52 protein-coding genes, 1 tRNA gene and 3 pseudogenes (1 of these 56 only partly in view) are annotated in these 56,436 nt (G+C 60.6%); 29 read left to right on the top strand and 27 right to left on the bottom strand.

The window, feature by feature from the left end:
* Positions 1-1,629: the 3' portion of an ABC transporter ATP-binding protein gene (locus D8U82_RS15880; RefSeq protein WP_130902507.1), read on the top strand. It extends 132 nt beyond the left edge of the window; only the last 1,629 of its 1,761 coding nucleotides appear in the window; its start codon lies off the left edge, out of view; the stop codon is at positions 1,627-1,629.
* An 8-nt stretch (positions 1,630-1,637) separates the two neighbouring features.
* On the opposite strand, the gene D8U82_RS15875 is transcribed toward D8U82_RS15880, so the two are convergent.
* The 14 genes from D8U82_RS15875 to rfaH form a co-directional block, all read right to left on the bottom strand.
* Positions 1,638-3,116: a family 16 glycosylhydrolase gene (locus D8U82_RS15875; protein WP_125926782.1), complete on the bottom strand. Its 1,479-nt coding sequence runs from the start codon at positions 3,114-3,116 to the stop codon at positions 1,638-1,640.
* Positions 3,117-3,146: 30 nt separating this feature from the next.
* Positions 3,147-4,202: a UDP-glucose 4-epimerase GalE gene (gene galE, locus D8U82_RS15870; RefSeq protein WP_130902506.1), complete on the bottom strand. Its 1,056-nt coding sequence runs from the start codon at positions 4,200-4,202 to the stop codon at positions 3,147-3,149.
* A gap of 31 nt (positions 4,203-4,233) precedes the next feature.
* On the bottom strand, positions 4,234-5,652 hold the full coding sequence (locus tag D8U82_RS15865; protein WP_130902505.1) for an oligosaccharide flippase family protein: 1,419 nt from the start codon (positions 5,650-5,652) through the stop codon (positions 4,234-4,236).
* Between the two features lie 17 nt (positions 5,653-5,669).
* Positions 5,670-6,599: a glycosyltransferase family 2 protein gene (locus tag D8U82_RS15860; RefSeq protein ID WP_130902504.1), complete on the bottom strand. Its 930-nt coding sequence runs from the start codon at positions 6,597-6,599 to the stop codon at positions 5,670-5,672.
* Positions 6,593-7,900, bottom strand: a complete 1,308-nt coding sequence (locus D8U82_RS15855) for an O-antigen ligase family protein (RefSeq protein ID WP_130902503.1) — start codon at positions 7,898-7,900, stop codon at positions 6,593-6,595. Before D8U82_RS15855 ends, D8U82_RS15860 begins: the two co-directional genes overlap by 7 nt.
* Position 7,901: 1 nt before the next feature.
* Positions 7,902-9,008, bottom strand: coding sequence for a glycosyltransferase (locus D8U82_RS15850; RefSeq protein WP_130888100.1), 1,107 nt, complete (start codon positions 9,006-9,008; stop codon positions 7,902-7,904).
* Positions 9,005-10,084 (bottom strand): glycosyltransferase, encoded by a 1,080-nt coding sequence (locus D8U82_RS15845; protein ID WP_130888101.1) that lies wholly within the window; start codon positions 10,082-10,084, stop codon positions 9,005-9,007. Before D8U82_RS15845 ends, D8U82_RS15850 begins: the two co-directional genes overlap by 4 nt.
* 11 nt (positions 10,085-10,095) lie before the next feature.
* Positions 10,096-10,803, bottom strand: coding sequence for a WecB/TagA/CpsF family glycosyltransferase (locus D8U82_RS15840; protein ID WP_122746365.1), 708 nt, complete (start codon positions 10,801-10,803; stop codon positions 10,096-10,098).
* Complete coding sequence (locus tag D8U82_RS15835) at positions 10,800-12,158, bottom strand: UDP-glucose/GDP-mannose dehydrogenase family protein (RefSeq protein WP_130888102.1); 1,359 nt, start codon at positions 12,156-12,158, stop codon at positions 10,800-10,802. The genes D8U82_RS15840 and D8U82_RS15835 overlap by 4 nt, the downstream gene beginning before the upstream one ends.
* A gap of 46 nt (positions 12,159-12,204) precedes the next feature.
* Positions 12,205-13,596: an undecaprenyl-phosphate glucose phosphotransferase gene (locus D8U82_RS15830; RefSeq protein WP_122704523.1), complete on the bottom strand. Its 1,392-nt coding sequence runs from the start codon at positions 13,594-13,596 to the stop codon at positions 12,205-12,207.
* 66 nt (positions 13,597-13,662) lie between these two features.
* Positions 13,663-15,972 carry a GNVR domain-containing protein gene (locus tag D8U82_RS15825; protein ID WP_130902502.1) on the bottom strand — a complete coding sequence of 770 codons (2,310 nt, stop codon included), beginning with the start codon at positions 15,970-15,972 and terminating at the stop codon, positions 13,663-13,665.
* 2 nt (positions 15,973-15,974) lie between these two features.
* On the bottom strand, positions 15,975-16,508 hold the full coding sequence (locus tag D8U82_RS15820) for a polysaccharide biosynthesis/export family protein (RefSeq protein ID WP_071172312.1): 534 nt from the start codon (positions 16,506-16,508) through the stop codon (positions 15,975-15,977).
* A gap of 12 nt (positions 16,509-16,520) precedes the next feature.
* Positions 16,521-17,681, bottom strand: a complete 1,161-nt coding sequence (locus D8U82_RS15815; protein ID WP_130902501.1) for an outer membrane beta-barrel protein — start codon at positions 17,679-17,681, stop codon at positions 16,521-16,523.
* A 51-nt stretch (positions 17,682-17,732) separates the two neighbouring features.
* Complete coding sequence (rfaH, locus tag D8U82_RS15810; protein ID WP_071172314.1) at positions 17,733-18,251, bottom strand: transcription/translation regulatory transformer protein RfaH; 519 nt, start codon at positions 18,249-18,251, stop codon at positions 17,733-17,735.
* Between the two features lie 682 nt (positions 18,252-18,933).
* On the opposite strand from rfaH, the gene D8U82_RS15805 reads away from it, so the two are divergent.
* Positions 18,934-19,908, top strand: coding sequence for an NAD-dependent epimerase (locus tag D8U82_RS15805; protein ID WP_122704519.1), 975 nt, complete (start codon positions 18,934-18,936; stop codon positions 19,906-19,908).
* A gap of 1 nt (position 19,909) precedes the next feature.
* On the opposite strand, the gene D8U82_RS15800 is transcribed toward D8U82_RS15805, so the two are convergent.
* Together D8U82_RS15800 and D8U82_RS15795 are read right to left on the bottom strand one after the other, a co-directional pair.
* On the bottom strand, positions 19,910-20,119 hold the full coding sequence (locus D8U82_RS15800; protein ID WP_071172316.1) for a hypothetical protein: 210 nt from the start codon (positions 20,117-20,119) through the stop codon (positions 19,910-19,912).
* 94 nt (positions 20,120-20,213) lie between these two features.
* A complete protein-coding gene (locus D8U82_RS15795) occupies positions 20,214-21,140 on the bottom strand; it encodes an alpha/beta hydrolase (protein WP_177434140.1) in 927 nt (308 codons plus the stop codon).
* 110 nt (positions 21,141-21,250) lie between these two features.
* Between D8U82_RS15795 and D8U82_RS15790 the strand changes: the two genes are divergently transcribed.
* The 9 genes from D8U82_RS15790 to D8U82_RS15750 all read left to right on the top strand — a co-directional run bounded on the left by D8U82_RS15790 (position 21,251) and on the right by D8U82_RS15750 (position 30,670).
* Complete coding sequence (locus tag D8U82_RS15790; protein ID WP_130902500.1) at positions 21,251-22,156, top strand: LysR family transcriptional regulator; 906 nt, start codon at positions 21,251-21,253, stop codon at positions 22,154-22,156.
* 201 nt (positions 22,157-22,357) lie between these two features.
* Complete coding sequence (locus D8U82_RS15785; protein ID WP_130902499.1) at positions 22,358-23,605, top strand: ABC transporter substrate-binding protein; 1,248 nt, start codon at positions 22,358-22,360, stop codon at positions 23,603-23,605.
* Positions 23,606-23,682: 77 nt separating this feature from the next.
* Positions 23,683-24,558: a branched-chain amino acid ABC transporter permease gene (locus tag D8U82_RS15780; RefSeq protein ID WP_024012825.1), complete on the top strand. Its 876-nt coding sequence runs from the start codon at positions 23,683-23,685 to the stop codon at positions 24,556-24,558.
* Between the two features lie 11 nt (positions 24,559-24,569).
* Positions 24,570-26,351 (top strand): branched-chain amino acid ABC transporter ATP-binding protein/permease, encoded by a 1,782-nt coding sequence (locus tag D8U82_RS15775; RefSeq protein ID WP_024012826.1) that lies wholly within the window; start codon positions 24,570-24,572, stop codon positions 26,349-26,351.
* Positions 26,344-27,048, top strand: a complete 705-nt coding sequence (locus tag D8U82_RS15770) for an ABC transporter ATP-binding protein (RefSeq protein ID WP_016774571.1) — start codon at positions 26,344-26,346, stop codon at positions 27,046-27,048. The genes D8U82_RS15775 and D8U82_RS15770 overlap by 8 nt, the downstream gene beginning before the upstream one ends.
* Before the next feature lie 33 nt (positions 27,049-27,081).
* Positions 27,082-27,852, top strand: a complete 771-nt coding sequence (locus D8U82_RS15765) for an SDR family NAD(P)-dependent oxidoreductase (RefSeq protein WP_130902498.1) — start codon at positions 27,082-27,084, stop codon at positions 27,850-27,852.
* A 24-nt stretch (positions 27,853-27,876) separates the two neighbouring features.
* Complete coding sequence (locus D8U82_RS15760) at positions 27,877-29,001, top strand: glycerol dehydrogenase (RefSeq protein WP_130902497.1); 1,125 nt, start codon at positions 27,877-27,879, stop codon at positions 28,999-29,001.
* 130 nt (positions 29,002-29,131) lie between these two features.
* Positions 29,132-29,668, top strand: coding sequence for a 2,4'-dihydroxyacetophenone dioxygenase family protein (locus tag D8U82_RS15755; protein ID WP_024012829.1), 537 nt, complete (start codon positions 29,132-29,134; stop codon positions 29,666-29,668).
* Positions 29,669-29,755: 87 nt separating this feature from the next.
* Positions 29,756-30,670, top strand: coding sequence for a LysR family transcriptional regulator (locus tag D8U82_RS15750; RefSeq protein ID WP_071172325.1), 915 nt, complete (start codon positions 29,756-29,758; stop codon positions 30,668-30,670).
* Positions 30,671-30,691: 21 nt separating this feature from the next.
* Here the strand turns inward: D8U82_RS15750 and D8U82_RS15745 are convergent, their stop codons facing one another.
* Both D8U82_RS15745 and D8U82_RS15740 read right to left on the bottom strand, forming a co-directional pair.
* Positions 30,692-31,054, bottom strand: coding sequence for a response regulator (locus tag D8U82_RS15745; RefSeq protein WP_122746352.1), 363 nt, complete (start codon positions 31,052-31,054; stop codon positions 30,692-30,694).
* A gap of 23 nt (positions 31,055-31,077) precedes the next feature.
* Complete coding sequence (locus D8U82_RS15740; RefSeq protein WP_016774586.1) at positions 31,078-32,517, bottom strand: ATPase domain-containing protein; 1,440 nt, start codon at positions 32,515-32,517, stop codon at positions 31,078-31,080.
* A 314-nt stretch (positions 32,518-32,831) separates the two neighbouring features.
* Between D8U82_RS15740 and pstS the strand changes: the two genes are divergently transcribed.
* The 6 genes from pstS (at position 32,832) to D8U82_RS15710 (ending at position 38,084) form a co-directional block, all read left to right on the top strand.
* Complete coding sequence (gene pstS, locus D8U82_RS15735; protein WP_051600442.1) at positions 32,832-33,863, top strand: phosphate ABC transporter substrate-binding protein PstS; 1,032 nt, start codon at positions 32,832-32,834, stop codon at positions 33,861-33,863.
* A gap of 74 nt (positions 33,864-33,937) precedes the next feature.
* A complete protein-coding gene (gene pstC, locus D8U82_RS15730; protein ID WP_024012838.1) occupies positions 33,938-34,903 on the top strand; it encodes a phosphate ABC transporter permease subunit PstC in 966 nt (321 codons plus the stop codon).
* Positions 34,903-35,814 (top strand): phosphate ABC transporter permease PstA, encoded by a 912-nt coding sequence (pstA, locus tag D8U82_RS15725; RefSeq protein WP_016774590.1) that lies wholly within the window; start codon positions 34,903-34,905, stop codon positions 35,812-35,814. Before pstC ends, pstA begins: the two co-directional genes overlap by 1 nt.
* 75 nt (positions 35,815-35,889) lie before the next feature.
* On the top strand, positions 35,890-36,651 hold the full coding sequence (gene pstB, locus D8U82_RS15720) for a phosphate ABC transporter ATP-binding protein PstB (protein ID WP_016774591.1): 762 nt from the start codon (positions 35,890-35,892) through the stop codon (positions 36,649-36,651).
* A gap of 93 nt (positions 36,652-36,744) precedes the next feature.
* Positions 36,745-37,443 (top strand): hypothetical protein, encoded by a 699-nt coding sequence (locus D8U82_RS15715; protein ID WP_130902496.1) that lies wholly within the window; start codon positions 36,745-36,747, stop codon positions 37,441-37,443.
* Entirely contained in the window at positions 37,443-38,084 is a 642-nt protein-coding gene (locus D8U82_RS15710) for a hypothetical protein (protein WP_241668063.1), read from the top strand. The genes D8U82_RS15715 and D8U82_RS15710 overlap by 1 nt, the downstream gene beginning before the upstream one ends.
* Positions 38,085-38,222: 138 nt before the next feature.
* On the opposite strand, the gene D8U82_RS15705 is transcribed toward D8U82_RS15710, so the two are convergent.
* Positions 38,223-38,310 (bottom strand) — tRNA-Ser (locus D8U82_RS15705).
* Between the two features lie 123 nt (positions 38,311-38,433).
* Between D8U82_RS15705 and D8U82_RS15700 the strand changes: the two genes are divergently transcribed.
* A complete protein-coding gene (locus D8U82_RS15700) occupies positions 38,434-39,105 on the top strand; it encodes a Bax inhibitor-1/YccA family protein (RefSeq protein WP_042609827.1) in 672 nt (223 codons plus the stop codon).
* A 65-nt stretch (positions 39,106-39,170) separates the two neighbouring features.
* Here D8U82_RS15700 and D8U82_RS15695 read toward each other — a convergent pair whose 3' ends face one another.
* On the bottom strand, positions 39,171-39,500 hold the full coding sequence (locus tag D8U82_RS15695) for a YceK/YidQ family lipoprotein (RefSeq protein ID WP_130902495.1): 330 nt from the start codon (positions 39,498-39,500) through the stop codon (positions 39,171-39,173).
* Positions 39,501-39,558: 58 nt separating this feature from the next.
* Complete coding sequence (locus D8U82_RS15690) at positions 39,559-39,996, bottom strand: Lrp/AsnC family transcriptional regulator (protein ID WP_056785725.1); 438 nt, start codon at positions 39,994-39,996, stop codon at positions 39,559-39,561.
* A gap of 147 nt (positions 39,997-40,143) precedes the next feature.
* On the opposite strand from D8U82_RS15690, the gene D8U82_RS15685 reads away from it, so the two are divergent.
* Positions 40,144-41,037 (top strand): DMT family transporter, encoded by an 894-nt coding sequence (locus D8U82_RS15685; protein ID WP_095179890.1) that lies wholly within the window; start codon positions 40,144-40,146, stop codon positions 41,035-41,037.
* Positions 41,038-41,040: 3 nt separating this feature from the next.
* On the opposite strand, the gene D8U82_RS15680 is transcribed toward D8U82_RS15685, so the two are convergent.
* The 4 genes from D8U82_RS15680 to D8U82_RS15665 form a co-directional block, all read right to left on the bottom strand.
* Positions 41,041-42,081 (bottom strand): FUSC family protein, encoded by a 1,041-nt coding sequence (locus tag D8U82_RS15680; RefSeq protein ID WP_051600445.1) that lies wholly within the window; start codon positions 42,079-42,081, stop codon positions 41,041-41,043.
* A 57-nt stretch (positions 42,082-42,138) separates the two neighbouring features.
* On the bottom strand, positions 42,139-43,098 hold the full coding sequence (locus D8U82_RS15675; protein ID WP_056785734.1) for an HlyD family secretion protein: 960 nt from the start codon (positions 43,096-43,098) through the stop codon (positions 42,139-42,141).
* 2 nt (positions 43,099-43,100) lie between these two features.
* A complete protein-coding gene (locus D8U82_RS15670) occupies positions 43,101-43,457 on the bottom strand; it encodes a DUF3302 domain-containing protein (RefSeq protein WP_110599509.1) in 357 nt (118 codons plus the stop codon).
* 102 nt (positions 43,458-43,559) lie between these two features.
* Entirely contained in the window at positions 43,560-45,185 is a 1,626-nt protein-coding gene (locus tag D8U82_RS15665; protein ID WP_016774600.1) for an NADP-dependent glyceraldehyde-3-phosphate dehydrogenase, read from the bottom strand.
* Positions 45,186-45,837: 652 nt separating this feature from the next.
* Here D8U82_RS15665 and D8U82_RS28640 point away from each other — a divergent pair.
* The 9 genes and pseudogenes from D8U82_RS28640 to D8U82_RS15615 form a co-directional block, all read left to right on the top strand.
* Positions 45,838-46,008, top strand: a pseudogene (locus D8U82_RS28640) (transposase); the annotation flags it as partial.
* A 219-nt stretch (positions 46,009-46,227) separates the two neighbouring features.
* The gene (locus D8U82_RS15650) at positions 46,228-47,826 is read left to right on the top strand and encodes a ShlB/FhaC/HecB family hemolysin secretion/activation protein (protein ID WP_122704462.1); all 1,599 of its coding nucleotides are present in this window, start codon (positions 46,228-46,230) and stop codon (positions 47,824-47,826) included.
* Between the two features lie 12 nt (positions 47,827-47,838).
* Positions 47,839-49,638 (top strand): MotA/TolQ/ExbB proton channel family protein, encoded by a 1,800-nt coding sequence (locus D8U82_RS15645; protein WP_130902494.1) that lies wholly within the window; start codon positions 47,839-47,841, stop codon positions 49,636-49,638.
* A gap of 11 nt (positions 49,639-49,649) precedes the next feature.
* Positions 49,650-50,075, top strand: a complete 426-nt coding sequence (locus D8U82_RS15640; RefSeq protein ID WP_003201710.1) for a biopolymer transporter ExbD — start codon at positions 49,650-49,652, stop codon at positions 50,073-50,075.
* 3 nt (positions 50,076-50,078) lie between these two features.
* Positions 50,079-50,783 (top strand): energy transducer TonB, encoded by a 705-nt coding sequence (locus tag D8U82_RS15635; RefSeq protein WP_110646559.1) that lies wholly within the window; start codon positions 50,079-50,081, stop codon positions 50,781-50,783.
* A 39-nt stretch (positions 50,784-50,822) separates the two neighbouring features.
* Entirely contained in the window at positions 50,823-52,520 is a 1,698-nt protein-coding gene (locus D8U82_RS15630) for a putative porin (RefSeq protein ID WP_130902493.1), read from the top strand.
* 17 nt (positions 52,521-52,537) lie between these two features.
* Entirely contained in the window at positions 52,538-53,167 is a 630-nt protein-coding gene (locus D8U82_RS15625; RefSeq protein ID WP_125926762.1) for a DNA repair protein, read from the top strand.
* A 17-nt stretch (positions 53,168-53,184) separates the two neighbouring features.
* Positions 53,185-53,655, top strand: coding sequence for a YbjN domain-containing protein (locus D8U82_RS15620; RefSeq protein WP_130902492.1), 471 nt, complete (start codon positions 53,185-53,187; stop codon positions 53,653-53,655).
* Positions 53,652-54,599, top strand: coding sequence for a peptidylprolyl isomerase (locus D8U82_RS15615; RefSeq protein ID WP_130902491.1), 948 nt, complete (start codon positions 53,652-53,654; stop codon positions 54,597-54,599). The genes D8U82_RS15620 and D8U82_RS15615 overlap by 4 nt, the downstream gene beginning before the upstream one ends.
* A 20-nt stretch (positions 54,600-54,619) precedes the next feature.
* On the opposite strand, the pseudogene D8U82_RS28480 reads toward D8U82_RS15615, so the two are convergent.
* Positions 54,620-54,709, bottom strand: a pseudogene (locus tag D8U82_RS28480) (DUF4381 domain-containing protein); the annotation flags it as partial.
* Positions 54,710-54,761: 52 nt separating this feature from the next.
* Here D8U82_RS28480 and D8U82_RS15610 point away from each other — a divergent pair.
* A complete protein-coding gene (locus tag D8U82_RS15610) occupies positions 54,762-55,739 on the top strand; it encodes a LysR family transcriptional regulator (protein ID WP_130902490.1) in 978 nt (325 codons plus the stop codon).
* Positions 55,740-56,233: 494 nt separating this feature from the next.
* On the opposite strand, the pseudogene D8U82_RS15605 reads toward D8U82_RS15610, so the two are convergent.
* A pseudogene (locus D8U82_RS15605) lies at positions 56,234-56,436 on the bottom strand (hypothetical protein); the annotation flags it as partial.

The raw sequence follows: 56,436 nt of genomic DNA, 5'->3' as shown, positions 1-56,436 counted from the left end.
GTGGTGGTTCAATACGGCATGAAACTGCTGGTCGATGCCATGGCCGCCGGGTCGGCGGCGGAACAGGTCTGGCACGCGTTCGGCCTGTTCATGGCGTTGATCGTGATGGAAAACCTGCTGTGGCGCCTCGGCGGTTGGGTCGGTTGCCACACCATCGTCGGCAGTTGTGCGGATCTGCGCGTCGACCTGTTCCATCATCTGACCGGCCACCCGATGCGTTATTTCCGGCGGCATTTCTCCGGCTCGCTGGCCAATCGCGTCTCGGCGATCGGCGCCGCTGCCGACAAGGTCTACGGCGGACTGACCTGGCGTATCGTGCCGCCATGCGTGGATTTCATCGGCGCCGTGGCCTTGCTGTTGGCGGTGCACGGTGCGATGGCGCTGGCGTTGGTCGGTTGCGTGATAGTCGTCGCCGCGCTGATTACCATATTCGGCGTGCGCGGCCGCAGCCGGCACATCGCTTTCGCTTCGCAGTCGGCGCGGGTCGGTGGCGAGATTGTCGATCTGGTTTCCAACGTATGGACGATCAAGGCTTTTTCCGGGCGGGAACGCGAGCGCTTGCGCCTGGAGCGCGAGATCGGCATCGAGGCCGATTCGCACCGCAGCAGCTGGATGTACATGGAAAAAGCCCGGGTACTGCACGACATCTGCCTGACCGTTATGGCCGGCGGCATGCTCGGCTGGGCGATTCTGCTCTGGCGAGCGGGACAGGTGACGGCGGGGGATGTGGTGATGGTCAGCGCGTTGACCTTCCGCATCCTGCACGGATCGCGCGAACTGGCGCTGGCCCTGGTGGAAACCAGCCAGCAGATGGGCGTCATCAGCGAAACCCTGGGCATCGTCGCCCAGCCCCACGAGCTCAGCGACGCCTTGGAGGAACTGGCGCCGACGCGCGGGCACATCAAAATGCTCGACGTCAGTTACGCCTACCCGGACGGGCGCAAGGTCTTCGAGCATTTCTTTCTCGATATTCCGGCCGGGCAAAGCGTCGGCATTGCCGGCACCTCGGGCTCGGGAAAATCGACCTTGCTCGGTTTGCTGCAACGTCTGGATGACGTGCGCAGCGGGGTGATCCTGATCGACGACCGCGACATCCGCTCCGTCAGCCAGGACAGCCTGCGCCGGCAGATCGCTGTGGTGCCGCAAGAACCGGCGCTGTTCAATCGCAGCATTCTGGAAAACATCGGCTACGGCCAACCGCACGCTACCGAGCAGCAGATCATCGATGCGGCGCGCCAGGCGTTTTGCGATGAATTCATCCAGGCGTTGCCGCAGGGTTATCACACCCTGGTGGGTGAACGGGGAGTGACGTTGTCCGGCGGGCAACGCCAGCGCCTGGGGCTGGCGCGGGCGTTTTTGAAAGACGCACCGATCCTGATTCTCGACGAGGCGACCTCGGCACTTGATTCCGATTCCGAAGCGATCATCCAGCGCGCATTGAGCAACCTGATGCGCGGCCGCACGGTACTCGCCGTGGCCCACCGCCTCTCGACCATCGCCAACTTCGATCGGGTGCTGGTGCTGGAGGACGGCGAGATCGTCCAGGACGGCACTCCCGAAGAACTGCGCGAAAGCCAAGGGCGGTTCCGCACGCTGTGGCAGATGCAGGCGATGGTGCACAACCGTTGAACGCGCTGCTATTGCGCTGAGCGCGTCCAGACCCTGACGTAGTCGATGCGAAACACCGACGGCAGATCAGCATCGTCGACCACGCCGAACCAGTCCCACATCGCTTCACTGTCGAAGACGATTTGCATGGGGAAATGCCAGTAGTTGTTTTTCGCCTCTCGCACCAGCACGCCGTCGACGTACCAGCGCAAAGTCTCGGGTTGCCAGTCAAAGCCGTAGACATGAAAAGTATTGGCCAGCCGCCACGGTGCGATCCAGGTACTGCCGGAGCTCAGGTGTTGATCATTTTGCGGTCTGGCCCAGACATGGGCGTTCATGTTGTACCGGCGATCAAAGGCTTCGTTGCGGGTCTTGCCGCCGATTTCGAAGATGTCGATTTCCGTGGCGTTGTCCGGCAGCCCGGTCCACGCCAGCCAGAACGCACTGGAGCCGGCGGAATTCATCGGTTTCGCCCGGGCTTCGTAATAGCCGTACATCCCCCGTTCGTTGGTTCGCACCATCGCCGAGCTGTAATCCTTGTAGCCCAGAGCTACGTATTTTTCCGGGAGGGTCTGTTTGCGGAAAGTGATGTTCAGATTGCCGTTGCCGAGCTTGGCGTTCTCCGGCAAAAACAGCGCCGGTTTGCGCCCGAGGGAATCGGTGCCGGTGGCGTTGTTGACGTGCCAGCGTTCGGCATCGAGCGCGCTGCCGTTGAATTCGTCGGACAGCCGCGTATCGCGTTTCCAACCGCCGGCATTGGCCTGGTCCGATAACGGCAGGTCGGGCGTAACGTGCGTCGGGGTCGGGCCTAGCGGACCGACGCGAGTCCACGCATCCACCTGTTGCGGAATGGCGACCGCCCACTTTTGCGCCAGATACTCGAACACATTGCGGCGTTCTTCCTGGCTGCTGAATGGGCGGTCATAAACCAGTACTTCGGCAATGTCGCCGCGGAGGATTTCCGAGGTGCCAACCACGTTGCGCGCCACCGCGAACGGGCCGATCGGCACGTCACTGGTTTCCAGCAACGCCAGCGCCGGCTCGTACGCGGTGGTCTGCTGCACGCTGATGCCGAAATTCGGTGCGACGTTATCGTTATCCGCCAGTTGCGGCCGCGAGCTGAACAGGCGCTGCCAGGCCTTGCCGCCGGCTTGCTCGGGCAGGCGCCGCGAGACAACGAACACCGTCACCGGCCCTTTGCTTGTGCGGATCGCCTGGCCCATGAATGCCGCCGTGCCGCTGAAGCGCACCACGCCGTGGCCGTTGAGGGCGTTGTCGAAGCGCGTCGGCAAAGTCGTCGCCGCGCGGTTGTCGATGTCGACGTCATTGCCCTTGCCGGACTTATCCAGCCAGCGCACGACCTGGTTTTGCCCCTCCAGTGTCATCGAGGCCGGATCATTGCCGTCCAGCCACAGCACCAGTCCGTCAGCCACCGGTTGGGGAATATTGGCCCTGACGCCGGCGCTCAGCATTAGCAAAACCAACAGCAACCATCGTGATCTGTTCATGAGTCTTCCCTAACGTGGATTTGCCCCGGTTCAAGTGCCCACCGCCAGCAGCGGCGCCGGTTGCGGGCGGTAGCCCCATGGGTTGTGAGTCTGCCAGCGCCAGCTGTCGATGAGCATTTGCGTCAGCTCGCGTTGCGCGCGCCAGCCCAGTTCGCGCCCGGCCTTGCTCGCATCGGCGCGGCACTCGGCGACATCACCGGCGCGGCGCGGGGCGAAGCGGTAGGGAATACGCAGGCCGGTGACGTCCTCGAAGGCGCTGATGATCTGCAACACGCTATAGCCGCTGCCGGTACCGAGGTTCCATACGTGCAGGCCATGCTCATCGTCCTGCAAAACCTGTAGGGCCTTGAGATGACCTTCGGCCAGATCCAGCACATGGATGTAGTCGCGAATACAGGTGCCGTCGACGGTTGGATAGTCGTTGCCGTAAACAGTCAACGCCGCGCGCTGGCCGCTGGCAACTTCGCTCAGGCACGGCAGCAGGTTGTTAGGTCGACCATTGGGCGCTTCACCGATCAATCCACTTTGGTGCGCGCCGATCGGGTTGAAGTACCGCAGCACGGCGATGTTCCAGCGCGCATCCGCGAGGGCGAGGTCGCTGAGCAGTTCTTCGATCATCAGCTTCGAGCGCCCGTACGGGTTAGCCGGTTTGCCGGTGCCATGCGATTCCACGATCGGCATCACAGTCGGCTCGCCATAGACAGTGGCCGAGGAACTGAACACCAGATTGAACACCTGCGCGCGCGCCATCGCCTGACACAGGTTCAGTGTGCCGAACACATTGTTGGCGTAGTAATCCATCGGCCGGCGCACGCTCTGCGCAACGGCTTTGAGGCCGGCGAAATGCAGCACTGCATCAATCGCGTAGGTGCTGAAAATCTCGTCCAGCAGCGCGGCGTCGCGGATATCGCCCTCGATGAAATCGACGTGCGAGTGACTCAACAGCTCCAGCCGTGCGACTGCTTCGCGGCTGCTGTTGCACAGGTTGTCGAGGATCAGTACCGAGTGTCCGGATTCGATCAGTTGCAATGCCGTGTGCGAACCGATGTAGCCGGCACCGCCCGTGATCAACGTGGTTTTGCGCATGACGACGTGCTCCATTGCGAGGAAATGCAGCTCAGCGGGCGGTAAACACCAACTTGAATTCTTGCGGCCAGCGCGGGTGCAGCAGGCTGTAGGCCAAGGCATACGTCAGCGCGCCGATGGCAATATCGCCGGTCAGGTGCGCGTAGCCGGACAGGCCGGTTTGCCGCGACGCCCACATCACCACGACGACCATCAGCAGCGAGGCGAACAGGCTGCGGTAACTGGACTGAAAGAAGCAGCGCCAGTCATAACCGATGGCGGCGTGCAGGCCGCGTACCTGCAGCGGCGTGATCAGCAGCATGCGCAGCAGCAATGCCAGCGCCGCCGCCATGCCGCCGTAGGTCGCTCCGAGCAGATACACCAGCGCCAGCGCGAGCAGGGTGGTGGCAACTTCGGCCTTGAGCGTCAGGTGCGTGCGATTGACCGCCACCAGCGCAGTGGTTGCATACAGGGCCAGATTGCCCAGCGCCGCCGTGCAGGCGAGCACTTGCAACAAGGGAATCGCATCGGCCCATTTCGCGCCGAAGATCAGCAGGATGATGTCTTTGGCAGTCAGGGCGATACCGAAGAACAGCGGTGTCAGTACGAAACCGCTGATCGCCGTGGAATCACCTATCACGCCGATCAGGCGCGCCGGTTCGGCACTGCGCCGGGCGAACACCGGCAAGGCGTAACTCATCAAGCCGTTGTAGATCGCCGAGCGCGGCAGGTCGATGATGCGCATGGCCAGGTTGAACATGCCCACCGCATGCGCCCCGGCAGCCAGGCCGAGAATCAGGTTGACGCCACGTTGCAGGGTTTGCGAACTCATCACGTTGACACAGACCGGGAGACCGGCGCGCAGCACTTCGCCCAGCACCTGGCGATCAATCAGAAAAGCGATGCGCCGACGCTCGCTGCGCATCAGTACCAGTGTGGAAACGCCGTCCATGATCAGCGCCTGGGCAACCACCGCCCACGGGCCGAAACCCAGCATCGCCACGGCCACACCGCCAACCCCGCCAGCCACTTTGCCGAGCAAGGTACGCGAGGCCAGCAACTTGAAATTGCCGCTGCGGCGCATCTGCGCCACATACACCCGCGCCATCAGGGTGAAGAGGATTTTTACCGAGGCCACGGCGGTCATCCAGCGCAGCGCGGTGGACGGCGTATACAGCACCACTGCCAGCGAAATCAACGCAATCGACAACAGACTGACCAGCACGGCAAACCAGAACACGCTGCTGATGTGTTTGTCCTCGACACGTTGCAGGCGCACCAGCGGGTCTTCCAGCATCGACGAGAATAGAATGCCGACCACTTCGACCACGGCGATGATCAGTGTGCCAATACCCAGCTCCGTCGGCGTCAGCAAATGCGCGTAGACCACAAAGGTGATCATCGACAGGAAAATCAGGCCGAACTTCTCGGTAAAAATCCATACGAGGGTCATCAGGCGACGGTTGGCCATGGCGCGATCCCCGAGAGTCAGCGGTTGTTGCCCAGGCTTTTCAAGCAGGCGTAGAGGTAGCGCAGGGTCGGTTTGCCCTGGAAGAAGAACAGCGTCTGCCACGAATGCCCGAGCATCTGCCGGAACACCTCGATGACCCGGCGATGATCGCCGCGCCGGGAAAACGCATTGAGAAATTCGGCGTGGTTGGCGAGGACGAAATAGATCCGTTGCTGTTTGTTCAGCCGCGTGCCGTAACGCGCCAGATAAAGCTGGATGAAGCGCAGCTTGTGCGGGTAGTACTTGTGCGGTTGCGCGGTGATGTTGGCGGCGTTGACGGCGCGCCAGTGGAGGATCTGCGGCACGCTGTGGATCTCGCTGATTTCGGCGATGCGCGTCCACAGCAGGCGATCCTCGGCAAAGCGCAGGCTCTGATCGAAGCCACCAATGGCGACGATGATCTCGCGCAGGGCGAGTACGCCGGAGGTGCCGTTGATGATGTTCTCGCGCATGAAATCGACAAAGTGCTCGCCGTGTTTGCAGCGATCTTCCAATTGACGTTTGCCATCACTGAATTCACTCATCTGAAAGCAATCGATCAAGCCGACTTTGCGTCCCTGTCGGGTCAACTCCGCGTGCAGCGCCAGTTGTTTTTGCAGTTTCTCCGGATGCCAGCGGTCATCGGCATCGAGGAAGGCGATAAAGGTTTCTTCGGCGCTGAACACGCCGTGATTGCGCGCACTCGCCGGGCCTTGGTTGGGCTGCTGCAACAGCACGATGGGGAAGGGCGCGGCGTAGTGCTTGACGATCTCTGGACCGGCATCACTGGAACCATCATCGACGACAATGACTTTGTCCGGCAGGCGGGTCTGTGCGCACACCGAGTCCAGTGTGCGTTGGATGCTGGCGGCGGCGTTGTACAGCGGAATCACCACGCACACGGTGACGGCTGAGGGATCATTCAGCATGGGCGTTGCTCCCGGAAAGTGCCGCGCATCGGCCGAGCATTCGCCGCTGGCAGCGGCTGCGGACGGGCGACGAGGTGATGGCGGAAGGTCAGGCTGAGCACGCAGAAGATCAGGAACTCACCCGAGCGATAGTTGGGAATCACATAGGCGACGTAATTGGTAACGACGAACAGACCGATGATCACCAGCGCACAGGCCTGATAGCGCGCTGACTGATGCGCCGTGATTGCGCGATAGCGCTTGCTCAGGGTCTGGGCAAACATCAGCAGCAGCGCGATCAACTGGATCAGGCCGCCATTGAGCAGGGTTTCGACGTAGCCGCTGTGCGCGTTGCCGATGTAGCCCCAGCGCGTGATGAACGCATCGGCATCGGCACTGGCCCAGAACGCGCCGAAACCGTAGCCCTTGAGAAATTGCGCATCTATCAGCGGTTGCAACAGTTCCCAGATCAGCGTGCGGTCGGTCAGCGACGGGTCACGGCCAACCAGTTCCAGCAGCATCGCGTAGTTGGCGTAGAGCACGCCACACAGAAGGAAGAACACCAGCGTCGCCGCCGTGAACGCCAACAGTGAGCGGTTGATGCGCAAGCGGATCAGGGTGATGAAGTAGGCGTAACTGGCGGTGCCGGCGACGATCAACGCAATCGCCGTGGCCGACTGCGCCAGGCCAATGGCAATTAGCGCGAACAGTCCGTAAAGCATGGCCATTGGGTTGCGCTGGCGGATCATCGGCAGCAGCAACAGGATCGCAATAGCGTTCAGGCGTGCACCGGCATTCTTTTCCGCGAACACCCCGCGAAACGCACCGTCACGGATGCCGCCGGAAATAAAGGCGATGTCCGGGCGAATCACGGCAAAGATCAAGCCGACCAGCGCCGCCGCACCGATCACGCAGCCGAACAGAAACGCAATGCGTTCCAGGCTGTAGCGCCAGGCAATGAAACCGGCGAAGAACACCACACTGAGCAGCGCGACGAAACGCTTGAAACTGAGCATCGGCTCGCTCGACCAACTGATCGACGCCGCCACGCAGCCGAGAAACAGCAGCAAGAACAGGTTCTGCCGGTAGAAGCTTTTACTGAGGAAGACCTTGTGCCGGATGAAAAAGAACAGCGGCACTAGCAAGGTCAGCAAGCCGCAGACCTGATTGGCCAGATTGCCTTCCAGATCCTGCTGGGCATCGCCCAGCGTACTGACGTTGCCCAGGCGCAGAAAGAAGCCGATCACCTGGGTGTAAAACAGCACACCGAACAGGGTGAAGGCGTCCGCCAGCGTCGAGTAACGCACTTGCAGGCGGTTCATCTCAGCGCCTCCCGAGTAACGCCTTGAGGTAGGTCTGCACCGCGCGAGCATTGACAAAACGCGCGGCAGCATCAATGCGGCGCTGGCGATGCACGGCTCGCGGCGTGGCCATTTGCGCACTGATCGCGGCGGCGAGGGCGGCGGGGTCGTCGACCTCGACCAAGGGCGCGACGGCACCATCGGCGAGAATTTCCTGCGGGCCATACGGGCAGCGCGTCGCTACCACCGGCGTGCCGGTCGACAGGGCTTCGACCAGGGCGTTGGGGCTGCCTTCGAAACGTGACGACAAAACAAAGCAATCGGCCCGAGCGATTTCGGCGATGGGGTCACTGGCATACCCCGGCAGATCGCAACGCTCTGCAACGCCGAGCGCTGCCGCCTGTGCCAGCAGTTCGCCGCGCAAGGCGCCTTCGCCGAAGATGATCAGCCGCGCATCGCGTTGCGGCAGGCGGGCGAAGGCGTCGATCAGGGTGTCGAAGCCTTTTTGTTGCGCCAGGCGTCCTACAGCGACGATCACCGGAGTGGTTTTGTCCTTCAACCAGGGATGGCTCGGCGCGGCGGCAGGCTTGTCGCGAAAATCGTTGTCGAGCACCGGGTTGTCAGCGGTCGTCACATCGCGCGAACGGGTGATGGTGGTGTCGACCAGATCTTCGGCGACGCCTTGCGACACGCAGATCACCGGGTTGGGAATCAGCCGGTACAGCCACGGCGCCAGCCAGTAGGCGAGCTTGACCGACAGGGCCGGGTTGACATGCTTGTCCCGCGAAAAGGCATTGCGCTCGCTGACATGCAGCCGCGCCAGCGTCCCGGACAGCGCGGCGGCGGCAATCGCCACGACGTTGACATGAGTGAGCACCGCCAGTTGCGCGTCGTAGCGATTGCTGCGCAAAAAGCGCATCAGCGCGGGCACGGCAGCGGCGCTGCGCGGGCTGTCGAGCAGTACTTGCCTGACCCGTGGGTCGAGCGCCGGTTGATTGATGCCGGCGCCGGTGAGCATCAGCAGCGTGACTTCATTGCCGGCCTCAACCAAGGCGCCGGCGAGGCGCACCATCATTTTCTCCGCGCCACCGGCGCCGAGGTCCTGGAGGATGATCAGCAGCTTTTTCATCGGTTCCACACCTGGTAATAGGCCTGGGCGGCGTATTGGCTGGTATAGGGCAGGATCGCTTCGCTGACTGAATGTCGGGCTGGAGCTGCCGGTTTGCGGTTGGCCAGACTGTCGAGCATTGCCTCGGTCAGGGCCGGCACATCATTGACCTTGACCAAACGCCCGAGGCGCCCATCGTCGAGCAACTCGCGCGGCCCGCTGCCGCAATCGGTGGAGATCACCGCCGTACCCAACGCCAGCGCCTCGACCAACACCGTCGGCAAACCTTCGTGCAAAGAGCTGAGCACCAACAGTTGCGAATGGCGGATCAGCGGATAGGGATTGCGCAGATGCCCGGTGAAATGCACCAGGCGTTCGATGCCCAGCCGTTGTGCCTGCGCTTCAAGCGCTGTGCGCAACGGGCCGTCGCCGGCAATCACCAGATACGGCAGCGGGCGTTGTTGCGCCGCCAGCGCGTAGGCGTCGAGCAGCAAATCGAAGCCTTTGGTGTGCACCAATCGGCCGATGCCCAGCCAGTAATGATGGGGCACACCACCGGGCAACGGCGCTTGTGCCGCACGCATCAGTTGTTCGCTGATCACTGCGTTCGGGCAATAACGAATACGCGGTCGCCCCCACGGCATCAACCCGGCAAGCGACTGGCGCAGACCGTGGGACACCGCGACCACCTTGCCGCTGCCGCACAGGTACAGCGCGTACAACAGCCGCAGGCTGGCGCGCCCGGTGTTTTGCTCGGCGCAATCCAGCGCGGCGTGGCGGGTGTAAATGACTTTGCAGGGACTGCCCAGGGTGGCGAACCAGGTGCAGAGATTGGCCTGCTCCTTGGCGCCAATCAGGTGCGTCACGCTTTCGCGGCGAATCAGCCGGCGCAACAGCACGATCGACTTTAGCCAGCCCGCGAGCCCACTGCCGCCACCGGCCATGCTCGGCGCGCCGTCGACGTTGGGCGAGTCGCCGTTCATGACGAAAAAACTCACCCGCCTTCCGTCCGCCAGAAACTGCTCGGCGAGGCGTTGCTGCACGCACTCGACGCCGCCGCCAGTCTGGTAATCCTTGAGCGTGAACAGAATATGCATCGGCACAATCCTCATGGGGCAGTGACATTGATTGCCACTTGCTGGCGCAGAATCAGTTCGGTCAGGCGCAGGGCATTGCTCGGGTAGTCGAGCAGGTAACGCTTGATCGTGTGCGGCTCGCGGTACATGCGGTAAAAGGCGCGCAGGTGCAGGCGATTGATAGCGTCGGGGTAGTAACGCTCGCTGGCATTGGCCTCCTGACGAATGAAACCGCCGCAGGTGAACGCCACGCCGCTGAAACCACCGCGCAGTGCTTCGAGGATAAAGCGCTCCTGCAGACCGGCGCCAAGGCCGACCAGCAGCAGGTTGGTGCGCTGTCGGCGGATGTCAGCTTGAATTGCCGCACCTTGTTCGGCGTCGAAGTAACCGTTGTGCGCGCCGACCAGTTGCAGGCGCGGGTACTGCATACCGAGCTTGTCAACGAAACGATCAAGCTCGGCCTGCCGCGCACCGACCACGTAGACGCGTTTGCCGCGCTGCTCGGACTCGCGCAACACCGGATCGGCAATCGAGGTGAAATCGAAACTGACCCGCTGCACCGCGCGCCCGGTGATGCGCGACATGAACCCGGACATCAGCATGCCGTCGCAGAAATACGCCAGCGACGGCGGCGGCTGGCGGATGAAACTGCCGATCGAGGCGAAGTTGAGAAAGGAGAACGCCCGGTTGGATTCCAGCAGGGCCGGCGAATAACGGTCGAGCAATTCCAGGCGGATCATGATGCGAGATCCTGTGTTTCGGCGGCGCAGGTTGGCCGGCCGACGCTGATGTAGGTGAAGCCGCGTGCGCTGAGGCGTTGCGGATCGAACAGGTTGCGCCCGTCGAAAATCAGCGGATTTTTCAACTGGCGGGCGAGCAGTTCGAAGTCTGGTGCGCGAAACGCTTGCCACTCGGTGACGATCACCAGCGCGTCGGCATTTTTCAGCGCCGCCTCTTTGGTCCCGGCCAGCGTCAGGTCATCGCGCGGGCCGTAAAGCTGCTGGGCTTGTTCCATGGCTTTCGGGTCGAATGCCTGCACGCTGGCGCCGGCCCGCCACAACGCCTCCATCAACACGCGGCTGGGGGCTTCGCGCATGTCGTCGGTGTTGGGCTTGAAGCTCAGGCCCCACAACGCGAAGGTTTTGCCTTCCAGCGCGCCGTTGAAGTGCTCGGCGATCTTGTGAAAGAGCGTGCTCTTCTGCTCGTTGTTGCGTGACTCCACCGCGCGGAGCAGGCGCGCATCGATGTCGACGCCGTGGGCGGCGTGGATCAACGCCCGCACATCCTTGGGAAAACACGAACCGCCATAACCGATGCCGGGATAGATGAACTGGTAGCCGATGCGCGGATCCGAGCCGATGCCATGGCGGACCATTTCGATGTCGGCGCCAAGCTTTTCCGCGAGCCCGGCCATTTCGTTCATGAAGCTGATCTTGGTCGCGAGCATGCAGTTGGCCGCGTACTTGGTCAGCTCGGCGCTGCGCACATCCATGACGATGATTTTTTCGCGGTTGCGATTGAACGGTTCGTACAGCTCACGCATCAGCGCTTCGGCGCGCGGGCTATCGGTGCCGATGATGATCCGGTCGGGGCGCATGCAGTCGTCGACCGCGCAACCTTCCTTGAGAAATTCCGGGTTGGAAACCACATCGAAGGTCAGTGCACCACGGCCGCTTTCGCCGAGGATGGCGCTGATGCATTCGCGCACCCGGTCCGCCGTGCCCACCGGCACCGTGGATTTGTCGACGATGATCTGCTCGCCGCGCAAGTGCTCGCCGATGGTGCGGGCGACGCTGAGCACATGTTTGAGATCCGCCGAGCCGTCCTCGTCCGGCGGCGTGCCGACGGCGATCAGCAACACGTCGCCGTGTTTTACCGCAGCGGCCAGATCACTGCCGAATTGCAGGCGACCGCTGTGATGATTGTCCCGCACCAGGCTTTTCAGACCCGGCTCGTAGATGGGCAGGCTGCCGTCATTCAAGGCTTGCACCTTGGCCGCGTCGACATCCACACACAGCACGTTGTGGCCGACCTCAGCCAGCGCGGCGCCCTGGACCAGTCCGACATAACCGATACCGAATACACTCACATTCATGGGAAAACCTCATGCGTGGCGGGGTGGGCCAGAGCGCTGGCCGCTGTCAGTAGATGTTTTTCGAGAAGAGGGTGAAGGGCGTCTTCAGGAGGATCTTGATGTCCAGCCACAGCGACCATTGATTGATGTAATTGAGGTCCTGGGCGACCCGGCGCTGCATCTTTTCCACGGTCTCGGTTTCGCCGCGATGCCCGGTGATCTGCGCCAGACCAGTGATGCCAGGCTTGAGCCGATGCCGCGCCATGTAGGCGCGCACCTTGCCGGTGTAATAGATGTTGTGAGTGACTGCGTGCGGGCGCGGGCCGACCAGCGCCATGTGGCCGAACAGCACGTTGAATAGCTGCGGCAGCTCATCGATCGAGCTGCGTCGCAGAAAGCGTCCCAGCGGTGTGACGCGGTCGTCGTCGCGGGTGGCCTGACGCACTTGCTGATCGTCGTGCACGCGCATTGAGCGAAACTTCCACACGCGGATCACTTCGCCGTCGCAGCCATGGCGGTTCTGCTTGAACAGCACCGGCCCCGGCGAGGTCAGCTTGACCGCGATGGCCACGCCAAGCAGCAGCGGGCTGAGCAGAATCAGCGCCACCGCAGCAACGCTGCGTTCGAACAGGTCCTTGCAGAACAGGCTGCCGGGGTGCGAGGTGAGCAGGCTTTCGTTGAGATAGATCGCCGGCATGCGCTCGATCTCGGAGATCGAATGATTGAGCAGGACCATGCTGCCCAGATCCGGAATCCACACCACGTCGACGTTCATGTCGAGCAGGTTGATGTACAGCGCTTCGATGGTCGCTGCCTCGGCCATCGGCAGCACGATGTAGACGCGCCGCGCCTGCAACCGCGTGATGATTTCGCGAATGTCCTCGACCTCGCCGAGCAGCGGCAGGATGCTCGGCGCCGGGCCGCTGTCGGCTTTCGCCGCGACAAAACCGAGCAGCAGCGCACGATCCGGGTCGAGCAGTTTGCGCGCCAGTTCATGGGCGGTCGGGCAGGTGCCGATGATCACCGCGCGGCGCTCGTTGCAAATCATTTTGGTATACATGCGCACGAACAGATGCAGCGGCAGAAACGTCGCCGCCTGGGCGAGAAAACCGACCACGGCCCAGACAATCACCACTTGCCGCGAGAACAACGCGCTGGTCTGGGTGACGAAGGCGATACTCATCAGCAGCCCGAGCAGAATCAGCCAGCCGGCGAGCAAACGTCCGAGGCCGACCAGCAGACCATGGCGCTTGTGGTAGACCTGCACCAGGCCGTAGACCGGCATTGAGCCAAGCACGGTGAGGATGATCAGCAAGCGGTACTCACTGGGCAACTCGCCGATGCGCCAGTGCACCAGCACGATCAGCAACAGGTTGACCAGGGTCATTGCGCACAGCCATTGCACCCAGAAGGTGAGGCCGCGACGGTGTGCCATTTGCGCGGAATATTGCGAGGTCATCGGCGCGATCTCCGATTCGTCGAACAGGGAAGGATTTGCTGTTGCCGGGCGGCACGGCCCGAAGGATCAGCGCGGGGCGAAGTCGTAGTCGTAGAAGGAACGGGAATGGCCATGGCCGTACTTGCGCGCCTTGCGCAGATCGACCTGATTAAGCACCACGCCGAATACCGGCGCCTGGCTCTGCTGCAACACGGCGATGCTCTTGCGCACCTGGCCGACCGGCGTGCTCTGCGCCTTGACCACGTAGATCACTGCGTCGGAGTGCTGGGCCAGCAACAGTGCGTCGCTGACGATTTCTGCCGGCGGCGAATCGATGATGATGTGCCGGTAGCGCGACTTGAGAATCTGCAACAGCCGGCCGAGGCGTGGAGAGCTGAGCAAATCCTGCGCCGGCGCCACGGCATTGCTCGAACTGCTCGAGGCTTTCAAACGCGGTGCCTCGAACGGGTCCAGCGCCGATGGCGACAGGCAGCCGGCCGGGAGCATGTCGAGATTGCCGACGCTGCGGATGCAGTCTTCCAGCCGCGCGCTGCCGGCCATGAGGTTAGCGAGGCCGGGGCTCTGCGGCGGAAAATCGAAGTTCAGCGACAGCGTCGGCTGCCGCATGTCGGCATCGATCAGCAGCACCCGTTCCAGCGGCGCCAGCGACGAAGCGAGATTGTTGGCGATGGTGCTCTTGCCTTCGCCGGACACCGAAGACGTGACCAGCACCACCTGCGCCGGGCGTTCGTTGTTTTGCAGCATCAGCCAAGTGCGCAGGTTACGGATGGTTTCGCAGAAACGCGGGTGGTCGTTGTCCTCGAACAGCCGCGCCAACTGCCGCCGGCTCTTTTTCATCACCAGCGGCACGACGCTGAGCAGCGGCACATTGAGCAGGCTCTCGACGGTGTCGTCGGTCTTGAAGGTGTTGCTCAAGGTATCGAAGAGGAAGGCTAGGGCGATGCCGACGATCGCTGCAACCAGCGCGACAATCGCGAGAATCAGATTCTTGCGCGGTTTGCTCGCTTCCAGCGGTGCGATCGCCGGGTCGACGATGCGCGCCTTGGCCGAATCCATGTCCGAAGTGGCAGCGGTTTCCTTGAGGCGGGTGACGAAGGTTTCGTACAGCGCCCGGGTGCTGTCGACTTCACGCTGGAATTCGCGCAGCTGGAATTCCTTGCGCGAAATGTCCTGAATCTGCGCCTTGTTGCTGTTAAAGGATTTGCGCAAGGCGTCTTCGCTGGCCACTGCCAGTTGATACTGGCGCTCGATACCGGCAACCACTTGCTGCACTTGCAGGCGCAGGCTGTTGGCCGCCGTACGTTGTTCGGATCGGGCGGAGATCAGCGCCGGGTGCTTCGGCCCGTAGCGGCCCGACAACTCTTCGACTTTGGCCTGAGCCTTGGCCAGGTCGGCCTGGAACTGCTGGATCAGCGGATTGCTCAGCACTGCCGGCACGCTGGACAAACGACTGATATCGCCGTTGCTCAAGGCTTGCGCCTGACGGAACTGGCTCTCCGCTTCGGCACGGTCGCGGCGCGCATCGATCATGCGGTTGCCGGTCATCTGCAGCTCGTTGGCACTGATGGTGGCGACACCGTCGACATCGACCAGACCCTGTTCCTCGCGGTAGGCCTGCAACTTCTTTTCGGCGACGCGCAGGTTGTCGCGCAACTCGACCAGGCGGGTGTTCATCCAACTGGTGTTGTTTTGCGAAGACTTCAGGCTGGTGTCCTGCTGGCTGTCGATAAAACCCTGGGCGAGGGCGTTGGCCACCGCCGCAGCGAGTGCCGGGTCGGGCAGTTCGACTTCGATTTCCAGCAACTGACTCTTGCCGACGAATTTGACGCTGGTGTGCAGCATCAGATTTTGCGTTACGTCGTTGAACACCTGTTCTTCAGTCGCTGGCGGCTTCGGCGGCGGCAACAGGTCCAGCCACGGCAGCCACTGGTCACGATTGAGCTCCGCCAGCCATTGGCGCGGAGTGAACCAGCTCTGCGCCTGCTGGCGTGGATCGGTGATCGGATTCGTGGTGAGGCCGAGTTTGCGCACGGCGCGCTCGGCCAGCTCCCGCGATTGCAGCAGCGCTTGCTGGGTCTGCAAGTAATCAGTGGTGGTGGCGCCGCCGGATTCGGCCGCTTGCTGAAAACTCAAGACCGGCGGCGTCTTGTCCTTGATCAGCAGTGTCGCACTGCCGACGTACTGCGGCGTGATGAACGACAGCGCCGCCACGGCCAGCGCGCAACTGAGCAGCACCAGCCAGGCGATGTTCCACTTCGCCGACCAGATCACCCGCCACAGGTGCAGCAGATCAAGGGTATCCGACTCATCGGCGGCTTGCGTTGGCAAGTGGCCCTGGAGCGGACGTTCGAGGTAGGTGCTTGGGCTGTTGTCCATGATCAGAAAAAGCCTTGTGCAATGGAAATGGTGTCGCCGGGGGCGATGACGGTGGTGCGCGAGATGTTCTCGGTGACCGGCGGGCCGCCACTGCCGCGCAAAATCGTCACGCGTTTCATTGAGGCGCGCTCGGTCAGGCCGCCACCCAGGGCGATGGCTTTTTCCAGGGTCAGCCCGGGCTGAAAGGGATAACTGCCGGGCTTCTGCACCTCGCCGTTGATGTAAAACGGGCGGTATTCGATCTGGCTGAGGCTGACTTTCGGATCGACCAGATAGCCTTGCCTGAGGCCGTCGACGATTTTTTGTTCGACCTGATTGGGCGTCAGGCCCTTGGCGACGATTTCGCCGAGAAACGGGTAGGAGAAGGTGCCGGCATCGTTGAGGCGGATCTTCTTGAAGCTCAGTTCCGGCTCGCCGAACACGATGATGCGCAAGACATCGCCAGCGGCCAGGCGGTAATTGGTGTCGGTGTCCGCCGCCTCGACCGTGGGCACTGTCCAGAGCAGCAACAACAATAAAATCAGGCGCGTATGCATGGCCCAACCCTCCTACAGACTGACGTCGAACGTGATCTGGAAAACATTGCGGGTGAAGCTTTCGTTGTCGGCATCGGAATCGTTATCGCGGTGGCGGTAGGCGACTTCGACGTCCAGCCAGCGGCGCATTGCGTAATTCACGCCGAGTTTGTAGTCCTGCAAATCGTCGCTACGGTCCTGGCCTTCGTAGACGTAATGGCCCATGCCGACTTCGGCAACGCTGGTGATGCGTTCGGTCCAGCCGTGACGCCAACCGATCTGGGTGAAGGTGGCTTTCACCGCGTCGGAGCCGTCGTCGCCTTCGGCCATGGCCTGGCGGGCGAGAAAGGTGAAGGTCGAGTAGGTGCGCGGTTTCCACGCCAGATCCACTTGCCAGGTCGGGTTGCTCAGATCGTCGGAACCGCTCTGGTCGAAGTTCTTGCGCTCGTAACCGACGCGCAATTTGCCGGTGGTTTTCGCCGTCATGTCCCACTCGGCACCGGCCAGCACTGCGTCGGAGCGACTGCTGCGCGGGCTGTTCGATTGCAGGTAGTCGAAGCGGGTGTGGTCGTATTCGAGCAAACCACGGGTCTTGCTGCCGAGGCGGTGATACCAGGTGCTGGTCAGGTTGCTGGTGTTGCGCTCCTTGTCATCGTTGATGCCGTCGGAGTTGTCATAGCGCAGTTGTGCGTAACTGGCGCCGAGGTCGATCTGGTTCAGCGCACTGCGCGCGCCAAAGGTGTAGACGCCGCCGACGCGCTGACTCTCGATCTTGTCGTTGATGCCGTCGACGGCGGTCGAGGTGGTGCGCTCGTATTTGCGCGCCTCGGCTTCGAGTTTCAGACGATGCCGATCAGTGAACTCCATGATGCTGTCGGCGCGCAGGCGCTGGGCGGTGTTCGAAGCGTCTGAGGCGCTGTGATAGATGTAGCGGGTCGGTTCCCAGATCACCCGCGTGGCACTGTTGCGATCCTCGGCCTTGAGCTCGAAGGCCGGCGCCAGACGGGTGACCATGGTCGATTCGACATCGTGTTCGACTTCGCGAAAGTTGTCGTCATAGCTTTCCGACAAGGCAAAGGTCGGGGTGAAATCGAAGCCGTAGACATTGATCGCTTGCGGCTCAACGCTCCAGGCAGCTTCGGGGACACAGCAGGCGACGACTAAAACCAGGGAACAGCGAGGCTTCAGAGCCATGGATCACGCTCCTGATTAAGGGGGTCGGGGTCAGGGCGAAGCAGATCCGGACTATTGTCGCTGGCGTTCGAGGTAACTCAGCGGGACGCTGACGTGCTGTTGGCGGTTGAGAAAATTGAGCAGGATCATCACGCGCTCATCGCCGTGCATGGACAGGAACACGCCTTCGAGCGGGGACAGTGGGCCCTGGACGATTTGCAGAGGTTCGCCGGGCTTGAGTGTCGGTTCGGCAGGAAAACCGAGCGACTCCTGGCTGCGTTCGCGCAATTGCGCAATCACGTCTTCGTCGACCCGGGCGGGCACATGGTTGAATTCGACGATGCGGCTGACACCGCGGGTCGAGCGAATCGGTGCCCAGTTATCGTCGCGGCTCAGTTCAATGAATACGTAGCCGGGGAACAGCGATTCCAGTGTTCGTTGGCGTTTGCCACGAATACTTCGCTCGCTCATCAGCTGCGGCCGAAAGGTCGAATAGTTCTGTTGCTGCAGATTGAGTTGTGCCCGTTCATCCTGGCGGGGCTTGCACTGCAATAAATACCAGTTAGAGCCGTTGCGGCAAACCGTTAGCATGCTGGAGTACTCCATACATAGCGATCGTGTAAGCAGGGCGGCCGATAACGTGGGACTAGCCGCCAAGCTTGCTAGTAGGTAGTAGGCTGATCAAGGCAAAGTGCCGAGCCAGATGCATCAATGTTTATTGGCAGAAGAAGTGTTTCAAAAATGAATCAACTTGATTGGGTTGTTGTTATATCCATGGCCGTCTTGGCTATAACGAGTCCGCGCTTTTGTTTGAGCAAAGCTACCGCACGGTTCGCAGTTGCGACCTTCAGGATCCAATTACATAAATAGCCGGAGAGCAGAAAAGTGCGCGTCGGCGCGAGCTCATCGGGCAGTGATTAGTTATCGGCCAGTCTTTGCAAGCTGTCAATTGCTAACAGTCAAAAACATTACCTTTCATCCGCTGATGATGGCCATCTCACGTAGGTTATTGATTGGTAAAGGTGAAATTTATTCGTCGGGTTTTTTAAACTTTTCGAAGTTGTTGAAGTCGCGGAGGTTAGATGGTGCGCGTGATAGCAAATTAGTTTCAATCTTACATGTTTCGGTTCGTAAGAAGTTTTGATTTTAGATGCCTCGCGTCGGATGCTGCTGGCCCGGGTAACTAAGGTCGTCTATGAATAGTTACGGTCGTTCGCGGGTAAATGTTCGTGCTGCATATTTCTTGAAGTCAAACCGCTGAGCCGAGGCAATCATGAGTGTTCTGGTAACGGGTGCCGCAGGTTTTATCGGTTATCACACGGTCATGCGTTTATGTCGCGAAGGGCTAGAGGTTGTGGGTATCGACAATCTCAATCCTTATTACGACGTCAAACTCAAACAGGCGCGTTTGCAGAGATTGCAGACGCTGGCCAATTTTACGTTTCAGCGGCTGGACATTGTCGATCAGAGCGCTTTGACCGCGTTGTTCGAACACGGCCACTACAAACAGGTCATTCACCTCGCTGCGCAGGCCGGAGTGCGCTACTCGCTGGACAATCCTGATGCCTATGCGCAGTCGAATCTGGTCGGGTTTCTCAACGTTCTGGAAGCGTGCCGTCGTCACCCGCCAGAGCACTTGATCTATGCATCGAGCAGTTCGGTGTATGGCGCCAATACCAAGATGCCGTTTGCAGAAGACGATCCGGTCGATCAACCGGTTTCGTTGTACGCCGCGAGCAAACGCGCCAACGAACTGATCGCGCACAGTTACTGCCATCTCTACGGCTTGCAGGCCACCGGCCTGCGCTTCTTTACCGTGTACGGCCCGTGGGGTCGACCGGACATGGCGCTGTTCAAATTCACCGAAGCGATGCTCAACGGGCGCGCCATCGACCTCTACAACCAAGGCGAAATGGCGCGCGACTTCACCTTTATCGATGACATTGTCGAAGCGATTTTCCGACTGCTCGACAAACCGCCCGCACTCAGCGCCGAGCGCGGCACCAATCGCCTGTTCAATATCGGCCGCGGCAGTCCAGTAGCGCTGATGAGCTTCGTCGAATGCCTGGAGCAGGCACTGGGCATCAAGGCTCAGCGCCGTTATTTGCCGATGCAGGAGGGTGACGTGCTGAAGACCTGGGCCGACGTGTCGGCGCTGGCACGCTGCATCGACTTCAGCCCGCAGGTGCCGATCGAGCAGGGCGTGCAAGCGTTCGTGCAGTGGTATCGCGAGTTTTACCAGGTCTGATTCAGTGCAGGGTGACGGCCCTGCGACTTTCCCCGATGCGGATCCGGTCGAGGGCGCGGTTCAACGCATCCAGTGCATCGAGCAGCGCCTTGGCCTCGGCCTCACGCCCGTCGCCCCACAGGCGTTCGGCCATTTTGTTCAAGGCCAGAATGGCGCGTTCGATGTCGGCTGCGCTGGGGTTGCTGTCAGGGGGTGGTGGTTTTTTCGGCATTCAGGGTTCCTCGGCGGTCGGCAAACCACCATACCGCCAAGGCGCCGAGCTATACAGCCAGAAGTGTCGCCGATCAGCAGCGAATGCTATCTGATCAGCAAGCCGCCCCAATCAACCCCGCCTCGATAAACCGCACCGAACTCTCCAGCGCCTGCTGCCCCTCGGCCAGCATGCCTGCGTAGAAATGCCAGGCGTGAAACATGCCGGGCCACACTTCGAGATTGACCCGGACGCGGTTGTCCGCCAGGTGATTGGCCAGACGCATGGCGTCACTGAGCATCAGTTCGTTTTCGCCGATCTGTACCAGAATCGGTGGCAGTCCGGTGACGTCGGCGAACACCGGCGACGCCAGCGGATGGTTGGCCAAGGTGTCGCCGAGAAAGGCTCGCGCGAGGATATCCAGCACGGGCTTGGAGTTTAGCGGGTCAAGGCCTTCACGATTGCTCATGGAGGCGCCGGTGTGTTCGAGGTTGGCCCATGGCGAGATGGACGAACCCACTGCGGGCAAGGGCAAGCCTTTGGATTTTGCCGCGACCATCACGCTGACCACCATCGCGCCACCCGCCGACTCGCCTGCGAAGGCAATCTTGCTGGCGGCGATGTTCTGCTCAAGCAACCACTCATAGGCGCGCAAAGTGTCATCGATGGGGGCGGGGAACTGATGCTCGGGTGCGAGGCGGTAATCCGGCATGTACACCCGCGCGCCAAGCATTTTTGCGTAGTTGCCGCCGATGCCGTGGTAGCCGTCAGGTCGACCGACGATGTAGGCGCCGCCGTGGATGTACATCAGCACCGCGTCGGTCTTGAGTTCATCCGGAGTCACCAGCGTAGCGGGCACGCCGCCCATGTCGACTGCTTCAAATCTCACGCCAGCCGGTGGTTGATTCTGCCCGAGCATTTTTGCGTAGGCATCGCGGATGTCGCTCATCTTAGTGGTGGTATCGATACCCTTCAGCACGGGCACCAGATCGCTGAGGCTGTTGGCCCAGGTTTGCACGGCTGCTTTTACTTCAGTGTTCATATGACCTCGTTAGTGATGGCTTAACTAATCGAGATGTTATGCTCATGATTGGGGAATAGGGTTCCCCATAACCGGTGCCCACCCGCCTGAATGCCAAACCCGGAGGCCTCATGGAACTGCATAACCTGAACGACATCGCCGCCTTCGTCGCCTCGGTGGATACTGGAAGTTTTACGGCGGCGGCCAGGCAACTCGGGCTGACCCGCTCGGCCGTCGGTAAATCGATCGTACGGCTCGAATCGCGTCTGCAGGTCCGTCTGCTCAACCGCACCACCCGCAGCCTGAGCCTGACCGACGATGGTCGGGTGCTGTATGAGCGATGTGTGGGCATCTTGCAGGATCTGAACGAGGTCGAAGAGGCTTTGGCGTTCCGCCGTTCGACGCCCAGCGGCCGCTTGCGCATGAGCCTGCCGGTAGCACTGGGCCGGCTGCACGTTGTGCAGCACATCGAGCGCTGTCTGAGAGACTGGCCGTCGCTCGCCATCGACGCGACGTTTTCCGATCGGCTGGTCGACCTGATCGACGAGGGTTTCGATCTGGCGATTCGCATCGGTCCGCCCAAGGAAGACTCCGGGCTACTCACGCGCACGGTGGCTTACCAGCAAATGATCACCTGTGCCTCGCCCGATTATCTGAATGAACATCCGGCACCGCAGACACCCGAAGATCTCGCCGGGCATGCGTGCCTGCACTTCGTGAGCGGTGGCCGATTGCTGCCGTGGAATTTTCGCGTCAATGGTCAGCCTGTGCCGGTCATTCATGCCGGACGGCTGCAAATGGACAGCGCCGAAGCCTTGCATCAGGCGACTGCGGCAGGCCTCGGTATCGCGACGTTGCCATCCTATGTGGTCAACGATGACCTGCGCAGTGGCAAGCTCGTGCAGTTGCTCGCTGAGTACGCCGAGGCTGCCGAGCCGATCCGGGTGATTTACCCGAGCAAGCGACACCTGTCGCCGAAGATTCGGCTGTTTATCGACAGGCTGGTGGAAGCGTGGTCACCGGCGCCTTGGGACTGATCAGCCCCCATAGGAGCTGTGCCGCAAATTCACAGCAGGTGTGCTTTTTCAGCTATATCCAGCCAATCTTGGCGAGCCGTACTCTTGCAAACAGTGGCGCAGAAACTTGCGTGTCATCGCCACTGTAATCCGACGATGTCTGTGCTCGGCACAGATCATTTGAAGGAACAATAAAAACAATATCTGCGGGAGATGAATCCAATGAGACTCGCTCAAGAGGAAGCCGTGGCCGTGGCGGCTACCGCGAAAAGCTGGCTGAAAGCTGCCGGCATCCTGCTTTGCCTGTCCACCCCGGTCGCCGCGCTCGCGGACATCAGAATCGGTGCGCTTTATCCCCTGAGTGGATCCCTGGCGTTACTGGGCGACGAGAGCTACCGTGGCCTCGAACTGGCCGTCGCCGAACGAAATGCCTTGGGGGGGTTGAAGGGCGAGCCGATCAAATTGCTCAAGGCCGACGCAGTCGATGCGGGACAAGCGGTCGGTGCCGCGCGCCGGCTCACCTCTGTTGAGAACGTCACTGCTGTATTTGGCAGCTATTCCTCGGCGCTGTCATTTGCGGCCACGCAGGTGACGGAGATGGCGGGGGTGCCATTTTTCGAATTGGGTGCGGTGTCCGACCACATCACTGAGCGTGGTCTTAGCTACGTGATGCGCAGCAACCCGACCGCCAGGAATTTCGCCGAAGGCACCATCACCGCCATCACGGACATTGTCAGCCCATCGCTCAAGGTCGATCCGAAACAATTGAAGGTCGCGATCATCCACGAGGATGCGCTGTACGGTACGACCATCGCCGGGTTTCAGAAAAAAATCGCTCAGGAGCAAGGTCTGAATGTGGTCGAGGTACTACCGTATTCGGCTAAAGCGGTCGATCTCTCATCGCTGATCCTGCGTTTGAAAGGCGCCCAGGCGGATGTGGTATTGCAGACCAGTTATCAGAACGACACGACGCTGTTTTTCCGCCAGATCCGCGAAGCCGGTTTCAGGCCCAAAGCCGTTATCGGCGCCGGCGGCGGCTATTCCATGCAGGACACGGTCAAGGTCGTCGGCGCAGCCAATATGGAAGGCGTGCTCGATGTCGATTTCCCACAGTTCCAGACCAATGAAAACGGCGCTCCCGGTATCGGTGCGTTCGCCAAGGCATACAAGGATCGCTACGGCAGCGAACCGCGCTCGGGCCACAGCCTGATCAACTATGTCGGGGCGAAGATATTCCTCGATGCCATGGAAAACAGTACTTCGCTGGACGCCGATGCGATCCGTGCCTCGGTGGCAACCATCGATATTCCTCTCGGCGGTACGGCTGCCGGCATCGGTGCCAGGTTTGGCAAGAACGGCCAGAACCAGCGCGCCAATACGGCAATCATGCAGTGGCAGAACGGACTGCTGAAAACCGTTTACCCCCAGGCAGCCGCCGTTGCCCAAGCGCGTTTTTCCGACCAACCCTGATACCTGAACCCCGCAATCTGCTGAAGCTTGATCATTGAGCTTCACGGGTTCGTTCGCTCGCAAAGAGGGCGCCAACCGTGGAAATTTTCATCCAGCTCCTGTTGAACGGCTTATTGCTCGGTGGCACGTTGGCCATCATCAGCATCGGCCTGACTCTGATTTTCGGCATCGTGCGAGTGGTCAACTTCGCCCATGGCGAGTTTCTGATGATCGGCCTGTATGCCGTGTACTTGCTGAATTCGCACTTCGGCATCCACCCGTATATGGCGATCATTCCTGCGACGATCCTGTTGTTTGCCGCTGGTGCGGCAATGCAGCGTTTCATCATTCAGCCGTTGCTTGGCGCTGAGGGACATATCCAGATTTTCGCCACCGTGGGCGTCTCGATTGCCCTGATGAACGGCGCGTTGCTGATCTTCGGTGCCGACGTCATGACGGTGAAGAACATCAGCGTCGGTACCACAACCGTCAGCTTTGGCGCCTTTCGCGTCAGCAGCGGTCAGTTGATCACTTTTGTCGCGTCGCTCGCACTGGTCGCGGGGCTGCACTGGTTTTTGCAGAACACCTTTCTCGGTCGGGCCGTCCGCGCTACTGCACAGCATCGCAACGCGGCGCAACTGATGGGCGTCAACGTCAAGAACATCTATGTGTTTGCCTTCGGCCTGGGTTGCGCCTGCCTGGGCGTCGCCTCGGGACTGATCGCTCCGCAATATCCGGTCTTTCCAACCGTTGGCACTTTCTTCGTGCTGACGGCGTTTGTGATTGTGGTGCTGGGCGGTCTGGGCAGCCTGTCCGGCGCACTGATCGGTTCAATGCTGATCGGCATCGTCGACAGTCTCGCCGGTTACTACATCGCGCCGGACCTCAAGGAGGTCGTCTATTTCACGATTTTCCTGGGCATCCTGGTGTTTCGTCCGACAGGTCTTTTCGGCGCCGGTCGCGGGTCTGAGTGAGGAAAATGGTCATGAATATTTTGCACCCGCGTGTCTATGTCAGTGCACTGGCCCTGGCGCTGTTACTGATCATTCCATTGAGCGTTGGCTCGCCGTTCGTTTATCACCTGTTCATCCTCATATGCAGTTATGCGGCACTGGCCAGTGCCTGGAACATCGTCGGCGGGTTTGCCGGCCAGCTTTCGTTGGGGCATGCCGTGTTCTATGGAGTGGGCGCTTACACGACGACGCTGTTGATGATGAAACTGGGCATCAGTCCATGGATCGGCATGTTCGCTGGCGCAATCCTGTCGTCAATTGTCGCGGTGCTGATCAGTTGGCCGTGCTTCAGGTTGCGCGGGCCGTTTTTTGCCTTGGCGACCATTGCGGTGCTGGAGGTCGTGCGTCTGGTGGCGATCAATCAGCATGACGTGACCGGTGGTGCGGCAGGGCTGGGCGTACCGCTGAAGCTCGGTTTCGAGTGGATGTTGTTCCGCCCGCGCTGGCCATACCTGCTGATTGCCTTCGCGTTTCTGCTCATCACATTGGCGGTGTCGTGGAAGATCAAGAATTCCCGACTGGGTTATTACCTGATCGCCGTGCGTGAGCGTGAAGACGCCGCCCATGCGGTGGGCGTGAACTCGGTCAAGGTCAAGCTGATCGCCGTGGTGTTGTCCGCATTTATCACCAGCCTGGTCGGCAGCTTTCACGCGATGTACCTGACCTTCATCGAACCCGGCTCGATGTTTTCTCTGGAGATGTCGATTCAGATCGCCATGTTCGCGTTGATTGGTGGACTGGGCACGGTATCGGGACCGCTGATCGGCACTTTGCTGGTGCTGCCGCTGGCTGAACTGGCACGCGGCTGGCTGGGCGATCTGGGCAGCGGTGTGCACGGTCTGGTCTATGGCATCGTGCTGGTCGCGGTGGTGCTGACTATTCCGCAAGGCGTGGTGGGGCGTTTTGGGGCCCGGATATTTGCCTGGATCGACTCATTGCCCGGCGGCCGTCGTCCGATGGCAAATACAGAAGCACCGATCGGGCCGACCTTGGCGCAAGCCCACTCGGCCACGCACGGTGAGCCGGTTCTGGTCGCAGAAAACCTGCACAAGTTCTTTGGCGGACTGCACGCCACCAACGATGTTTCGCTGAGCTTGGCCGAAGGCGAAATCGTGGGTGTGATCGGCCCGAATGGCGCCGGCAAAACTACGGTGTTCAACCAGCTCTCCGGATTTCTCCTGCCGTCCAAAGGCCAAGTGAAAGTGCGCCTGCTCAATGGCGACTGGGTCACCCCGAACAGCCCGGCCGAGTTCGCCAGGGCAGGCATTGGCCGGACCTTTCAGATCGTCCAGCCATTCGCTGATTTGAGTGTCTGCGAAAACATCATGCTCGGTGCATTCATGCACACCGCCGACGCGAAGGAGGCGAGGGCGATCGCCGAGCAAGTCGCCGAGCTGACCGAACTCACCGCGCTGCTCGACACCCGGGCGCGCAACTTGACGGTCGGCGGCATGAAGCGCCTGGAAATGGCCCGCGCCCTGGCGACGCGCCCGCGCATCCTGCTGCTCGACGAGGTCATGGCCGGCCTCAACCCGACGGATGTTGCCAAGGCCATCGCAGTCATTCGCCGGGTGCGTGATTCGGGTGTCAGCGTGTTGATGATCGAGCACTTGATGCAAGCCACCATGAGCCTTTCTGACCGCATCGTCGTGATCAGTTCCGGCACGCTGCTGATGCAGGGCGCGCCTCATGATGTGATCAACGATCCTCAGGTGATCGAAGCCTACCTCGGCAAGGAGTACAGCCATGCTTAAACTCGACAACGTCCACAGCGGCTATGGCGGTACGGAGATTCTTCGTGGCGTGTCGTTCGAGGTCAATGCCGGTGAGGTGGTGACCATCGTCGGCGCCAACGGCGCCGGCAAAACCACGACCCTGCGCAGCTTGTGCGGCATCGTCACACCGTCCCAAGGCACGATCGAATTCGAAGGCCAGCGCATCGATGGCAATCGCCCCGATCAGATTGTCGACGCGGGCCTGACACTGATACCGGAGGGGCGCCAGTTGTTTCCCTTCATCAGCGTGCGCGACAACCTCTTGATGGGCGCCTACAAACGCAGTGCACGAGCAGGCTACAGGCAGCGTCTGGACAATATTCTCGATCTGTTTCCGAGGGTGCGCGAACGCCTTGATCAGAACGCCGGGACACTGTCGGGCGGCGAACAACAAATGGTTGCCATCGCCCGGGGCCTGATGGCCGAGCCGAAATTGTTGATGTTTGATGAGCCGTCGCTGGGCCTGTCGCCGCTGCTGGTATCGCAGGTCTTCGAGATCATCGACAGGATTCTCCAGTTGGGCACCACCGTGTTGATCGTCGAGCAGAACATCGTTCATACGCTGCGCATTGCTCATCGCGGTTACGTGCTGGAGAACGGCGAGGTGGTGCTCAGCGGCACCGGCCAGGAACTGCTGGAGAACCCGCACGTCAAGCGTGCTTATCTGGGGCTCTGACCCAGTCCATTCATCTGCAAGCGAGAGAAGGTCATGACTCATTCCAGACACGCCGGGCGCACCGTATTGGTCACCGGCGCCGGGGGCGGCATCGGTGCGGCGATCGCGCGGTTGTATTGCGAAGAAGGTGCAGCCGTGGCGCTGCTCGATGCTGATGCCAACAAGGTGCAACAGCAGGGCGTGGCGTTGCGTGATGCCGGTTTTGCGGTCGCGTGGGCGCAGGCTGATGTCGCGAGTTTTCAAGACTGCGCTGCTGCCTGCGAGCGCGTGCAAGGTGAGCTTGGCCCCATCGATACCCTGATCAACAACGCCGGCATTTCGCCCAAACACCACGGCGCACCCGCGCCGATCTGGACCATGGCGCCGGATGAGTGGCTGCGGGTGGTCGATATCAACCTCAATGGCTCCTTCAACCTGGTGCGAGTGCTCGCGCCCGGCATGGTCGAGCGCCGGTTCGGGCGCATCGTCAATATGTCTTCGGTGGCGGGCAGCGCGTTCTTGCCGATTGTCGCAGCGCACTACAGTGCGACCAAAGCCGCAATCATCGGCTTTACCCGCCACCTGGCCGGCGAACTCGGGCCGTTCGGTATCACCGCCAATGCGCTGGCACCGGGACGAATCGAAACGCCATTGCTCAAGACCGTATCAGCCCAGGCCAATCAAGCCGTGGTCGACGAGACACCGCTGCGCAGGCTGGGTACACCGCTTGAGGTGGCAAGGGCGGCGTGTTTTCTCACGTCGAGTGAAAGCGACTTCATTACCGGCCAGGTGGTTGATGTCGCGGGCGGCTGGTTGATGCGCTGATGACTTCTTGCGAGGACGTTTGTCATGGTTAAAACAATGGGATTTCCCGGACGCTACGAGCAGGGTCCGAATGCATTGCACCAATTGGGCAGAGTGCTGAACGACATGGGCCGATCGCGGCCGCTGGTGCTTTGCGATGAGTTTGTCGCCCGGCATCTATGGCCGCAGGTTGGCGCCGCGTTGCAGGACCAGGGATGGGAGCCATTGCACATCGAGTTTCCCGGCGAGTGCACGCGCGCTGCGATTGCGCAGTTATCCGAGCAGGCATTGCTGCACGCCCCCGACACGATCATTGCGCTGGGCGGTGGCAAGACCATCGATACGGCGAAGGGGCTGGCGGCCAATCTCGACGTACCGATCATTGTCTGCCCCACGATCGCTTCAAGTGACGCGCCAACGAGTCGGCTGATCGTGCTTTATGACGAAGAGCACAAAGTGGTGGGCGTGGAGTTCCTGAAGATGAATCCCGCTGCGGTGATTGTCGATACAGAGGTCATCGTTCAGGCGCCGGCACGGTTCTTCGCGGCCGGGATCGGCGATGCCATCAGCAAGAAATTCGAAGCCCGACAGTGCTACGCCGCCGGCGGCCACAACTCTTTCGGCACACCGCCGCTGCACACGGCGTTGATGCTCACCAACCTGGTTTTCGACACGCTGATGCAGTGCGGCGTCCCGGCTTATCAGGCGGTGTGTCGTCATGAACTCACCGATGATGTCGAGCGGGTCATCGAAGGCACCGTGCTGATTAGCGGTGTCGGTTTCGAGAGCGGTGGTTTGTCACTGTCCCATGCCCTGGTTCGGGGGCTGACCGCGATACCGGCGATGGCGTCGATGCTGCACGGCGAACTGGTAGCGTTCGGCACGCTGGTGCAGATGGCGGTGGAGGCGCGACCGGTCGAAGAGATTGAACAGGTCGCGCGTCTGCTGCACGCGGTGAAGCTGCCTGTGACGTTCGCTGAGCTGGGTCAGCGCACGCCATTGACGACGGCGCAGATCACTATCCTCGTGGACGCGACCTTATCGGCGGCATACGCCAGAAACATGCAACCGCCCTTGACCTACCAGCGCCTGGTGGAAGGATTGGCGGCGGCTGACAGCCTGGGTGCGCGGTTGATCAGAGGCTGCGCGAAGCCGCCCGCGATGCTGTGATCCTGCGTCACAACAGGTATGACCAAGTAGCTGTTTTCTCCCGTACAGCGACGCCATAACCTTTCCCTCAAGCGAAATCCTGGCGCAATCAAGTGCTGTGAGTTCGTCAAGAAAACCTAGAGGCCTGACTATGAATACTCCTGTTAAACCTGATGAGCTCGCCATTGCGTACCAGTTGCCGCAAGTTCCATTCATGACGCCCGACATGGTGCATCCGGGCGTCATGACGCAGTGGCTTGAAGACGATGCGCTGTGGGTGCCGGTAACGAAATCTGTCTCCTTCAAGCCATTGCTGCTCAACACCAGCGGCGGCTATTACATCAACCTGTTGCGGGTGCGTCAGGCCGGCGTGCTGTCGCGTCACCGCCATACCGGCGGCGTGCATGCGATCGTGCTCAAGGGTCGCTGGTACTACCTGGAGCATGACTGGGTCGCGGAGGAGGGGTCTTTTGCCTATGAGCCGCCCGGTGAAACGCATACCCTGTTCGTCCCCGAGGATGTGAGTGAAATGATCACCTGGTTCCACGTGCAGGGTGGCTACACTTACGTCGATCCGCAGGGCGTTGCCGTGGGTTACGAAGATGTGTTTACCAAGCTTGAAGCCGCCCGAGCGCATTACAAGACGCTGGGTTTGCCGGACGACTACATCGAACAGTTCATTCGCTGACCCGGCCCCCATGAAAAAGCGCGCTTCGGCGCGCTTTTTCATGAGCGTTGAGACAACATGCCTTCAAGCTTTTCGCCAGGACCGGCCATGGACAATTATTCGCAGCTACTCGCTTTTATCTGGTCTACCGAATGTGGAAGTTTTTCTGCTGCCGCGCGCGCCCATCACCTGACGCCATCAGCGGTCAGCAAACTGATCACCCGCCTGGAAGATCGCTTGCAGGTCCGGCTGTTCCAGCGCGGCTCGCGCGTGCTGACGCTGACCGAGGAGGGCGCCGCTTACCTGCGCAGCGCCAAAGCCGTCGTCGAAGCCATGAACGAGGCGGACTCGCTGGCCGAGGCGTTGCCCTCCAGGGTCAGTGGCACCCTGCGCATTCACACCATGACCTCTTTCGCCAAACACCAGATCGTGCCGTGGCTGCCGGAATTTCTGGATTTGTATCCCTCACTGGACGTTGAGATTCAACTCGGTGCGCAATTCGTCGATCACTTCGAGCAAGGGCTGGATATCGCCATCCACAGCGGCGTATTGCCCAGCTCATCACGCATTGCCAGACGCATCGGCGAATGTGAATGGCTGATCTGTGCCTCGCCGCAGTACCTGGCTGAACACGGCACACCAACCACACCCGCAGATTTGCTGAATCATCGTTGCTTCAATTTCAGCTTCGTCAGCCCGTGGAACAAATGGTCATTTTTGCAGGATGGAGACGGCGTCTCGGTACCGGTGACCGCCAGCGCGTCTTTTACTCAAGGCGATCTGTTGCGCGACATGGCGCTGTCAGGCGCTGGCGTGGTGAAGCTTGCGGACTTTCATATCGGGCTTGATGTAAAAGCGGGAACGCTGGTGCCGTTGCTTGAGGATTTCAAAACGGGTGTGGTCGAGCCGATCTACCTGCTTTATTCGGATCGCAAGCATTTGAGTCCACGGATACGAGTGTTCATCGAGTTTTTTCAGAACAAGTGGCGTGAGCATCCGTGGAAAACTGAAAGCTGGCTGTAAAAGACTGGCGTCAGCGACGGACTACTCCGTCGCCAACAGCCTCTTTACCTCAGCCACAATCACCGCAATATCAAACGGCTTGGGCACCACCACATCAAACAGATCCGAACGCTGCATGCCGATGTGCGCTTGCGCGCCACTCATGAGAATGATCGGCAAGTGTTTGACGGACGGCTGGGCACGCACGGCTTCGGCGAATTCGAGGCCGTCCATGACTGGCATCATGAAGTCAGTGATGACCAGGGCTGGACGTTCTCTTTCCAGCACTTCGAGAGCCTTCTTGCCATTGCTCGCGGTCACAGTCATGAAGCCCTCATCCTCAAGCGCAAAGCCAAGAATGTCAGCAATCAGATACTCGTCGTCGACTACCAGAATGGTGGTCATGTTATTTCAACCCGCTTGAAGACTTACGAAATTGAACCAGGCAATGACTCAGCTGCGACTGAAGGTTCATTTTTCAAAGCCTTTTCCAGGAACACATCTTGATCGCGTACAACCACCTCGAACCGCGACGGGTTGTAGGAGCTATCGCGTACCTTAAGAATGGAAAGCGTCCTGCGAAGTTCAGCGTGATTCTCAAAGAAACGCATGAGTATCAGGTTGTCGACAATACTGGACAGGTCAGAGTTCGGTGCGCTGACCTCGGAGCCGAACAAATCGCGCATTTCCCAAGAGGCAAAGACCGTCACGCCTCTGGACCGCAGCTCGTTCATCAATGCACTGAAAAAGTCGGTGATGCGTTCCGGTGTGGTTGACACCCGTGTCATGCCGCTCAGGCTATCGATGAACAGGCGCTTGATGCCTTTCTCATCGACCAGGCTCAGCAGGCGTGCGCCGAGGCCATCAAGCAAACCCTCCGTTGTTGGCTGCCAGGCAATGCTCAATGCGCCGCTGTGTTCCATGTGTTCAATATCGATGCCCAGCGAACGGCCTTTCAGGCGCAGGCGCTGCGGGCTTTCATAGAAACCGAAATGCAGGCCAGGCGCTTCGGCCGTAGATTGCGCGAGAAACTTCAGGCCCAGCGTGGTTTTGCCGATGCCGGAAGGACCCATGACCAGCGTGACGCTGGAGCTGTGCAAGCCGCCACCGAAGATCTCGTCGAGCGAAGCAATGCCGCTTGGAATGCGCGTCATGTCCGCGCTGTCGGGGGCGGAAGGGCGCTTGTAGAGACTTTCGAGGCGCGGGTAGACGACCAGGCCGTTATCGGTGATTTCACATTCGTGAAGACCGGTCAACGCGCCGCTGCCGCGGGTCTTGCGCAAATGAATGCGCCGTACCGAACGGGTACCGAACAGCTCTTCGCCCATTTCGATGACGCCGTCGACCATCGTATGCTCGGGGCTGCCGTCGTCCAGGCGCGAGCTGGTCAGGAACAGCACGGTGCAACCGGCAAATGCGGCATGGCCTTGCAGTTCAGAGATGAATTTTTTCGTGTCGATCGGCGAGTCGGCTTTGGAGCGTGCATTGAGCAGGCCGTCGACGACCATGACGGTCGCCTTCTGGCGGGTGATTTCGCGTCGCAGCAGCTTTACGACTTCATCGAGGCCTTCGTTTTCCAGCGTATCGAATGCGCTGACAAACTGAATTTCGGCGCCGACTCGCGAGGCGTCGAAGAAACTCATGGTCGACAGGAACTGGAACAGGCGGTCGTGGGACTCGGCCAGCAACGTGGCGACCAGCACACGACCGCCATTACGGGCATGGTGAAACCCTAGCTGGTTGGCAAGGATGGTCTTGCCGGAGCCCGGGCGCCCTTGAATGATGTATGAGGCGCCGGCGACAAAGCCCCCCTGAAGCAGCGCGTCGAGCCCTTCGATCCCGCTTTGAAGGCGTTTTAGCTTTTCCACAATGCGACCCTGATCTGAATAAACAGGCTTGTTCAGCCGAATGAGTGAAATGCTAACGCCATTTCCGGTTGAGGGCCATAAAGGCTGGGGAAAAGTAGCGTTTTTGCAATGTGAACCTGGCACGTGACTGCTCGGGATCAGGGGGTAGTGACAAGTCCGGCACAGGAAGATTCGATTTTTCGAAACCCGGAAGCCGATTACCTCCATATGCGCTGCTGCGGACCGTGAGGGTAACGGCTTGCCACTTTGCTTTCATGAAATCGTCACAAAACTGCTGCAGAGTTCGGGAGCCCGTAATCACTAGGTGTCATTTAATGAAAAGTTTGATGAAGTCTGCTGCGCTCGCCATTGCGGTATCTCTTTGTGCCACCTCGGCCTCCTTTGCAGCAGAAAATGTTCGCCTGACGGGGTCCGGAGCAAGTTTCCCGGCGCCGATCTATCTGACCTGGTTCAAGGATTTCAGCAAGAAATCCGATGGCGTCACTGTCGATTACCAATCCAAAGGCAGTGGCGCGGGCGTACAGGACTTCTTGAACAAAACCGTGGATTTCGCTGCCAGTGACTCGGCAATGAAGGACGAAGATATCGCCAAGGTCGCCGAAGGCGTGCAGTTGCTGCCAATGACCGCCGGGGAAATCGTGCTGGCCTATAACCTGCCGGGCAATCCCAAGGGCCTGAAGCTGCCACGCGACGTCTATTCCAACATTTTCCTGGGCAAGATCACGCGCTGGAACGATCCGCAGATCGTCGCAGCCAACCCGGACCTGAAACTCTCCGATACGCCGATCACCGTTGTCGTGCGTGCAGATTCCAGCGGTACGACCGCGGTATTCACCAAGCACCTGGCAACCGTCAACGCCGAGTTCAAGCAGGCGCTGGGTGAGGGCAACACCGTCAACTGGCCAGCCAGTGACAAGTTCATCAAATCGCCGAAAAACGATGGCGTAACCGCTACCGTACGCCAGACCCCTGGTGCGATTGGTTACATCGAATATGGCTTCGCCAAACTGGCCAAGGTCGACTTTGCCCAGTTGCAGAACAAGGCTGGCAATTACGTCGTGCCCAACGCCGAAAGCGGTGCCGAGGCCCTGGCGGCGGTGAAGATGCCGGAAAACCTGGTGGCCTGGCTGCCTGATCCGGACGGTGCCAAGTCCTATCCGATCACCTCTTATACCTGGATGATTTTCCGCAAGGACAATGGCAACCCGGCCAAGGCCAAGGCCATGCGTGAAATGGTCGAATACAGCCTGACCGAGGGGCAGAAGATTGCCGATTCGATGGGTTACATCCCGTTGCCACAATCGGTCGTCGAACAGGTTCGCAAAGCGTCCGCCAACATTCAGTAACGCCGTGAGGTCTCTCTCGGCGTGTGCGTCTGCGCCACGCCGGGAGAGTTTTCCCCCTGTTCCGGACTTAGCCCATGAACAAACCTTTTGTCGTACCGGTTAATCCCGACTCTGCCTGCCAGCCGCCTTCGACGAAGGATTTCCTGGTTGATCGCACCTTCCGCGCGCTCGCACGCATCGGTGTGGTACTGATTCTGGCGCTGGTATTTGCACTGGTGTTCGAAGTCGGACGCAAGGCACTACCCGGTATGGAGAAGCACGGCTTCGATGTGCTTCTGGGCAGCGTGTGGGACGTCAACCAAGGCAAATACGGCATCCTGCCGGCCATCTGGGGCACGCTTTACAGCGCCTTCATCGCGTTGCTGATCGCCGGTGTCTTTGGCGTGAGCATGGCGATTTTCCTGACCCAGGATTTCCTGCCAACCAAGCTCGCTGCGCTGTTTCGCACCATCGTCGAACTGCTCGCGGCCATTCCCAGCGTGGTCTATGGCCTGTGGGGGATCTATGTGGTGATCCCGGCGATTCGGCCGCTGACGACCTGGTTGAACAGCGAACTGGGCTGGATACCTTTTTTCGGCACGTCCCTGAGCGGTCCGGGCCTGCTGCCCGCAGCGCTGGTGCTCGCGATCATGATTCTGCCGACCATTGCCGCCGTGTCGCAGGACGCGCTGACGGCTGTGCCGATGAAAACCAAACAGGCCGCGTACGGCATGGGCACTACCCATTGGGAAGCGATTCTCAAAGTGATGGTGCCTTCGGCCGCCACCGGCATTTTCGGCTCGCTGGTGCTGGGCCTGGGGCGCGCGCTGGGTGAAACGATGGCACTGGCCATGCTGGTCGGCAATGCCAACAACATTTCCCTCTCGCTGTTTGCACCGGCCAACACGCTTGCCGCTCTGCTGGCGCTGAACTTCCCCGAAGCCGGGCCGAACGAGATCGAGGTTTTGATGTATGCCGCCCTCGTGCTGATGTTGATTACGCTGATCGTGAACATTTTCGGCTCGATGATCATGATGTACGCCCAACGGGGTAACAAGTGATGACTGATCTGACCGCAGCAACAGACCTGACGGCGCCAACCGGTGCGATGCCCAGCTTGCAACGCAGGTTCGAAGGCCGCGCGCTGCGCAGCCTGATCCTGACCACCCTGGTCTGGGCAGGTGCTTTGCTGGCCAGCGTGCCGCTGATTTCCGTGCTCTACATGCTGATCACTCGTGGTGGCGCGCGGCTGAACCTGGAAGTCTTTACCGAACTGCCGCCGACCGGCTTCGAGATGGGCGGCGGTTTCGGCAATGCGATGGCAGGTACTTTCGTAATGGTCGGTATCGCGGCAGCGATCGCGGTGCCGGTCGGGATCATGGCGGCCATCTTCCTGGCAGAGCTTGGGCCGGACAGCAAGCTGGGCAACGCCGCACGTTTTGCCGCCAAGATGCTCACGGGCCTGCCGTCGATCCTGGCGGGGGTGTTTGCCTACGCTTTGGTAGTAATGACCACCGGCACGTATTCGGCACCGGCAGGTGGCGTGGCGCTCGCCGTCCTGATGCTGCCTATCGTGGTGCTGACCGCCGAAGAATCGATGCGGATGGTGCCCAAGATCATGAAAGATGCTGCTTATGGCATGGGCTGCACTCGCTCGCAGGTCATCTGGAAAATCATCTTGCCGACCGGCATGCCGGCGATCCTGACTGGCGTGATGCTCGCCGTGGCGCGTGCCGCAGGCGAGACGGCACCGTTGTTGTTTACCGCGCTGTTCAGCAACTACTGGATCTACCACCAGGGCAATCTCGATGTCATGAATCCGACTGCCTCATTGGCGGTGCTGATCTACAACTTCTCCGGCATGCCTTTCGATAACCAGCTCGAGCTCGCATGGGCGGCCTCGTTGGTGCTGGTGATGATCGTGCTGTTCGTGAACATCATCAGCCGGATTTTCGGCAAGCCCAAGTATTAAGAACGGGAGCATCTGATTTTGAACGTATCCACTGCGCAAATTGCCGCTCCGTTTGTCACCCAGGCGCCTGTAGTCATGGACTGCAAACTGGACAAGATTTTCTACGGCAACTTCATGGCAGTACGTGACAGCCACGTGCCCATCGAGAAAAACAAGATCACCGGATTCATCGGTCCCTCAGGCTGCGGCAAAAGTACCGTGCTGCGCAGCCTCAACCGGATGAACGATCTGGTGAAGGGCTTTCGTTTCGAGGGCCATGTGCATTTCCTCGGGCAGGATGTCTATGGCAAGGGCGTCGACCCGGTGGTCGTACGTCGCTACATCGGCATGGTGTTTCAACAGCCTAACCCGTTCTCGATGAGCATCTTCGACAACGTCGCGTTTGGTCTTCGCCTCAATCGCTACAAGGGCGATATCGGTGACCGCGTCAAGCATGCGCTGCAAGGCGCCGCGCTGTGGGACGAAGTCAAGGACAAGCTCAAGGTCAGCGGCCTGTCGCTTTCCGGCGGCCAGCAACAACGCCTGTGTATCGCCCGGGCAATCGCCACTGAGCCGGAAGTCCTGCTGCTGGATGAGCCTTGTTCGGCACTGGACCCGATCGCCACCCGACGCGTCGAAGAATTGATGGTCGAGTTGAAGAAGGACTACACCATCGCACTGGTGACCCACAACATGCAGCAAGCCATCCGTGTTGCTGACACCACGGCGTTTTTCTCGGTGGATATTTCCCAGGGCACGCGCACCGGTTATCTGGTCGAAATGGGGCCGACCGCGCAGATCTTCGACAACCCGCGTGAACAGATGACCGGCGATTACATCAGCGGCAAGTTCAGCTGAGCCTTGCCACCGGTCACGGCCGCCTACCTGCACAAGCCAAATGGATTTGGCGGGCATCGGTGGACATTTACCAAGCGTTTCCAAGGAGCTCCAATGCCTGCCACGCATCGCCTTGATTTGCCTGCGATTGAACGCGCACTGCGGAAAGTGCAGAGCCGTTTCGCCGAACTCAGCCGGCACTTCACCGAGCCTCGGGACCCGTTCACTGACGAAGTTCTGCACAATGTGCTTGAAGGCTATGCGTTGGTTGACGAATATGTTGCCTGCGGCGTCGACCTCTTCGATCTGCAGCAACTGAACCTGATGCTGGAGATCAATGCCACGGTGCTGTGTGGCCGGGATCCGGCGCGCCGGCTGGAGTACGCCCAGCATCTGGCCGCCACCGAGGCGCATTTCTTCAACAATGTTGAGGGCGGCATCAAGGACTTGTACAACTGGTATTGCGCTTATCGCAGTGAGTCAGTCTGGAAGCGTGCAGCGGGTGTCTATGTGCGCATTCTGAGCAAGCCGCAGCTGTTTATCGAAGGCAACAACCGCAGTGGCTCGCTGATTGTCAGCTACTTGCTCATGCGGGCAGGGCTGCCTCCATTCGTGTTGACCCTGGAAAACGCCGAGGGCTATTTCAACCCGTCCTCGGTCATCCGCAACTCCGCCAAGCATGGCGTCAAGGCGTTGTACGAATTGCCCAAGATCAAGAAAAAATATGCAGCATTCCTGGAAGAACAGGCGCCCGATCCAATGAAGTTCTTTCTCAAAGGCAAGCCTTTGCCTCTCTCTCAAGGTGGCCATTGATGAACTGGGCACCAGCATTTGCCAGATTGAAAACCTTCGGCAGCCGGGCAGGGCAGGCTATCCGCTGCGCTTTGCCGCAGTTGTTCGAACGTCAGCGCATACGGATTTCGTTCGATATCGATGACACGCTCGCCTGCCAGCTTCATCACTGCGCAGTCGAGAACAGTCGACTACCGGCCTGTATTCATCGTTGGCTGGGTGAACCGTTGCGAATGGGCACACGATCGCTGATCCGAGAGCTGCGTCGCCAGGATTGCAGTGTCTGGGTCTACACCTCATCCGGGCGCACGCCGTCCTATATCAGGCGCTGGTTGGCGCTGTACGGTATCCGCATCGACGGCGTGGTCAACAGCGTGCTGCACAACCGTGCGCTGACGGCGCACGGGATGTCGAATGCGCCTTCGAAGTATCCGCCAGCGTTCGATATCGACTTGCATGTCGATGATTCGGAGGGCGTGCAGATTGAAGGCAAGGATCATGGCTTCCGGGTGGTCGTGGTGCATCCCGAGGATGATCGCTGGGCGCAGAAAGTGCTCGATTCGGTGGCCAAGGTCCAGGCGCAGCTCGCCTGGCAGCAAATGCTCAGACCTCAGGCGCCGGTGCAACAGCGTGCGGAGGCTGTCTTTGAGTCGCTTGGCTGAGGGAGTACGCACTGGCTATCTGGACAGCAGCGCCTCAGGTATACGAGGCACTGCTTTGAAATGACTCAATAGATGCGCAAAACATGTCTCGCAGAAACGACAAAGCCCTGAATAATCAGGGCTTTGTCGTACTTAAGATGGCGGAGGCGATGGGATTCGAACTCATGGACCTGTTACAGTCGACGGTTTTCAAGACCGTTGCCTTAAACCACTCGGCCACACCTCCGTTTGCGTTGCGGGCGCCATAATACCTGAATGAAACACACTGTCAAACTCTCTGCATGGCTTGTTACAGAGCGTCTGTTATGATCTTTGCGACTGAACGTTTCAAACCAACAGGAGTGTCGCCATGCGCGAACAGGATTACGCAGTTAATAACAGCGTGCAGGCTGAGCAGCTAGAGGTTAGCCGCGTCCTGCGCAACACTTATGGTCTCTTGGCTCTGACCCTCGCATTCAGCGGCGTGATGGCCTTCGTAGCCCAGCAGATGCGTGTCGGCTACCCGAACATTTTCGTGGTGCTGATCGGCTTCTACGGGCTGTTCTTCCTCACCAACAAACTCCGTGATTCCGCGTGGGGCCTGGTGTCCGCCTTCGCGTTGACCGGTTTCATGGGTTTCCTGCTCGGCCCGATCCTCAACCGTTACCTGGGCATGCAGGGCGGCGCTGAAGTGGTCAGCTCGGCTTTCGCCATGACCGCGCTGGTGTTCGGTGGTCTGTCGGCCTACGTGCTGATCTCGCGCAAGGACATGAGCTTCCTGAGCGGTTTCATCACCGCCGGTTTCTTCGTGTTGCTGGGCGCGGTGGTCGCCAGCTTCTTCTTCCAGATCAGCGGCCTGCAACTGGCGATCAGCGCCGGCTTCGTGCTGTTCTCGTCGGTCTGCATTCTGTTCCAGACCAGCGCGATCATCCACGGCGGCGAGCGCAACTACATCATGGCGACCATCAGCCTGTATGTATCGATCTACAACCTGTTCGTCAGCCTGCTGCAACTGTTCGGCATCATGAGCCGCGACGACTGATCGTAATGGCTGCAATAAAAAACCCGCTTCGGCGGGTTTTTTATCGTCTGGAGAAAAGTGTCTGCTCAGTTGATGACGATGCTGCCGTCCACTTGCTGACGGTAGATCGTGTAGGGCAGCAGCAAAGTATCGAGCGCGCCGGAGACCACGGCGTCCACCAGCACCACCGGAATGGCCGCGTTGCGGTGATCATCGGGATCGATGCCTGAGGCCAGCGGAGCGTTCAGCGTGCAGAAGTCATAAGCGAGGCCGCTGTAGATTCTCGGCACCGCGCCGCAAAAACTTTTCTGCTGCTTGAGCCCGTCAACGGCAGCCTGGTCGTCGCGCGCCACCGTTTGAATCGTGCCACAACCGCCGAGCAGCAGGGCCGCGAGCAGTATTGCCTGAATTTTCATAGCGCCATTCCTTAGCCGCGAAAACCCCCAATCTACCCTGATCATTGGTAAAAGACACCTACGCCATCGGTGGCAGGCGTCGCTTGACCGGGGTCTTCTTGACGATCGCGGTGTTGGTTTCGGCCAACGTATTCAGTCGGTCTAGCAGGGTATCGAGCTGTTCCATCGAGCGCACGTGCAGGCGGGCGATGAAGCAGTCGTCACCGGTGACCTTGTCGCACTCGGTGAACTCCGGAATCGACATGATCTGCCGCTCAACCTCCTGCAATTGCCCTGGCAGCGGCCGCACACGGACGATCGCCTGCAACTGATAGCCGAAGCATTTCGGATCGATCTCCACCGTGTAGCCCTTGAGCACGCCGCGTTCTTCCAGCCGCCGCAACCGCTCGGCCACGCTGGGCGATGACAAGCCGCTGATCTGCGCCAGCGCTTTGAGCGAGCGACGCGAGTCTTCCATCAGCGCGCTGATGAGGATCTGATCGATATCGTCAGTCACATTCAAACTCCGGATTAGGCGAAGGGCGCAAATCACCCTCGATAAAAAAGGCGAAAACCAAGTTTAGCCTGCTTTATGCGCTGGAGCAGCCCGAGGTGCGCTTGGCATACTTTTGCCATGCTTCGCTCACAGCCTCAGGAGAAGATGATGGACAACGCAATCCGCCGCGGTTCGCTGGAAATGACCGCCGCCATGCTGATATCCGGGACGATCGGCTGGTTTGTGCTGGTGTCCGGGCAACCGGTGCTCGACGTGGTGTTCTGGCGCTGCGTGTTCGGCGCCGGTACGTTGCTGTTGGTCTGCGCCGCGTTCGGCTTCCTGCGCCCGGGGATTCTCACCCGCACAACGTTTCTGCTGGCGGTGCTCAGTGGAATGGCGATTGTCGGCAATTGGGTGCTGCTGTTCGCATCCTATTCCCGCGCCTCGATTGCCATTGGTACGGCGGTCTACAACGTACAGCCATTCATGCTGGTCGGTCTGGCGGCACTGTTTCTCGGCGAGAAAATTACCCTGCAGAAGCTGTTCTGGCTGGCGATTTCGTTCATGGGCATGCTGGCGATCGTCAGCGCCCATGGCACGCAAGGTGAGGAGGGTAACGATTACCTGATGGGAATTGCCCTGGCGTTGGGCGCGGCGTTTCTGTATGCGATCGCTGCACTGATCATCAAGCGCCTGACCGGTACGCCGCCACATCTGATCGCGCTGATTCAAGTCTGCACCGGGGTGTTGTTGCTCGCGCCTTTTGCGCATTTCGATGCGTTGCCGCAAGGCGTCGATGCCTGGGCGAGTCTGCTGACTCTCGGGATCGTGCACACCGGTCTGATGTACGTTTTGCTGTACGGCGCGATTCAAAAATTGCCGACGGCATTGACCGGCGCGCTGTCCTTTATCTATCCGATCGCGGCGATCTTCGTTGACTGGTTCGCCTTCGGCCATCGCCTCGAATTGCTGCAATGGATAGGCGTTGCAGCGATCCTGCTGGCCGCCGCCGGCATGCAACAAGGTTGGGGCTGGAAAGCCCGGCGGCTGGCGGCACAATAAGGATCAGATGTTCCAGCGCGGTGCGGTTGCTGCCAAGCGCTGGCGCATCTCGCTGATATTGGCCGCCAGTTGCCGGGTCAGCATCCGATAGCCGTCGAGCGTATTGGCGACTGGCGCATCAAGGTCCGCTGCTGGCAGCTCCATCGGTCGCTCCAGCCGTTGCGAGGCTCCGGTTTTCAACGCGCGAGCCATGCCGATCAGCTGCACACGAATCTGCCGGTGCTCAGCCTTCAGTGCCGCTTGCAAATGGGCTGTGGCCTGCGGGTCGCTGGCATTGGGACGGATATTGCCGAGGATCTCCAGCGTGCTGATGCACATGCGCAGGTTGCGCTGAATCGCGTCGAGCTCGGTCATGGAAATCTTCACTTCCTTGGACACTGATGGCATCAGCGAGCGCAGCTGCACCATCACCGCACCCACCTTGCTCATCAGCCGCACGTGCTCGTCGGCGCTGACCGCTTCACCGTTGATGATGCGCCCGTACACCGTGGCGCAATCGCGCAAGGCATCGGCGAGGTTGTAACGCCACGAGTAGACCGCGTAGAGCGGCAGGGCGAAGGAAAACGCCAGGGCGAGGGCGATGCCGATCAGGATGTCGACGCCGCGCCACAGTCCATCGGTGATCGGGTTGTCGCCATGCCCGGCGACGATGAACACCGTGATCGCCGAGAGCAGAGCGGTGTAGCCGCCCTTGCCAATCGCGTGATACGAGAAAAAACCGCACACCACAGCCATGGAAAAGTAGGTCAGCCACGGCATGCCCAGCCAGGCGTGCTGCGCCACCAAGGCCAATCCGACCCCTGCACCGATCAGGGTGCCGATGGCGCGCTCGGCGGCTTTTTTGCCAATGTTGCCGTGATGCTGCAAACCGCCGATCACCACCAGCATGGTCACCGATGCCCATTCGCCGTGGGGCAGATTGATGCCAGTGGTCAGCAGAATCGTCGCCAACAATCCCAAGGCCACCCGCACGGAATGGATCAGGCGGGCGTGACGGTAGCGCCGATACGGGTCCAGCAACGGACGCAGGATACGGCGCAACAGCGGTGGCAGGCGGTGGGTGCTGTAAGTAGTCAGTGCGAACCTCGTACGTCAATCAAATCAATGGAAGGGGAAAATGTAATTCATCCAGGCGGACATGCGCAGCAGGATTTTGCGCATCGCGCCGATGTGATGAAAGTGCTGACTGTAAAGCGCCGCTTGCCCGTAGGCGCCGCCCGGCATGAGCGCGCTGTATTCGGCGAACGCCGGGTCAGTGATTTCAATGATCACCGGCACCCGTCCCGCCGGTGGCGAGCCGGTGTAGCTGATCAGCGTGCCGGAAGGTTGCACCTGGCCCTCGGCGATCACCCCGATCACGCTTTTCACTCGCCCCGCGAAGACTTTGCCGGGTATGCCATCGAAGGCGACTTCGGCCTCGTCGCCCACGGTCAGACGCAGCAGGCTGTTCTGACGCATCCAAGCGGCGAAGTACTGACCTTCCTGCGGAATAAACACCATTGACGGGCGCAGCGGCAGCTTGCTCGCCATCATCCCCGGTCGCAGCGAAACGTGGGTGACGAAGCCTTTGCTCGGCGCTCGAACCACGGTGTTGTCCAGTTCAAATTGAGCGTTGTCCAGTTGCGCCTGCAGATCGTCGGTGCGGGCAATGGCCGCGTCCAGTTCACGCTGGGTGCCGAAGTTGCGGCGAATCAGTTCGGTGATGCGGTAGCGGTCGCCCTTGGCTGCAACCAGTTGCGCCTTGAGCGATTTCAGGCGGTTCTGGAAAGGCGTCGGATCGATGCGAAACAGCACGTCGCCTTTTTCCAGGGGTTCGTTGCCCTTTACCGGCACGTCGATAACCTGGCCGCTGACGATCGGAATGACCGGCACCGAGACAAAGTAGGAGCGCGCCACCTCGGAATAGGGATGGTTGTAGTTCATGGTGAAAATCAGCGCGCCGATGATCAGCACGCCACCCAGGACAGCGGTGGGCACCGTCCATTTGTTCAGCGGAATGCGGAAGATCTTGAAGATGGCGACGCAGAGTGCGGCGTACGTGAGGATGAGCAACAGATCCATGCTCAGATCCCCCGGCTGTCAGAGTGAGGCGCAACCGGCGACTGCGCTTCGAGCCGCTCGATCCGAGCTTGCAGCTCGACGACCTGCTGCTCCAGTTGATTGACGTGATTCTGAATGGGTTTGCCATCGCCGAAACCCCAACCGCGATCCTCGCGATAGGCCATCGCCCAGATCCACAGAAACGGCCAGAGTGCATGCAAGGTGAACAGGCTGACCCAGCCCGTGGCATGGATTGCGTCCTGGTGCGGGTGGTTGCGATGAACGGCGATTTCGTACGGAATGTCATGCAGCACGATGATCCCGTAAAACAGCACGAGACCGACAAAAACCAACAGACCCAATGCGAAGTAATCGAGCATGGTCAGCCTCCCGGGCATCCAGCAATGCTGGGCTGAGTGTAGTCACTGAATCGCCGGGGGGCTGACGGATCGGCAGGATCGTTCAATCCTGCCGATCATCCGTCAAAAGATGTAATCGGTGGTCAGGAAACTCGAATCACGCCCGCGAATGATCTCGCTGATCAGGTCCTTGTTGCTCTCTTGGAACTTGGTCGCCACCAGCGTCCGAATCGAAAACACTCGCAATGCATCGTGAACCGAGAGCGTGCCTTCGGCGGAGTTTTTGCGACCGTTGAACGGGTAAGTGTCCGGGCCGCGCTGGCACTGGGCGTTGAGGTTGATCCGCCCGACCTGGTTGGCGAAAGTGTCGACCAGCCGGCCGACCGCCACCGGGTTGGTGCCGAAGATGCTCAACTGCTGGCCGAAGTCGGATTCCAGTACGTAGTCGATCACGGTATCGAGGTGGCGGTACGGCACGATGGGCACGACCGGGCCGAACTGTTCTTCCTGATACACGCGCATTTGCGGATTCACCGGATAGAGCACTGCCGGGTAGAAGAACGAGGCATGGGACTCGCCACCATTCGGGTTGACCACCTGGGCGCCTTTGCTTTGCGCATCCGCGACCAGACCATGCAGATAATCGACCTTGCCCGACTCCGGCAACGGCGTCAGCGCCACGCCGCTGTCCCACGGCATGCCCGGTTTGAGCGTGGCCAGTCTGGCGTTGAATTTCTCGATGAAGCTGTCGACCACGTCTTCATGCACGAAGAGGATTTTCAGTGCGGTGCAGCGCTGACCGTTGAACGACAGCGAACCGGTGACCGCTTCGCTGACGGCGTTGTCGAGATCGACTTCGGGCAAAACGATGCCCGGGTTCTTGGCGTCCAGACCCAGAGCCGCGCGCAAGCGGTGTGGTTTCGGGTGCAGCTTTTTCAGGTCACTGGCAGCCTTGTTGGTGCCGATGAAGGCAAAGATGTCGATCTTGCCGCTGGCCATCAAAGCGCTGACGGTCTCGCGGCCGCTGCCGTAGATGACGTTGATCACGCCGCTCGGGAAGCTGTCGCGGAAGGCTTCGAGCAACGGGCGAATCAGCAGCACGCCGAGCTTGGCCGGTTTGAACACCACAGTGTTGCCCATGATAAGCGCCGGAATCAGCGTGGTGAAGGTTTCGTTCAGCGGGTAGTTGTAAGGCCCCATGCACAAGGCGACGCCGAGCGGCACGCGGCGGATCTGGCCGAGGGTGTCCTGCTCCAGCTCAAAGCGGCTGGAACGGCGGTCGAGTTCTTTCAATGCATTGATGGTGTCGACGATGTAATCGCAGGTGCGATCGAACTCTTTTTCCGAGTCCTTGAGATTCTTGCCGATCTCCCACATCAGCAGCTTGACCACGGCCTCGCGCTGCTCGCGCATGCGGCCGAGGAATGCTTCGACGTGCTGGATGCGCTCGGCCACGCGCATGGTCGGCCACAGGCCCTGACCTCGGTCGTAAGCGCGAACGGCAGCGTCGAGGGCGGTGAGGGCGGTGTCGGCATCCAGCAGCGGCGTGCTGCCGAGGATCACCTGTTCTTCGCCGTTTTCGCTTTTCAGATAAACCGGGCTGCGCACCTGCGCGAGCGGGCCGTCCCAGCGGCGCAATTGACCATCGACCAGGTATTCACGCTGCTCGACCTGAGCGTCGAGGCGATATTTTTCCGGGATGTCGCTGACCGAAGGGAACAGGTTGCCAAGGATGTTTGCTGTGGTCATGTCACTACCCTGTGTTGAAGTCGGCGTGCCGATTGAAAGTCTTGTGAAGGTTATACGCCTGAATGGGCCGGGATTTAACCCTGTGAATGTCATGCGAATGTCACGCACCCGTGCAACCACAGTCCACCCTGTGGGAGCGAGCTTGCTCGCGAAGGCGGCGGCACATCCAACATCCTCATGTCCTGACACAGCGCTTTCGCGAGCAGGCTCGCTCCCACGGTCGATCTTTTAAATCAGTCAGTCTGTCTTCGGTAATGAAGCTTTTATGACAAAAGTTCGGTAGCCCTTTGCCAGTCCGGTCATGCCTGTGTAACGCGCTTGAGGGGCCTTTCGGGGCGCACTTTGCGAGTCGGGGCGGGACGCCGGGAGTGAGGCAATGGGGACTATGGAACGCTATTCGAAAGTGGGCATGCAGGAGCTCGATCAACGCCTGTCGAAGATCGTCGAAGCGGCGCGCAAGAAGCCGGTTTCGGTGTATCGCTACGGCGCGCCGTGGGTCTGGATCGTCTCGCAGGAGGACTGGCAGGGCGCTCTGAAAGAAGTGTCCAGCTACATTCCGCCGGGCCATTCGCTGGTATTGCTGCGCCCGCAGATCGACGATCTGCTCGACGCCCACCAGGACCTGCTGCGCGACCTCAATGCCGCACCCGGCATGCTCATTCCCGCGCAGACGGTGATGCACATCCTGCTCCTGCAATTGCTGTATTCGGTGCCCAGCGAACAGCAGCTCTATGAACAACTGAACTACAACCTGCTGTTCCGCTGGTTCGTCGGCCTTGGCCTGAACCAGAAGGTCTGGAGTTTCACCGCCCTCAGCCGTGACATCGCCACGCTGCTCAACGAGCCGCGTGCGGTGCTGCTGATTCAGAAAATCATCGGCGAAGTGTTCTGCGGTGCCTTGCTGCAAATGCCCGAGTTCTCGCTGAACTTTGCGCTGTTGCACACCTGGCTGGGCAAGCACGCCTGCGCCACAACGATCAGCAATTGACGCAGCACACCGGGCGCTAACGCCCACAGGTCATCGCGAATTTCAGGGGGTAATGTGGAACGGATTTTCACGTCACGGCTGGCGCTGTGGGGCTGGCTGCTGGTGACGGCGGGCGCGCAGCCGGCGCTGGCCGAGGAGGGCACAGAAGCGCCCGCCGCGCAGCGACTGGTCGACGTCAACGAATACTTCGTGCGCGGCAATACCGTGCTCGATGCCCGGGCGATCGAAGAAGCGGTGTACCCGTTTCTCGGCCCGCAGAAAGCCTTGAGCGACATCGAAGGCGCCCGCGATGCGCTGCAGAAGGCCTATCAGGAACGCGGCTATCAATCGGTGTTTGTCGAGCTGCCCGAGCAGGCGGTGGCCGATGGCATCGTCTATCTGCAAGTCAGCGAAACCAAGGTCGGCCGGGTGCGCGTGGTCGGCGCCAAACACTATTCGCCGCTGGACATTCGCGACAACGTACCGGCGCTGAAAGAAGGCGAGGTGCCGGACTTCGCCAAGGTCCAGGGCGAACTCGCGCAACTCAACAAGACCCCCGGTCGCCAGGTCATGCCGCTGGTGCGCGAAGGGCAGCGCCCCGGCACCATGGATGTCGATTTGCAGGTCGAAGACCAGAACCCGTGGACGGCCAGCGTCGGCCTCAATAACGACTACAGCGCCGACACCGAAAAGCTGCGCAGCGTCACCAGCCTCGGTTACAACAACCTCTGGCAGCTCGGCCACAGCGTCAACCTGACGTTCTTCACCGCGCCGCAGGAAACCGACAACGCCAAGGTCTGGTCCGGGTCCTACACCGCGCCGCTGAGCGAGCGCTGGAGCGTGCAGTTCTCCGGTTACCAGTCCGACAGCAACGTCGCCACCATCGGCGGCAGCAACGTGCTCGGCAAGGGTCACAGCTACGGCGTCGCGGCGATTTACACATTGCCCTCGAGCGGCAATTGGTCGAACTCGCTGTCGGCCGGCATCGACTTCAAGGACTTCGACGAGCGCCTGAGCCTGTCCGGCGAAAGCGACAAGGTGCCGCTCAAATACGCGCCGTTCACCTTCGCCTACAACGGCTATCGCTACAGCGAAAAGAGCCAGCTCGGCCTCGGCCTGAGTCTGGTTGCCGCCACGCGCAGCGTGTTCGGCTACGGCAGCGACGACGAAGATTTCGACTACAAACGCTATCGCGCCAAACCGAGTTTCGCCGTGCTCAAGGGCGACACCAACTACACCTGGACCTTCGACAGCGACTGGCAGAGCGCAAGCAAAGCCGCGTTCCAACTCGCCTCGGGGCCGCTGGTTTCCAACGAACAATTCTCTGCCGGTGGCGCCACCTCCGTGCGCGGCTATCTCGCGGCTGAACGTACCGCCGACGACGGCTATTTGCTCAGCCAGGAATTGCGCACACCGTCGCTCGCGAAATTTGCCGGCACGTGGATGCAGGACTGGCGCTTCTACGCCTTCGCCGAGGGCGCGCAGTTGTACCTGCGCGATGAGCTGCCGGATCAGGACGCCAATTACGCCTTGGCCAGTGTCGGCCTCGGCACCCGCGCCAGCCTGAGTAAATGGCTATCCGGCAGCCTCGACTGGGGCTACCCGCTACTCGAGGGGCCGAACACCTCAAAGCAGGAATCGCGCCTGCACTTCAACCTTCAAGCCACTTTCTAACGGAGCACGTCCATGCAACGCCTCTTCCTTTCGTTGTTGATCTGCCTGGGCTTCGTGCTCCCGGCCACGGCTCAGGCCTGGTGGCAGGACGACTGGCATTACCGCAAACAGATCGCCGTCGACACCACGCCACAAGGCGCGGCGATCAATCAGGCCCTCGGCCGCACCGCGCTACTGGTGCGCTTGCACACCGGCAACTTCACCTTCGACGGCGTGAAAGAGGACGGCTCCGATCTGCGCTTTGTCGCGGCGGATGACAAAACCGTGCTCAACCACCAGATCGAAAGTTTCGACGCGCTGATGGGCATGGCGCTGATCTGGGTCGATGTGCCGAATGTCGAGGGCGGTCAGCGTCAGGACATCTGGATGTATTACGGCAACCAGAAAGCCCCGGCCACTGGCAACGGCCAACTCACTTTCGATCCGAATTACACCGCGCTGTATCACTTCGACGGCGCCACCGGCACCCCGGCGAAAGACACCACGGCGTACGGCAACACCGCGCAAAGCGCGACCGGCACAGCGATCGATGGCGTCGTCGGGCGCGCCTTGCAGTTCAGCGGCCAGCCGTTGTTGCTGCCAGCCAGTCCGTCGCTGCAACACAACGCGGGCAGTGCGTTCACTTTCAGTGCCTGGCTGCGTCTGGATCAGGCGAGTGGCGAGCAACTGATTCTCGCTCGACGCGAAGGCAAGCAAAGTCTGCTGATCGGCGTCAGCCAAGGCCTGCCGTTCGTAGAGATCGACGGCCAGCGCGCCGCTGCCACCCAAGCGCTGGCGCCGGGGCAATGGCAACACCTCGCACTGACCGCCGAGGGTTCGAAAGTCACCCTGTACATCAACGGTCGCGAAAGCGCTGCGTTGGCTCAGGCGATGCCGGCGTTCAACTCGGTCATGGCCATCGGCGCCGATCTGCAGGAAGGCGCGTTCCAGCCATTCGCTGGTGCCATCGACGAACTGCGCCTGTCGAAAGTCGCCCGACCTGCTGCGCTGTTGCTGGCCGATGCCACCTCGCAAGGCGCCGAGTCGAAACTGGTCGCTTACGGCGTCGATGAAGAGCAGTCCGGCTTCGGTTTCGGCAGCCTTGGCTTCTTGCTCAACGCGGTGCCGATCGACGCCTGGGTGATTATCGCCGTGCTGGTGCTGATGATGTTCCAGTCGTGGATCATCATGCTGCGCAAGAACCGCAGCCTCAGCCGCGTCACCGCTGCCAACGAAGACTTCCGCGTGCAATTCGCCAAGGTCGGCACGCGTCTGGAGATGTTCGCCGACGACGCGCAACTGGCTCAGCGTCTGCAGCATTCGTCGCTGTGGCGCCTGTACCTGGTGGCGGTCAAAGAGATTCGCACGCGCCGTGAGCAGGGCGCCGATACCTCCTCGGTTTCGGCGGCGACCATCGAAGCCATCCGCTGCTCGATGGACGGCGTGCGCACCCGCGAAAACCAGCAGCTCAGCTCAAAACTCTCGACCCTGTCCAACGCCATCGCCGGCGGTCCGTATATCGGCCTGCTCGGCACGGTGCTGGGGATCATGGTGGTTTTCCTCGGCACGGCGATGGCCGGCGACGTCAACATCAACGCCATCGCTCCCGGTATGGCCGCCGCGCTGTTGGCCACGGCGATGGGCCTGTTCGTCGCGATCCCCGCGCTGTTTGGCTACAACCGCCTGATCACCCGCAACAAGGAAGTCAGCGCCGACATGCGCGTGTTCGTCGACGAGTTCATCACTCGTCTGGCGGAGATGCATGGCGAGAGCCAGTTCAGTGAGGCGTCGCACCAGCGCGGCCATCACGCCAACCACTCCGTACCGGCCTGAGGAGCATTGACATGGCGTCCGTAAATGCCTCCCACGACGATGATGACGATGCCGCCGTCGACAGCATCAACATCACTCCGCTGGTCGATGTGCTGATGGTGGTGCTGGTGATGTTCATCCTCACCGCCACCGCGCAGGTCTCCGGGATCCAGATCAACTTGCCCAAGGCCAGCGCGTCGGTGTCGCTGTCGGAAGCCAAGACCAAGGCGATCTCGGTCAACGACGGCGGCCAGGTGTTCCTCGATGCCTATCCGGTGACCCTGGCCGAGCTGGAAGAACGCCTGCGCATCGAGAAAGCGCAGAGCCCGGATTTCCCGGTGATCGTGCGTGGCGATGCGACGGTGCAGTACCAGAAAGTCATCGAAGTACTGGACCTGCTGCGTCGGCTCGAACTGTCCCAGGTCGGTCTTGTTACCGGCAAACCGAGTCAGGGCTGAGTCATGACCGCACAACTCCCGATCGAACCGCCGCCCGTGAAAAAGTCGCCGTTGCGCTATGTGAAGTGGGGCGCCGGACTGCTGGTCGCCGCGCTCGCCGCGTGGTTCCTCTGGCAGTGGGCCAACGACATGGCTGGCGTGCGCCGCGAAGCGCCGAAAGTGCCGACGATCATTCCGTTGCCGCCACCGCCACCACCGCCGCCGGAGAAACCGCCAGAGCCGGAAACGCCGGTGGAAGAAAAAGTCGTCGAGCCCGAGCCAACGCCGGAGCCGGAAGAGGTCAAGCCTGAAGAAGAGGCGCCGCCATCGCCGGCGGACGATCTGGCCAATCCGATGCAAATGGACGGCGACGCGCAGGCCGGCAGCGACGCTTTCAACATCGGCGCGGGCAAGGGCGGCGGCATGGCCGGTGCTGGCGGCGGGCGTTTGGGCACGGGCACGTACAGCCAGTTTCTCGCGTTCACCTTCCAGCGTTTGCTGCGCGAGAACCCCGACCTGCGCAACCTCGCGTTCTCGCTACAGGCCGATGTCTGGCTGAGCAGCGTCGGCGAGATCACCCGTGTCGAGCTGATCAAGTCCAGCGGCAACCCGCAAATCGATACCCAGGTGCTGGCCGCTTTACGCGGTGCGCCAGCCCTCAGCGAACGGCCTCCGGCCTCCATCACTTTGCCCGTGCGCCTGTCCCTGCAAGGGCGGCGTCCGGGTTAATTCACTTATTCAAGCTTCGGCAAAAGGAGTTGTGTGCAAATGATTTCCAACGTGAATCGATTGTCCCTGGCGGTCGGCATGGTCATTGCGACCCTGGTCGGTCAGGCCGTGGCAGCGCCTGCGCCGTCGGAAAACGCCACGATCAATCTGATCCGCTTGCTGGTCGAGCAGGGCATTCTGAAACAGGACAAGGCTGACGCGCTGATCGCCCAGGCGCAGAACGAAGCGGCGCAGGCGAAACAGGCTGCCGCGTCCACCGCAGTCGCGGCCGGGCCGGTCGCCGCGCCGGGCGATGTGCGCGTGCAGTACGTGCCGGCAGCGGTGCGTGACCAGATCCGCGATCAGGTCAAAGCCGAGGTCATGGCCACCGCCAAACAGGAAAACTGGGCAGCGCCGAATACCTTTCCGGATTGGGCCTCGCGCATCAGCTTCGACGGCGACATTCGCCTGCGAGACGAATCGCGGTACTACTCGGGCAACAACAGCAACGAAATCGTCGACTTCGCCAAGCTCAACAACAATGGCCCGTACGACGTAAATCCCAACAGCAGCACCAGCCTGCCGCCGTTGCTCAACACCCGCGAAGACCGCGAAAACCTTTTTCGCCTGCGCGCACGTCTGGGCATGAAAGCAGTGATTTCGGAGGAATGGACCGCCGGCATTCGCATCGGCACCGGTTCGGACAACAACCCGGTATCGACCACGCAGAACCTCGGCGGCGGCTTTGCCAAGAAGGACATCTGGCTCGATCAGGGCTACCTGACCTGGAAGCCAATAGACGAATTGACCCTGACCGGCGGGCGCTTCGCCAATCCGTTCATGTCCACCGACATGCTCTATTCCAACGACCTGAATTTCGATGGTGTGGCGGCGATTTTCGATCACAAGCTCAACCGCGATTGGGGCGTGTTCGGCACCGTCGGCGCGTTCCCGGTGGACTACACCAACGACACTTCCAGCAGCAACGGTTTCGACAAGGAAGAGAGCGACAACAAGTGGCTTTACGGCGCTCAGCTCGGCGCGAAATGGGCGATCAACAGCAACAACCGCCTCAAAGGTGCGCTGGCCTATTACCGCTTCGACGACATACAGGGCCAGCGCTCCAGCCCTTGCGAACCGTGGGCCGGCGCGCCGGGCTGCGACAGCGACGGCACTCGCGCGGCGTTCATGCAGAAGGGCAACAGCGTGTTCCTGCTGCGTGACATCACGCCGAACCCGCTCAACCCGAGCGCCACGCCGCAGCCGCAATTCGTCGGGCTTGCGTCCGAGTTCAACCTGCTCGATCTCAACGTCGTGTGGGACGCCGACCTGCCGCAGGACTTCAAACTGCGCAGCCAGGGCAATTACATCCACAACCTCAGCTACGACGAAGGCGACATGCGCAAGCGCTCCGCCGGGCAGATCGTCAACAACCTCGACAGCAACGGCGAGATCGAAAGCGGCGCCAATGCATGGATGGTGCAGTTCACCCTCGGCAACGCGCTGGACCTCAAGCGCAAGGGCGACTGGAACCTGTTCGCCGGCTACAAGTACATCCAGCCGGACGCCTTGCCGGACGGCTTCAACGACTCGTCGTTCCACCTCGGCGGCACCAACGCCAAGGGCTATTTCATGGGCGGCAATTACGGCCTGGCGAAGAACGTTTCCGCCACGGGTCGCTGGATGAGCACCGAAGCGGTGTACGGCGCGCCGTTCGACATCGACGTCTTGCAGCTTGAGATCAACACGCGCTTCTAAGGCGCCGGGAGAGCTTTATGAACACGCGTTTTCTCGCGCTGGGCCTGGGTTTGTTGATTGCCACCGGGGCGAACGGCGAAGGCATGGAAGAACGCTTGCGCACGCAACTGCGCAGCACCACCCAACAATTGCAGGCCCTGCAAAGCCAACAGGCCCAGGCCAGCGCCGCGCAACTGGCGGCGCAGAACGAAGCCATGGCAGCGCAAGCGCAGATCAAGCAGCTGACTGCCGAACTGGCCAAAGCCAAAGGCCTCGCCGAGCAACTGGCCGGGCAGCAACAGAGCCTGCACAGCCAGGCGCAGGCGCAAGTCGCAGCCAGTGCCGAGCAGACCGGCAAGTTCAAAAAAGCCTATGACGAATTGCTGGTCCTCGCTCGCGGCAAAGAAGCCGAACGCGCGAAGCTGCAAGCGCAGCTGGCGGAACGTGACACACAAGTGCAGCAATGTTCAGCCAAGAATCAGCAAATGTACGGCGTCGCCAAACAGATCCTCACAGCCTACGAAAACATCGATGTCGCCGAGGTGATGAAAATCCGCCAGCCCTTCGCCGGCAGCGCCCGGGTCAAGTTCGATGAGCTGGCGCAAGGCTTCGGCGACGAGCTGTACAAAACCCAATTCGACGCGCCGCAAGCCGCGATCGCTCACTGATAACAAGGAAGAAAGTCATGACTCAATTGCTCACCCACGTTTCCCCGCAATCGCTGACCGACGTCCTCCAGGCCGCTGGTTATCGCGTCAACCAGAGTGAACAGAACGGCATCGTCCAGTTGCTCAGCGCCAGTCAGGGCATCGGCTACGCCGTGCGTTTCGGCAACCCGGCGCTGGAGCAGGGCAACTTTGTTGATTTCACCTTCAGCTGTGCCCTGCGCGTGCAGGGTGAGTTGCCTGAGGGAGTCGCAGAGCAGTGGAATGCTACTCGACGTTTTGCACGGTTGTCGTTGCAGGGCGAGTTTCTGGTCATGGAGATGGACGTGGTCGTGGCTGCTGGCGTGAGCAACGAGCACCTGCGCGGCAATTTGGAATTGTGGGATCGCCTGTTGCAGGAATTCATCGTTTACCTGCGCGATTTCAGCCAGACCACTGCTGTGCAAACCGCCAAATCGGCTATCGCCGAACAAGAGGAAGTCGCACTGTGAAGAAGCCTGTCATGGTGATCGGCGCCGGAGCGGTGGCGCTGTTGGTGGTGGCCGTGGCACTGGTGCTGCGGCCGGGCAGTGATCCGGTCGCCGCCCAGCAGCCGTCGTCTGCGATGGCGGTTGCATCCGGGCCAGCGGTCGCGCGGTTGGGCAATCAGCAGGTTTCGCCAGAGGAATTGCAGGCGCTGCTGGCCACTGTCCCGGCGCAAACCAGCGAACAACTGCGCGGCAACCGTGAGGCGCTGGAACGCTGGATTCGTACGCGGCTGGCGGAAAAAGCCGTGCTGGAACAGGCCGATGCGCAGGGGTGGGCGCAGCGCCCCGACGTCGCCCGGCAGAACCGTGCTGCGACTGAGCAGATCGTGTTTCGTGATTATTTGCGCTCGGTGAGTCAGGTGCCGGCGGATTATCCGAGCGCGGCCGAGTTGCAGCAGGCGTACGACGCGGGGAAGGCCAATTGGCAGACGCCGGCGCTGTATCGGGTCAGTCAGATTTTTCTCTCTGTCAGTGATGCTTCTAATGCGGAAACAGTGCGCAAGCAAGCAGTTGAGTTGAGCAAGAAAGCCCAGTCAGCGCCGGGCGACTTTGCCGCGTTGGCTACGCAATATTCGCAGGATCGAGTGACGGCAGAGCGGGGCGGTGATACCGGCCTGCAACCGTTGCAACAACTGGTGCCGGAAGTACGGGGCGCCGTGGCGCGCCTCAAGGTGGGCGCCGTGTCTGATCCGGTGCAAAGCGCCGCCGGTTTCCACGTGATCAAACTCACCGAACAGCAACCGGCTCGCACCGCGACGCTGGAGGAACTGCGCGACCAACTGACCCAGGCCCTGCGCGCACAACGCCAGGAACAGATCGCCCAGGCTTATCTGGACGGCATGCTCAATACCGCCACCCTGAGCATCGACGGCGCCGAACTGAACAAAATCCTCGAGGAAAAACACTGATTTCACCTACACCACAACCCCTGTGGGAGCGAGCTTGCTCGCGAAAGCGGAGTATCAGTCAGCAAATATGTTGAATGTGCTGACGCTTTCGCGAGCAAGCTCGCTCCCACAGGGGTCTATGGCGCACTCAAGGCAACTACAAAGATCGACAGGGAGTCATCAATGTCATTCACCGAACCCGCAGGACGCCCGGGCCCCGCTGATTACCAAACGCCCCAAACCAGCCCCGAACCCTGGCTCCAGGCCGCGACCATCGACAGCGAGGTCGCCCAATATTTCCTCGTCAGCGCCCGCTGCGGCTGCTTCATGCAAGCCGCGCGCAGCCTCAATGTGCGCTCGACGCTGCTGCGCAAACAACTCGCGCAACTCGAACAACAACTGCAACACAGCCTGTTCAGCTTCCAGGGCAGCGCCCTAACGCTCACCCGCGAAGGCCAACTGTTGCAGGTCCGACTCAGCACCCTGGCCCACCAACGCAAACTCCCGGTTATCGAACAACCACTGATCCGCCTCGCCATCGCCGAATCCATCCTCCACGACATCCTCGGCCGCGACCTCATCGCACTGCTGCGGCGCAACGCCAGCCTGCGTCTGGAAATTATTGCTCTGGATAGCGAACTGGCCTTGCGTGCGGTCAGCGCCGACATTGTCCTCTGGCTGGCGCCCAGCGATGCTTCAAACCCTGGTCCCACCTTCGCCACAAGCGCACCGCAACAGCTAGCGCGGATCGAGTATCTGCCGCACATCGCCAAACGCTATTCGAGGGTGACAGCGCGACCGGAAACGCCAGATGATCTGGCGGACTTTATGCTGGTGCAGTGGCAGCATGATCGGCAGGTTGAGAGCTTTCGGCCTTGGAATGAATTGGTCGAACAACGGTTGGCCGGTGTGGTGCAGATGCAATCTTATGAATTGATGTTAGAGATGATCCGCTGTGGCGCCTGCATTGGGTTGCTGCCGACATACATGAGCCGCTTTGACCGTGGCCTCATCGCACTGCCCGGATTATTCGCCGAACCGATGCAGCTACACGCGTGGCTCGCCGTCAACACCGACTCGCAAGACTCCCCCGAAATCCAGGCCCTCACCGACCTCATCCAGCAAACCTTCAACGAACGCCACGAATGGTTCCAGCCTTGACGCGCCCCCGTGTAAGAGTGAGCCTGCTCGCGAAAGCAATCCGCCAGTCGAAGCCACAGTGACTGACAAACCGCTTTCGCGAGCAGGCTCGCTCCCACAGGAATCTTCATTGCTTACGCGTTGATCGTTCCCACGCTCCGCGTGGGAATGCAGCCCGGGACGCTCTGCGTCCCCCCAGAGCTGGAACGCGGAGCGTCCCTTGAGGCATTCCCACGCAGAGCGTGGGAACGATCATCAACTGCACCCGTACCGCATCAACAGTGGGAGTGAGCCTGCTCGCGAAAGCAATCCGCCAGTCGAAGCCACAGTGACTGACAAACCGCTTTCGCGAGCAGGCTCGCTCCCACAGGAATCTTCATTGCTTACGCGTTGATCGTTCCCACGCTCCGCGTGGGAATGCAGCCCGGGACGCTCTGCGTCCCCCCAGAGCTGGAACGCGGAGCGTCCCTTGGGGCATTCCCACGCAGAGCGTGGGAACGATCATCAAAGGCCCGCTACTGCGGCAACTCCAGATTATCCAGCACCCGATTCACCGCCAGTTCGCCGAGCATGATCAACTGCGCGATCCCCATCAGCGTCCGCCGCTGCGATGGCTTCACCAGCCCGGCGAATTCCTGGGCGATGGTTTTGGCCGACGCAAGCGTTTCGCAGGCGTTGGCCAGCAGGTCTTCGTTTTTGGTGTCGGCGGTGACGGCGT

Origin of the sequence: Pseudomonas sp. Sample_23, from assembly GCF_004307595.1 — a bacterium.
GTDB classification, from domain to species: domain Bacteria; phylum Pseudomonadota; class Gammaproteobacteria; order Pseudomonadales; family Pseudomonadaceae; genus Aquipseudomonas; species Aquipseudomonas atacamensis.
The sequence above is the reverse complement of the archived record's forward strand: the minus strand, read 5'-3'. Positions and strand labels throughout refer to the sequence as shown.

Excerpts from the sequence above, each read along its gene's own strand:
- D8U82_RS15875 (WP_125926782.1), bottom strand. The coding sequence starts at position 3,116 with ATGAACAGATCACGATGGTTGCTGTTGGTTTTGCTAATGCTGAGCGCC.
- galE (WP_130902506.1), bottom strand. The coding sequence starts at position 4,202 with ATGCGCAAAACCACGTTGATCACGGGCGGTGCCGGCTACATCGGTTCG.
- D8U82_RS15865 (WP_130902505.1), bottom strand. The coding sequence starts at position 5,652 with ATGGCCAACCGTCGCCTGATGACCCTCGTATGGATTTTTACCGAGAAG.
- D8U82_RS15860 (WP_130902504.1), bottom strand. The coding sequence starts at position 6,599 with ATGCTGAATGATCCCTCAGCCGTCACCGTGTGCGTGGTGATTCCGCTG.
- D8U82_RS15855 (WP_130902503.1), bottom strand. The coding sequence starts at position 7,900 with ATGAACCGCCTGCAAGTGCGTTACTCGACGCTGGCGGACGCCTTCACC.
- D8U82_RS15850 (WP_130888100.1), bottom strand. The coding sequence starts at position 9,008 with ATGAAAAAGCTGCTGATCATCCTCCAGGACCTCGGCGCCGGTGGCGCG.
- D8U82_RS15845 (WP_130888101.1), bottom strand. The coding sequence starts at position 10,084 with ATGCATATTCTGTTCACGCTCAAGGATTACCAGACTGGCGGCGGCGTC.
- D8U82_RS15840 (WP_122746365.1), bottom strand. The coding sequence starts at position 10,803 with ATGATCCGCCTGGAATTGCTCGACCGTTATTCGCCGGCCCTGCTGGAA.
- D8U82_RS15835 (WP_130888102.1), bottom strand. The coding sequence starts at position 12,158 with ATGAATGTGAGTGTATTCGGTATCGGTTATGTCGGACTGGTCCAGGGC.
- D8U82_RS15830 (WP_122704523.1), bottom strand. The coding sequence starts at position 13,596 with ATGACCTCGCAATATTCCGCGCAAATGGCACACCGTCGCGGCCTCACC.
- D8U82_RS15825 (WP_130902502.1), bottom strand. The coding sequence starts at position 15,972 with ATGGACAACAGCCCAAGCACCTACCTCGAACGTCCGCTCCAGGGCCAC.
- D8U82_RS15820 (WP_071172312.1), bottom strand. The coding sequence starts at position 16,508 with ATGCATACGCGCCTGATTTTATTGTTGTTGCTGCTCTGGACAGTGCCC.
- D8U82_RS15815 (WP_130902501.1), bottom strand. The coding sequence starts at position 17,681 with ATGGCTCTGAAGCCTCGCTGTTCCCTGGTTTTAGTCGTCGCCTGCTGT.
- rfaH (WP_071172314.1), bottom strand. The coding sequence starts at position 18,251 with ATGCTAACGGTTTGCCGCAACGGCTCTAACTGGTATTTATTGCAGTGC.
- D8U82_RS15805 (WP_122704519.1), top strand. The coding sequence starts at position 18,934 with ATGAGTGTTCTGGTAACGGGTGCCGCAGGTTTTATCGGTTATCACACG.
- D8U82_RS15800 (WP_071172316.1), bottom strand. The coding sequence starts at position 20,119 with ATGCCGAAAAAACCACCACCCCCTGACAGCAACCCCAGCGCAGCCGAC.
- D8U82_RS15795 (WP_177434140.1), bottom strand. The coding sequence starts at position 21,140 with ATGAACACTGAAGTAAAAGCAGCCGTGCAAACCTGGGCCAACAGCCTC.
- D8U82_RS15790 (WP_130902500.1), top strand. The coding sequence starts at position 21,251 with ATGGAACTGCATAACCTGAACGACATCGCCGCCTTCGTCGCCTCGGTG.
- D8U82_RS15785 (WP_130902499.1), top strand. The coding sequence starts at position 22,358 with ATGAGACTCGCTCAAGAGGAAGCCGTGGCCGTGGCGGCTACCGCGAAA.
- D8U82_RS15775 (WP_024012826.1), top strand. The coding sequence starts at position 24,570 with ATGAATATTTTGCACCCGCGTGTCTATGTCAGTGCACTGGCCCTGGCG.
- D8U82_RS15770 (WP_016774571.1), top strand. The coding sequence starts at position 26,344 with ATGCTTAAACTCGACAACGTCCACAGCGGCTATGGCGGTACGGAGATT.
- D8U82_RS15765 (WP_130902498.1), top strand. The coding sequence starts at position 27,082 with ATGACTCATTCCAGACACGCCGGGCGCACCGTATTGGTCACCGGCGCC.
- D8U82_RS15760 (WP_130902497.1), top strand. The coding sequence starts at position 27,877 with ATGGTTAAAACAATGGGATTTCCCGGACGCTACGAGCAGGGTCCGAAT.
- D8U82_RS15755 (WP_024012829.1), top strand. The coding sequence starts at position 29,132 with ATGAATACTCCTGTTAAACCTGATGAGCTCGCCATTGCGTACCAGTTG.
- D8U82_RS15750 (WP_071172325.1), top strand. The coding sequence starts at position 29,756 with ATGGACAATTATTCGCAGCTACTCGCTTTTATCTGGTCTACCGAATGT.
- D8U82_RS15745 (WP_122746352.1), bottom strand. The coding sequence starts at position 31,054 with ATGACCACCATTCTGGTAGTCGACGACGAGTATCTGATTGCTGACATT.
- pstS (WP_051600442.1), top strand. The coding sequence starts at position 32,832 with ATGAAAAGTTTGATGAAGTCTGCTGCGCTCGCCATTGCGGTATCTCTT.
- pstC (WP_024012838.1), top strand. The coding sequence starts at position 33,938 with ATGAACAAACCTTTTGTCGTACCGGTTAATCCCGACTCTGCCTGCCAG.
- pstA (WP_016774590.1), top strand. The coding sequence starts at position 34,903 with ATGACTGATCTGACCGCAGCAACAGACCTGACGGCGCCAACCGGTGCG.
- pstB (WP_016774591.1), top strand. The coding sequence starts at position 35,890 with ATGGACTGCAAACTGGACAAGATTTTCTACGGCAACTTCATGGCAGTA.
- D8U82_RS15715 (WP_130902496.1), top strand. The coding sequence starts at position 36,745 with ATGCCTGCCACGCATCGCCTTGATTTGCCTGCGATTGAACGCGCACTG.
- D8U82_RS15710 (WP_241668063.1), top strand. The coding sequence starts at position 37,443 with ATGAACTGGGCACCAGCATTTGCCAGATTGAAAACCTTCGGCAGCCGG.
- D8U82_RS15700 (WP_042609827.1), top strand. The coding sequence starts at position 38,434 with ATGCGCGAACAGGATTACGCAGTTAATAACAGCGTGCAGGCTGAGCAG.
- D8U82_RS15695 (WP_130902495.1), bottom strand. The coding sequence starts at position 39,500 with ATGAAAATTCAGGCAATACTGCTCGCGGCCCTGCTGCTCGGCGGTTGT.
- D8U82_RS15685 (WP_095179890.1), top strand. The coding sequence starts at position 40,144 with ATGGACAACGCAATCCGCCGCGGTTCGCTGGAAATGACCGCCGCCATG.
- D8U82_RS15675 (WP_056785734.1), bottom strand. The coding sequence starts at position 43,098 with ATGGATCTGTTGCTCATCCTCACGTACGCCGCACTCTGCGTCGCCATC.
- D8U82_RS15670 (WP_110599509.1), bottom strand. The coding sequence starts at position 43,457 with ATGCTCGATTACTTCGCATTGGGTCTGTTGGTTTTTGTCGGTCTCGTG.
- D8U82_RS15665 (WP_016774600.1), bottom strand. The coding sequence starts at position 45,185 with ATGACCACAGCAAACATCCTTGGCAACCTGTTCCCTTCGGTCAGCGAC.
- D8U82_RS15645 (WP_130902494.1), top strand. The coding sequence starts at position 47,839 with ATGCAACGCCTCTTCCTTTCGTTGTTGATCTGCCTGGGCTTCGTGCTC.
- D8U82_RS15640 (WP_003201710.1), top strand. The coding sequence starts at position 49,650 with ATGGCGTCCGTAAATGCCTCCCACGACGATGATGACGATGCCGCCGTC.
- D8U82_RS15635 (WP_110646559.1), top strand. The coding sequence starts at position 50,079 with ATGACCGCACAACTCCCGATCGAACCGCCGCCCGTGAAAAAGTCGCCG.
- D8U82_RS15630 (WP_130902493.1), top strand. The coding sequence starts at position 50,823 with ATGATTTCCAACGTGAATCGATTGTCCCTGGCGGTCGGCATGGTCATT.
- D8U82_RS15625 (WP_125926762.1), top strand. The coding sequence starts at position 52,538 with ATGAACACGCGTTTTCTCGCGCTGGGCCTGGGTTTGTTGATTGCCACC.
- D8U82_RS15620 (WP_130902492.1), top strand. The coding sequence starts at position 53,185 with ATGACTCAATTGCTCACCCACGTTTCCCCGCAATCGCTGACCGACGTC.
- D8U82_RS15610 (WP_130902490.1), top strand. The coding sequence starts at position 54,762 with ATGTCATTCACCGAACCCGCAGGACGCCCGGGCCCCGCTGATTACCAA.